The sequence below is a fragment of the Roseofilum capinflatum BLCC-M114 genome (assembly GCF_030068505.1).
In the GTDB taxonomy this organism is placed as follows: Bacteria; Cyanobacteriota; Cyanobacteriia; order Cyanobacteriales; family Desertifilaceae; genus Roseofilum; species Roseofilum capinflatum.
Genome location: NZ_JAQOSO010000055.1, coordinates 109,912 through 167,582 on the forward strand (window position 1 = coordinate 109,912; position 57,671 = coordinate 167,582).

Here is a 57,671-nt window from a genome sequence, read left to right on the forward strand (position 1 = left end):
CGGGCGCTGCCCTGAGCGAAGTCGAAGGGAGAAGGGGAGCAGAAGTCCCTCTCCCACGGGAGAGGGATTTTCCGCAAAGCGGACATAAAAGGGAGAGGGCAAGCTAGAATTGGTCATTCACTAAAAATCAGCCTAAAATAGCAGTACCATTGACCCAGTAACTGAATCGCCAGCTAATCGTGCTAATTGTGGGGGGTTTCCATGCGTCCATCATTCCTAGTTATCTTCCTGAGTGTCTTAACCCTAGGGTTAGGCAGTTGTGGTTTGATTGGGGGGGGAGGAGAAGATCCTGCCACAGAAGCGCCCCCCGAAGAACCGGTAGCCACTGCCCCCCAAACCACACCTACGGAAGGGGAAGCGCCAGCAGAAGAAGCGCCACCGGAAGTGTTTCCAGAAGAGGAAGAGGAAGCGGAAGCGGAAGCACCTTCACCCCCTCCTCCTCCCCAATCGGCTCTACAACAATCGACCAATCCCGAAGAGCGGGCCCAGTCAGCAGACCAAACCGCAGGGCAGAAAGACCCGTTTAACCCTCCAGGAATTATTATTACCGGTGGCTCGGAAAATGGTGGCGCAGGCAACGGCGGCCCGGCTGGGGGCATTCCGCCCATTGCAATTGAAACGCCCCCCCCTCCTGCTCCGCCGGCAGGTGGTGGCGGAAATGGAGGGGTAGCACCAGCACCAGCGCCTCCGATTCCGAGTATTGCCCCTTTGTCGATTCCGGAACTGCCACAAGTGGAACCGCCCCCGAATTTAGGAGTAGATCCGAGGTTTCAACCGGTAGTGCCTCAAGCGCCATTCGATCCGGGGCCGCCCCCTCCGAATACGGCTAGGGCGGTGGAAGTGTCGGCAGTGGTACAAGTGGGACAGACGGTTAAGGCGATCGTGAAATCCCCTGGTGAAGACAGTCAGTATGTAGGAGTCGGGGAGTATATTGGTGGCGGTTCGGTGTATGTGAAAAATATTGATGTTTATACCCCGGCGGAACCGGTGGTGATTTTAGAAGAGTTTGGGCAAGAAGTGGCTCGTGCAGTCGGTGCTGCTCCTTTACCCGAAATTGCCATGCCTGAGCCACCTGCGGGCGGCGACCCTGGGGATACAACTATTAAGGGGATTAAGATCAGTGAGTTGAGATTGGATTTTGGTGATATTAGCGGACGAGTCACTAATACAACAGACAAACTTCTTCGGGTAACAAGGATAAGCATACGGCTGGAAGCAACAGATGGTACTTTAATTACTGAAACCTCTCTAGCTGGCCCTAGTGCGAGTTTAAAGCCGGGTCAACAGGGATTCATTGATGGGGCTATCTCAAATACTCGCGGCTATCCGCCAGAGCAGATTAGAGTGGAAATTCAAGATATAGAAGTAGAAGAAGCAGAATAAAAGAGAAAACTTATGCAAAAGTTCAATCTCAAACTTTATTTAAGTCTAATTTTCTTAGCCGTATTCATTGCCTTTGGAGGTAAACCCTATGTGGCTAAGGCTCAATCTGATACTCCTCCCAATCCTCAAACAGGAGGAGGGCAATTAGGGACAGATGAAGAACTGATTCCTGATTGTGTGCCGAATGTGCCTACGGGACAAGTCAAATGTACTTATTCTAATGGCGATCGCTATCAAGGTCAGTTTCTCAACGGTAAACCCCATGGTGTAGGCGTTTATATCTTTTTTGGTGGCAACCGCTATGAAGGCAATTTTCTTAATGGTCAACCCCATGGGCAAGGAGTTTTGATACGAGAAGATGATACCCGATTTGAAGGAGTTTTTCAAAATGGAACGTTAACCGGTACAGCCAATAGACCCGGTAAAATTGTATTCTCTACTGGTGAAGTTTACCAAGGAAGCTTAGAACTTTTTCCAGTGCCTGGAAATCCCACCAGACAAACCAGCCGCCCCAATGGTCGAGGAGTGTTTATTTTCCCTGATGGCAGCCGCTATCAAGGGGAATTTTTCCAGGGGGAAATTTTAGGTCAAGGTATCCTGGTTCGTCCGGATGGAACCCGTTGCCAAGGTCGGTTTTTTAATCAATCTCTCGATGCCAGAGTTCAATGCCTCTTCCCCGATGGCACGAGATACGAAGGAGAATTACGCGGCGGCATTCCCCATGGGCAAGGTGTTCTCATTGCTCCCAATGGTCAGCGTACCTCTGGACGCTTCCGGGATGGCGCGTTCGTGAATTAACCTTGAGATAGGGCTTTTATTGGAGACATCAACAGAGCAGTCACCCCAGTAGTGCCGTGACAACCCTAAAATGGTGGGTTACGGCGGATTGATAGATTGCTGTCAGAGTCTAGGTTTTAGCCGCCTAACCCACCCTACGCTGAGGAAGCAGCGAGCAAGATGCTCGCACTACATCTGATTGCCTGATTTGAGGGGAGTCACATTCACCTATTGAGGGGTAGATGTTGAGACCATTAAACCGGTTGTGCAAGAATAGTTGCCAACCTTGTTGGACTGCTCTAGAGGAGTAAGATTTTAGCGGCTATGAATCACTCATCACTCCCCCTGTTTGGTAAAACGAAATTCATCGAAAATCAACTGAATGAATTTTTCGATCGCCTCTCCGAAGGGGGAATGTACTTTGAGATGGGTATGGTACTATACCTAGAGACCGAAGCCCTAACCCCAGGCTGTGAAGAAAAAATGCAACAAATCAACCAAGTTAAACATCGCTGTAATACCTTGCGCCGGGAAATTGAGTCCGAACTCTACACCGAAATGCTCATTCCCGATGCACGGGGAGATGTATTAAGCTTGCTCGAAGCCTTATATTATCTCATTGGCTTAATTGGGGATAATTTCCAAAACTTAATGATTGAAGAACCGATTATTCCCACACCCTATCATAGTGATTTTAAGCAATTGGTTTCCATGGGAGTTCAGTGTTTAGAAACCATTGTTCTCACCTCTCGCGCCTTTTTCCGCGACCCCAGAACTGTGCGCGACTATGCCTATAAAGTCCGAGTTTACGAAGCAGAAGCGGATCAAATTTCCTTTCGCCTCAAACGGGGAATCTTTCGCTCGGTTTTACCCTTGGCTCATAAAACTCAATTGCGAGATGTGATTGATGTGATCGATGCATTAGCCGATGCATCGGAAGATGTGGCTGATAAGTTATCTATTTATGCCATTAAACGAGCTTTATAGGGCCCCCAAATATTGGTGGGGGCAGGATTCCCCATTCCCTATTCCCCATTCCCTATTCCCCATTCCCCATTACCCATTACCCATTACTCATTCATGGATGCGATCGCCGTTTTTATTTTCCTCTCTAGTGGACTATTCTTAGGATGGTCTCTCGGTGCGAATGATGCTGCTAATGTCTTCGGGACTGCGGTTGGCAGTCGCATGATTCGTTTTTCCACTGCTGCGTTTCTATGCAGCGTGTTTGTGATATTAGGGGCGGTTATTGGGGGCGCAGGAGCTGCCGGAGGCTTGGGAGAACTGGGATCTTTAAATGCCCTGCCGGGGGCGTTCACGGTGGCATTATCTGCCGCTATGACGGTGTTGTGGATGACTCAGTTGGGTCTACCGGTGTCTACCTCTCAAGCGGTGGTAGGGGCGATTATTGGCTGGAATCTCTTTAGTGGTGCAATTACGGATTTAGGGGTCTTATCGAAAATTGCCCTAACTTGGGTGGCTTGTCCAGTTTTAGGGGCGATATTTGCGGCGATTTTATATCGCTTGCTTGTCAGTATTATTAATCAAGTTAAACCCCATTTATTGCAATTGGATTTATATACCCGTTGGGGGTTGATTTTAGCGGGAATTTTCGGTTCCTATGCCTTGGGCGCGAATAATATTGGTAATGTGATGGGGGTGTTTATTCCCTCCTCTCCGTTTACCGAATTTCATTTAGGGGAGACGGTGCGCGTGAGTTCAACCCAACAATTATTTCTTCTGGGAGGCATAGCCATTGCGATCGGGGTCTATACTTATTCTAAAGGGGTAATGATGACGGTGGGCGGGAGTTTAATGAAGTTATCCCCTATTGCTGCGTTTGTGGTGGTGGTTGCCCATTCTTTGGTCTTATTTGTGTTCTCTTCAACGGAATTACAACAAACGTTTATTAACCTGGGACTGCCCCCCATTCCCCTGATTCCGGTGTCGAGTTCCCAAGCGGTGATTGGTGCAGTGATTGGTATTGGACTCTTGCAAGGAATGCGAGGGGTGCGGCAAATTCGTTGGCGGGTGTTAGGGGAAATTGGGTCGGGTTGGGTTTCGACTCCGGCGATCGCCACTTTAATCAGTATTATCCTCCTCTTTATTGTGCAAAATGTTTTCAATCAACCCGTATATGAGGAAATCGAGTTTCGCCTCTCTCAACCCGTGTTAATGTACCTGCAAAAAGAAGGTGTACCCACTGAAAAAATTGCCCCCTTAGAGGGTCAAACCCTGACTAAACCCGTTAATTTCCGCAGCGCCTTAAGACGGGTAGCCAGCTTAACCCCAGAACAAGAATCCCAGGTCATAGCAGCCGCAGAACTCTATCCTATGCACATTACTCCAGAAGCAATTAACAAGATTGATTCTCAAGCCTTAACTCCAGAGCAATTCTCAGCCATTGAGCGATTAACCGGTCAATCCTTTGACTATAAATGGGAACTTCAGCAAGCTCTAGGAGTGCAAACCACCGCCTGGCAAAAACAACCGGGAGAAGAGCATTTAGACGACCAATTTCTTTATCTAGAAAAACTGTTTATAACCCCAAAAATAAGTAGGGGTTAACGGCCGTTAACCCCTACAGTTAAAAATGAGGATTAAATCACTCTTCAAACGTGGTCGCTAAGGGTTTCGGAGACAATTGAGCCGTTAAAGAGGCGATCGCCTGCGTATAATGGGGATCGGAAGATGTAGCTCGCAAACGGGCATTTTGCACCAAGCGCCGTTGATCTCGCTGACTCAACTCGATCGCCACATCAGGCGTAATCCCCATTTTACTAATATCCGTTCCCTTGGGCGTGTAATAATGGGCAACCGTAACCGCTAATCCAGAGCCATCAGAGAGGGAATGAACCGCTTGCACCAAGGCTTTACCAAAGGTTTTGGTTCCCACTATCTTAGCCCGATGATTATCTTGCAGAGCGCCGGTCAGAATCTCACTGGAACTGGCAGATTTTTGATCCACTAAAACCGCTAAGGGACGTTTCGTTAAGGCGGTACGATTCGCTCGCACAAACTCCCGATTACCATTACGGTCAATGGTACTGACAATCGCCCCACTATCGAGCCACATACGAGCAATTTCAATACTCGATTCTAATAATCCCCCTGGGTTACCGCGCAAATCTAGCACAAACCCATCCACATTTTGATGCTCTAAATCTTTAATCGAGCGCTCCATTTGTTCGGCCGCATGGGAGCTAAACTCATCTAAGCGAATATAACCCACTCGTAAAGCCCCTTCTTGTTTCACTTCATGGTTAACAGAAGGCACTTCCACCGTAGCTCGCACCACCTCTAACTCAAAGGGGCCCCATCCCGGCCGGGTTAATTTCAGGGTTACCGTACTGCCTACATCGCCTCGAATCAGTTGGCTGGCTGTTTGCAAAGACATGCCCTCCGTAGACTGGCCATCAATGGCTAAAATGATATCTCCAGGGAGAATCCCCGCTTTGAAGGCTGGGGATTTATCATAGGGTTGAATCACGGTTAATCGGCGGGTTTGGGGATGAATTTCTAAGGAAATGCCCACCCCGGATAACTCTCCAGAGGTTTGCTCGGTGAGCCGCTTAAATTGGTTGGGGTCAAGAAAACGGGTATAGGGGTCGTTGAGCTGTTCTAGGGCCGCGCGAATGGCTCGATAGGCTTGGTTGGGGCTGGTATACTGGCGATCGAGGAGTTCCTCTCGCACCTTTAACCAATCCACTTGATTAAAATTGGGGTCTACATACTCACGGTTTACAATTTGCCAGGTTTCATCCACAATTGCTTTGGGACTATCCTGTAGGGCTGCACGGACTGATTGACACCAGGCTGTACCGAGTAAAGATAGGGTTGCTGTCGTGGTCAGTGTACCCGTGAGCAACGCAATCTGAAGTGGTTTTAAGCAGTTTTTATACCAGTTCATTGGGATTAGCCGCGATCGAGGTTAGAGAGTGAGCTGTCCTATTGAGTTTTTATCTTCAGTTTTATCCCTCAACTGATGCACTTGATGCACGGGGCAGGAATACTGAGTCGATCGAAGAATGCAAGATACTCAAGGAAGCTCTTTGATTCTACTTCAAGACGAATAGCTCACTTTCCCTATTGTGTGCCACTTTTCCCCAAGTTAGGCCAGTGAACATAACATAACTTTACATCCACTAAGGAAAATGGCGATCGCCTATACTCAGATCCTATACTCAGAATCGCATCCCTAGCCCATTATCTGGAGGTAGTCATGAAGATGTGGACGCTCCTGGGGTCTCCTGTGCTGCGTCGTTGGTTGCGGTTAGGCGCGTTAATCGTCCTTAGCCTAAGTATAGTCGTTGGCAGTGGGTGGGCGATCGCCACCTTCCAAAACCTCTCGGCTGCGTCCCAATCTCCCCTCGATGTCTATTTAATGCTAGGAGGTAGCATTCGCCGGGAAGTATATATGACGCAAGTAGCCAAAAATCATCCCAACATTCCCATTTTAATTTCCCAAGGGGCCGACGATCCTTGTATTGTACGCCTATTTGAAACCAATGCTGCCCCCCAAAATCAAGTCTGGTTAGAGCGCTGCGCCAATTCCACCTTTGAAAACTTTTACTATACGTTACCCATTCTTAAAAACTGGGGCGTTCACCACGTGCAAATGATCACCTCAGCTCGCCATCTCCCCCGCGCCCAATGGTTAGGACAAATTATCCTCGGTAGTCATGGCATTTGGATGGAGACTTATACCGTCCAAGAAAAAGGCATTCCTGGCAATACAGAATCAGGTTTGAAGACCGCATTAGATGTGATTCGCAGTTTCATGTGGGCAGGAATCAGCCAATTTTATCAACCCAGTTGCGACCAATTGTATCGCCTGGTAGACTCTGATGTACAAGAATGGATAGAGAAAGGATATAGCTGCGAATATCAATGGGATTTACGCCATATCTTTAAAAATATGCCTTAAGTAGGGATGGGCAGCCAATCAAAAGACTCCATTCTCCTATCTGGAACATCTCCGCAATCTATCCATTGTGAAAGCGAACCTAAAACCGGCCTCATTTCATAGTCAAGAGATAGAGGGAAAAGCTGGTGAGGAGACTCGAACTCCTGACAGGCTGATTACAAATCAGCTACTCTACCAACTGAGTTACACCAGCAGACTCATGCCTAGAGTAGTATATCAGAAATTAGATCTCCTTGTCACTCCCTAATCTGATCAGTGTCCAAAGGTGGTTTGGAGGAGTAGAGCTATAGTTTCAGACTGGGCAATGGAGATGAAAACCTAAATTAAGTAAAGATGCAACCCTTATCATTCAATTCGGTTAGCCTAATTGCCGCTCCTAAGCGAGATTATTTTCCATAGCCCAACGAGCTAACTCGGTGCGGTTGTGCAAGTTAGTTTTACCCAACATATTAGAGACATGGCTTTCTACAGTGCGTTGACTCACATTTAAGATCTCGGCAATCTCGCGATTAGAACTGCCTTGAGCCACTTTTTGTACCACTTTGCGCTCCGTAGGCGTTAAGGTGACATCTTCAGGGACTTTGGGGAAATTAACTTCACTATTATTCCCTTTGTAGGGATAATGCATCATCCGGGAAGCCTGTTTGAGGGAAGATTCAACTTGAGCGACGAGTTCTTCGGGTTCAAAGGGTTTAACCATATAGACATCAGCGCCTTTGCTCAAGCCTTTCACCCGGTCTTGACTTTGGCCTTTAGCGGATAAAAACAGAACGGGAATCCAGGCGGTTTGCTCATTTTCTCGGACTTTTTGCACAAACTCATAACCATCCATTTCCGGCATCATCACATCACAGATGATCATATCTGGAGTTTGTTGCTGTAAGATGTCGAGGGCTTTTTGTCCGTTTTCGGCTGTTGTCACTTCGTATCCCCGGAATTCTAAGTAATCCTGCACCAACAGAATTAGGTTAGGGTCGTCGTCAATCAGGAGTAATTGCTTTTGGTCAGTTGTCATATCCGTATAACCTCATTCAGTTCATTATCAACTACTATTGATTCAGTATATTCCTCTATTTTCAGGAAATCAATAGGAAGAACGTTTGAGTTTCTGCCTTGTCCCAAAAAACCTGAGATTTCTCCGAGATTGGAGAACTGAGGATCAGATTAAGTGTTTTTGGTGAATATACTGATATTAGCTCAGTGGATTTTCTTGATTATAGCGTACTTTTGCGGAAACAATCGAATGATCCAATGATTTTTATGCGGAATTCACTGATTTTTTCCTCTGGCTCTCCGAATTTCCTGAAAAATCATGATGAAATTACGGATAAATTTGGCAAGGGATGGACGAGGAAGGCATAGTCTTCAACGACCTGATTTCCTAGGAGGTGCTGCATGATAATCTGCTCGATCACGTCTGGAGTGCAGCTATGATACCAAACTCCATCCGGATAAACTACGAGAATGGGGCCGTTTTGGCAAACTCGTAGGCAATGACTCTTAGAGCGAAAAATACTGGTCGGCTGGTCTGGGGTGGGCCGATCTAACTTCAACTCTTTTAAGCGAGTTTTGAGATAATTCCAAGATTCAAGACTCTGTTGGCGATCGCAACATTTAGGAACGCTCTGATCCGCGCAAATGAAGATATGGCGCTCAATCTGAGCTAGACCCAGTGCCTTGACACAAGCACGTAAGGAGTCACAAGTGGGTTTTTGTGCATCAGATTCCAAGTTCATTCGTAAGACAAAGTAAAACGATTGACTTTATCTTACTCAGATTTGGGCAATTTTCGTTGTTTTTGGCTAGATTTCGGGGGTAAATCTGTTTTTTTAAGGGATTCCGTGGGTTCAGAGGGTGCAGAAGAGTCGATCGCCTGTTCCTCCTTTTTTCCTGGAGCTGATGCACTCGGAGAAGGTTGAGAAGATTCTAGGGGGGCATCTTCGACAAATAGCTCCTCTAATTCTGGAGCTGATTCTTCAGCCGATTCTGGTTCAGGGGGAGAGGTGGAGAGGTTCTCTTCTTCTTCTTCTTTTTCTTCTTCTGAGGAAGAAACTTCCGGTTCAGCCGTCTTTTTAATCCGGCGAATGGGAAAATTAGCAATCAAAGCTGTAGTGCGATCGCTATTTTCTATGGCAAACTCCAATTGTTCGTCATCAATCTCCACATAGCGAGACAGCACCGCCACAATATCATCCCGCATGGCATTGAGCATTCCTGGACTAATCCCCGCTCGGTCATAAGCCAGCACCAACTTCAAGCGCTGTTTAACCTCCTCACGACTAGACGGGCGAGTTTTCCAGGGAAGAAAGCGTTCTAGAAGATTGTTTAACATAGGGAGTAGGGAGTGGGGAGTAGGGAGTGGGGAGTGGGGAGTGGGGATTCACGCTGCTCATCCCTTGCGGAACATCTGAAACAAGCGGCTGAAGAAATTTCCTTGGGGGGGAGCCAAATCGAGAAAGGGGACTTTTTCCCCTTCCAGACGGCGAGCAATATTACCGTAGGCCATTCCTGGTAAAGAGGACTCTCCAGCACCAGATAGTACCAGGGGTTCCCCTCGGTTAGTAGAGACAATCACCCGTTCATCATCGGGAATAATCCCCAAGAGGGGAATGGCGAGAATTTCCTGAACATCCTGAACCGACATCATGTCATTGGCTTCCACCATGTTGGGGCGAATGCGATTGACAATTAAGCGAATTTTACGAATACTGTTAGCTTCCAACAGACCAATCACCCGGTCAGCATCCCGTACAGCCGCAATTTCGGGGGTGGTGACAATCACGGCTTCTTGTGCTGCGGCGATCGCATTTTGGAACCCCATTTCAATCCCGGCCGGACAATCGACGATCACATAATCAAAGCTGGGACTCAAGCGATGAATCAACTTAGCCATCTGATCGGGAGTAATGGCATCTTTGGTGCGATTTTGAGCTGCTGGTAATAGCACCAACTTCGACTGACGCTTATCTCGGACTAAGGCTTGTTCTAAGCGGCACTCTCCCGCAATCACTTCCACTGCGGTATAGACAATCCGGTTTTCTAAACCGAGGAGCAGATCCAAATTCCTCAAGCCAAAATCGGCATCAACTAGGACGACTCGTCGTCCCCGTTGAGCCAGAGCCATTCCTAAATTAGCGGTGCAGGTGGTTTTACCTACTCCTCCCTTTCCTGATGTAACGACGATAATACGGCTCATGATGGCGATTTCTTTGGCAGGGTCACGGCTGTTGATTATAGCAAGGCAGTTTAGGGTTTTAACAGAGTTGATTAAACTTTATGAACCGGTTGATCCAGGGTCTCCTCTGGAGGAGCTGCATCTAAGCTGACAGCAAACCTTAAGGATGCGGGAGATATAGAAGAATCAGGCATGAGCGATCGCCCTTTTGGTATTGATTTATAGAACATTATATTTTATCAGGGTTGGCTATGGGTTATTTGTCCTGTTATTTTTCACTATCCCCTTATGGATCTAAGCACCGCCTATTCTGTTCAAGCTGGTTCATGAATAACCACTTTCTCAATCATATTACTGGAAATTTCTTTTAACCAATGGTCTAGACTTTCTTTTTGAAAATTGGGTACACCAAGGTGAAATTCACCAGCATAATATCCTTCTTGTTCCAATCCAACTGTATCTACATTCTGTTCACCCAGATAGTGAAGAGTTTTTTCTTGTTCTGATTGACTTGCAAATCTCCTCCCTTTTTTCAAAATAAAATCACTCCTTAAAAGAGTGTATTCGTGATCTCCAAACACCTTTTCAATTGAATTGGAATAAAAAGCTCTATAGATCACAAAAGCAAATAATGGACTATTTTTTTGAGCCGATATGATTGGAAAGACTTGCTCAAAGAAATATTCACCAATATAGGCAAGAGAACCAGTTGCTATAAACAGATCGGCTTGAGCAACAACCTGTTTAAAGTCTTCCGGAATTTCTTCATTTTTCATATCAAAGCAATAAGATTTTTCACACAAATTCACCTGTTCTGAAAAATCCATTGCCGGTTTAGAGCTATCGGCCACATAAAATCGATATTCTGTGTGACGAACTTTTTGATAGGCATAAAATGATTCTATTTCATCCCATGTTTTATTTTCTTTTTCAACAAAAAAATCAATTAAATCCTCTAGCCTCAAATCATGAAGTAAAAGACTAGAAATAATGCCATAAGATGCTCCAATATCTACAATGTTGATTGGACGTTTAAGTTCGCTATATAGTTTTTTCACCAAAGGCTTGAGATAGTTTAGCGCATAGCTAGGAACTTGATACTCTTGTTCAGACACCATTTTCAAATAGGGGACTGGAGTTACGTGAGTATAAACTCCTGACCAATCTTTTTTCTCGCTAATATCCATAATTATTTTTCTTTGAAAAGGAACGTTTCTAAGGGTCTAGATAGGCTGGCTAAATTGATCCCATTTTTCAGTGCTAATATTATTCCAGCAGCTTCAGCATAACTCGTAACTTCAATTACATTATTTAATTTAAGTTTCGACTGAGATATATCTAAAATGGTCTGGTTTTCATGAACTGCAATCACAGGTATATTGTATTTTTGTGCTTGTAAAACTGGCACACCGCCTAAACAAGTTGCAGGGATAACCACTGCCAAAACATTATTAACATTAACAATATCAGCTATGCGAGTGTTGGTTTGTATCTTAATTTGTGGAGCTTTGTGTAATCCAACTAAGATACAAGCTAAACCACTGGTAGATGCCATCTCCCCTGCCCCTCTCGCATCAACAACATTTTCTTTCAAATCTAAATCTTTAATGTTCATCAATGGAGCGTGAGCGACTGGTATTTTGAATTTTTTCATTATGAGGTGAGAAATAATTGCTTCAACGCCACCTACTGGATTAGGACATTCACCCCTAAAATGTCTAGCATACATTTCAGAAGGGAGATCTTGAACATTGGTTGTAACCGCTATAGCATTAGCGCCCTTTTGAATCAGTTCTTGACTGGCATTCAATAGCACTTCTGGATTATCTACAGTGCCAACAAATGCTCCAACCTCATTCTGAATACATCGACTGTAAATCCGTTCATCTGTAATGATAGGATCTATAATATTAACACCATAAATCGCTCGAATGGCATTGATAATATTGAACAGAATATCAATTTTCCAACTTTCTGATTTTTCAATAATTAGTCCAACTGTATTAGCATAAGGAAGATAAAAATTAACCATTCCTTGAGAAAACAAATCAATGGAATGTCCTTCCGCATAGACAACATTCTCCTTTAAATTGATGAAATTGGAAGCATTCACCGTATTGGGGTTAGTCACTAAATAATCAACTGTCGTGGCTAATAAGTTAGCGGTTGGTGTCGCATCACCAGCATAGCCACCTATACTACAACCAATCCCCGTTGGAACCAGATTAATTACTACACTTTTCTGTGGATAATATTCTGCTTCTACCGATTGATTGAGTTCAGAGAAATTATCAGTGTATAGGGTGGCTTCAATAGCAATATACTCCTCTTCTATTTTGCTGATGTACCACCGAATCACATTTTTACCAATGACTTTTTTTATGACATCAACCCATGGCATATTATCCGGAATTTCAGACTTATTGATGCGATATTGTTTGTTCTTAATCATAAAATGAGGTTCTGTTCTTTCTAACCATTTATTTAGAGGACTATACGGTACTCATATAGTTTATCATAAAAAGGTAAACATTTTTCAGTAATAGAACTTAAATATTTGGGCAAGGTTATCTCTTGCTGAGTGAAAGGAATAAACCCACTTGAATTAACAATTGTTGTATACCAACTTTTTGCCCATAGTGGGTCAGTCTCTCTGATTCCACTCTCCCAAGTTAACATGCGATCGGAATAATCTCGACCAAGGTGAGTGCATAATGCCTGTAAAACCTTGCGAGGATTTTTGATAAGGTCAGTCGAATCCACTACTAAGGGATCTTTTCCCGTCCATTTCTGAAGCCTTCTGAAAAGATTATACAGGTCTTCTAATCCAATTTCCTCTAAAGTGAAGTCTTTTGGATAATGATATACATTTTGTCTAGAAGCGATAATTTCGCGAGGATGCCTGATTAAAAAGAAGTTTTCAAAATTCAACAACCAGTCTAAATCAAGATTTTTAGGAAGATTATTGGCTGTATGTTTTTGAAATGAAAAACTGGCTCCTTGTGGTAAATCACCAGTTATTTTTAGGATAACCTTTTGATAATCTGTTTCGTAATGTTCAATAATCTCCGATCTATGGGGATGGTCAACTTCTTGTGTGGCCAGATAAGGAGGATACAATGGCTCATCAAAAACCACACACCCATCTAATTGCTGAAAAGCTCGCGTCATCAGTGTGGAGCGGCTTCTGGCACAAGTCCACATAGCAATGTGCTTTTTGGGGCTAACTTTTTTGACCATATTATTAATCGGTTGATTATAGCAAGGCAGTTTAGGGTTTTAACAGATGGGGTTAAACTTCGGGTTGTTCATCGGCTAGAGCTTGACGGACTTTCTGAAACTCCATGGCTCCAGCAATGCGAATGCCTTCGGGGGTGGCGTAGGCGACTTCTGGATAGGGTTTGGGTAAGGAATGTTGAGGCGCTCTGGCGACTTGACCGGCGATCCGCACTTGAGTCGGTTCCATGTCTAAGGCCATGATCACACATTCGGGGTTCCCGATCGCCCCGGCATGGGCCACACCTCGCAGTCTTCCCCAAACCAGGATATCGCCATCAGCGACAACAGAGGCTCCGGGATTGACATCTCCTTGGATAATGACGGTTCCTTTATGGCGAATTTCTACCCCCGATCGCAAGGTGGTATGCAGATAGAGGGGTTCTTCTTGCAGTTGTAGGGGTTGGGAGGGAGCCGACTTGAGGGGATCGGTGCGCGTTACTTGTTGCACCGAATAGCCGGAAGTGGCAGCAGCCACGGCAGTTTGGCGGCGTTGGGTTTCGACTTGTTCTAACTCAAGCTTAGATTGTTTGAGGATATCGGCGATCGCCTGCAATTGGCGCATATCCAACAAGCGATCTTGAGCGATTAAATGAACGGGTACATTCGATTCTCGCAGGCGATCGCTCCCCTTGAGCAACACCTGAATCTGTTGAAACAACTCCGTCCAAGTACAGCTTAATTCTCCCTCTGGCGGTAAAACCAGACAAAAATGGGAGCCTTGGGACTTCAAGCGCACCGGAATATCTTTCAACTGTTGCTTTTCCGGTGGCATTTCTTGGCCATCAAGTTCCGCATCCGGAGGATGATCCCCTTCTGGTTGAGCCTCATCTTGGCTTACAGGTGCTTCTGAAGGCATCGGATCAACCGGTTGATCTGGGGTTTCTTCTGGAGTTGGGTCATCTAAGCTAACAGCAAACGTTAAGGAAGCGGGAGAAACAGAAGATTCAGGCATGAGCGATCGCACTCTCGGCATGGCTTTTTAGAGCATTATATAGCCCTAGGTGCTAGTCATCGTCAAAAGTCCCTGCTATCAATGAGGGCGATCTTGGAGGGGCAAATGAATGCAGAACTGTGTTCCTTTACCGAGTTGGGAGTGGACTTCCAGGCTGCCTCCGTGGGTTTTGACCACAATTTGGTGCGCGATCGCCATTCCCAAACCCGTCCCTTTGCCAACTTTCTTAGTCGTAAATCCTTGCTCGAAAATGCGTGCTTTTACTTCTCCTGGCATTCCTATTCCATTGTCAGCAATTCCGACCATAAGACTCTTCCGATCTTCGTTTATTTTTGTGGTTAGGGTAATGCGATTCGGGGCGTTTTTGATTTCTGCAAATGTTTTGCCCGCATTACTTTCATCCAGGGCATCAATCGCATTAGCCAAGAGATTCATAAACACTTGATTGATTTGCCCAGCATAGCATTTAATTGCGGGGATATCCCCATAGTTTTTGACAATTTCGATAGCCGGGCGGTGTTCGTTAGCTTTGAGGCGATACTTTAGGATTAACAGCGTACTATCGAGTCCTTCGTGTAGATCAAATTCAGTTTCCTTATCAGTATCTGTGCGAGACAAGGTTCGCAAAGATTTACTAATCTTTTCAATACGCTTTACCCCATCTACCATAGATTTGATCAGTTTAGGAAGGTCTTCAGTCAAAAAATCCAATTCTATTTCTTCAGCATTTTCTTCAATTTCAGGTGTCGGTGAACATTGCTCTTGATAGATCGATAAATGACCCAGTAAATCGTCAACATATCCCAGGGCATACTTAAGATTACCTTGGATAAAATTCAAGGGATTATTAATTTCGTGTGCCACCCCTGCTACCAAACCACCCAGAGTTGACATTTTTTCAGTTTTAATGAGTTGTAATTGAGTCTTTTGTAATTCCTTATATTGATTCTGCAATACTTTATTTGCTTCCTCTAACGATTGATTAAGTTGTCGAAGCTCAATATTTTGTTCAACAATTGTTTCTGCTTGAATGACATTCGTTTCTTGTAATTTTTTCTTCATTTGGTACAGGTTTAGATGAGTTTCCACCCGTGCCAAAACCTCCTCTGCTTGAAATGGCTTGCTAATATAATCTACCCCACCCACTTCAAAAGCTTTTACCTTATCAAAGGTTTCATTTAAGGCACTAATAAAAATTACAGGAATATTTTCAGTTAATTCGTCAGCCTTCAGTTTCTCACAGACTTCATAGCCATTAATTTCTGGCATCTGGATATCAAGCAACACTAAATCTGGGAGAGAATAAGCAATTCCCTCAAGAGCGAGTTTACCCCTAGGAAAAGGACGCACATCATAACCCGCATTCTCCAACAAATTACAAAGTAGATGCAAGTTAGCTACCGTATCGTCAACCACAGCAATTTGACCTAGGGGTAAATTCTCATTGTTCATAGTTCAGTTCTATCCTGGGGGATCAGGTTTAAAATTTTATCATATTCAAAATTATGGCAACAACTAGCGATCGCCTCCGCTAAAGCAGTATTTTCTTTGGCAATTGCCTCAACTACTGTCGCCATTTCTCGCTTATTGGCGCTGACTACTGCCCTCCGTAATTGAACCAACACTTCAGGGGGAAAAGCGAGTATATTTTCCGAACTTAATACCTCTGCTTCCTGGAGATTCTCCTGCTGTGACTGAGTTAAATCTTCATAAACATAGCGCACCCCTAAATGCTGCTCCATCATCTTGAAAATATCATCTTCGCGAAACGGTTTACGCAAGAAATCATCGCATCCAGCAGATACAACGACTGCTCGTTCCTCTTCTAAGACACTGGCTGTTAATGCAATGATTGCTGTCGCTTGTCCTGCGGTAGTCGCTTTAATCTTTTGAGTCGCTTCAAATCCATTCATCACCGGCATCCGCATATCCATCCAGATTAAGTGCGGTTGCCATTGCTCGCACATTTCTACTGCTTCTTTGCCGTTACTCGCTTCATTCAGCTCGAAACCTAAAGGATTCAGGAGTTTGACGAGCAATTGCCGATTAATCGATTTATCATCAACGATGAGGATGCGATAGCGAGGTTGGTCTGGCTCCAACCCGATAATCCGGCGTTGGTTAACTTGCTGATTTTCTATTTCAGTCGCTTCTACTTCTTCGTAGGCAATCTCAAAGGTAAATATCGTTCCTTTGCCCAGCGTGGAACTAACGTGCATTTCGCCCCCCATCACTTGAACGAATTGGCGACTGATCGATAATCCCAAACCGGTTCCTTCTTGGGATTGCTTCCCGCTTTCAGTTTGACTAAACGCTTCAAAGAGTGTCTTGAGATCTTCTGGGGCGATGCCTGGGCCTGTATCTTCCACTTCAAAGGCAATTTTAGAGTTATTCATGCTTTGACTTCTGACACAGATGCCCCCTTGTTGGGTAAATTTGAGGGCGTTGTTAATCAGGTTAATTAGGATTTGGCGCAGTTTCACTTCATCGGTGCGAATGTAGCGGGGGAGATTGGGGGCTGGTTCTAAGGATAAGTGTAAGCCTTTATCTGCGGCTTTGAGTTGGAACATATCGTGGATGTCATCCAGGAGGCGGTGGAGGTCGAAGTTTTTTGGGTTGAGTGTGACGCGCCCAGCTTCGATTTTGGAGAGATCAAGGACGTTGTTAATTAAGGTGAGCAGGTGTTCGCCACTGCGGTTGATGATGCTGACGCTTTCTTGATGCTCTTTGGGTAGGGTTTGAGAGCGGGTCATGATTTGAGTAAAGCCGAGGATGGCGTTGAGGGGGCTTCGCAACTCGTGGCTCATGTTGGCGATGAAGGCGCTTTTAGCTTGGTTGGCTGCATCTGCTGCTTCTTTGGAACGTTGTAGCTGCCGTTGCTTGAAGCGTTGTACTTGTTGCAGGATGGCGATGGTGAGGATGGTTAGTCCAGCTACGACTAAGGCGATTATCTCTAGGGGTCTGAGTTGAGATTCGATATTTTCGCGGGGAATAACGAGGGCGATCGACCAGTCGGCTTCTGTGATGGGGACATGGGCGATATAAACCTTTTTGCCATCGATTTGCATCCCTTCAATGCCCCGTTCTTTTCTCAGTATTTGTTGACTGAGGCGTTGGAAATCTTGGTTTTCTTCCTTTTCTTCGACTTCTTCTACGCGATCGCCCGCATAAATAATCGGTTCTCCTTCTGCATTGAGAGCAAATGCATAACTACCGTTTCCATAGTTTAGACCACTAACAACATTAGTGACTTGTTCTAAAGACATAATCCCACTGGTGACACCGATGGGGGTTTTCTCTTCAGGATTTAATGACCAAACTGGAGCGGTGACAACTACGATGGTTGTGTCATTGAGTGTGCGAGCAGGAACCGGATCGGAAACGTAAGTTGTCCCGGCCATCGCCATCTTAATGTGCTTGCGATCTTTGAGGTTCTTACCCTTAGCGAATCCAACTTTGGTATTGTAATAGGAACCATCGGGATTGACCATTGCAAAGTAGAAAAAGTCTTTTAACCGGGTCTCTTCTGCTTGCAAATAGGGTTCGACTTGAGACCAATCCATCGTCTGCAAGGTTGGACTAGCCGCGATCGCAGCCGTTTCCGCTTTTTGGGTCGCCAGCCATTTATCGACTTCATCTACTCCTCCCTGCACTTCCAAGATCGCGTTTTGCTTTAAGCTTTCCAGGTAAGAATTTCGCAAGACTTGATAGCTGTAGTAAGTTGCCATACTGACTCCTAAAGTCGTGATGCCAACAATGATTTTTAACAGCAGGCTGTCGGATAAACTATCTGTTTCGTTTTGAGCTAAAGTCGGGTCTTTGGCAGCAAATTCACTGAGTTTTAAATTGGGAATTTTCATGTTAAAGTGGAGGGGGGAGGGAGGTGAGGTAGGCGATCGGGCTAAGGATGCAGAGCCTTATGGGTAAAACAAGTATAAAAATATAGACCACAAAAATACTAGATCTTTCTTGAATTATAGCAAAAAATTATCTATATAAAGCCCGGAAAAACAACTCTAAACACCAATCTCCGTGTTAGGTGGGTTATCTAGTACCTAACCGGTGGGCAAGGTCTAATCAGAGAATTGAGAATGTGCCCTAATTGGCTTGCCCACCCTACGGTCAAAAAAGGATTTTAACCTAATCCTTCGATCGCCGGATGGAAGAAGAACGCCAACCCTAAAACAATATAGGTTGCCAATAATAGGGAGCCTTCCAACCAATCAGAACGACCATCAGAGCTGACGGAATTGGCCAGTAAAACGGCTACAACCACGGCGACTAATTCAAAGGGATTAAAATCGAGATCCATGGGTTGGTGAAAAAATACTCCTGCTAACACCAACACCGGAGCCACAAATAGGGCAATTTGCAAACTCGATCCCATAGCCACAGAAACGGATAATTCCATCTTATTCTTCATGGCGACGGTGACGGCGGTAGCATGTTCAGCCGCATTACCAATAATGGGAACCAAAATTACCCCGGTAAACAGAGCCGTTAAGCCTAAATAAGAGGTCGCCTCTTCCAAAGAATCCACTAACAGTTCTGATTCGACGGCCACCACTACCGTAGCAACCAGCAGCACCACGCTCCACAAGACCAGATTGGGCTTTTCGTGGGGTTCTTCTTCTCCTTCCTCCTCATTTTCTGCCAAGCCTACATCATAGAGATAGGAATGGGTTTTCATGGAAAAGAGTAGGGTGAGCAAGTAGACCACAATTAAAACGATGGAGACTGCACCGGATAGGGTTTGCATGGTGGATTCGGCGATCCCATCTGAGGTGACATCGACTGCGGTGGGAACCAAGATGGCAATTACCGCTAGGTTCATGGCTGAGGCATTTAGACGTGCCACAACTGAGGTAAAATTTTGCTCCTTATAGCGAATGCCGCCTAAAAACATGGCAAACCCCATCACCAGGAGCAGGTTACTGATGATGGAGCCGGTAATACTGGCTTTGACAACGCTGACTAAGCCGGCTTTTAAGGCGACCAAACCAATAATTAATTCAGTGGCATTACCGAAGGTGGCATTCATCAATCCTCCCAAATTGGGCCCGAGAACCACAGCAATTTCTTCTGTGGCGATGCCCATCCAAGCGGCTAGGGGGATAATGGCTAAAGCAGCCGTGATAAAGATGGTTGTCGATCCCCATTCGAGAAAATGGCCGGCGATCGAGATCGGTACAAAGATTAAGAATAGCGAAATGATGATATTCGTTTTGGACATGGTGAGTGAACCAGGTTTACACTCACTCATGCTACCCGCATTTTCTCAAACTGTCGGTAATTAGCCTTGAAGCCACCGGGCAGCGTCTTTAGCGTGATAGGTCAAGATCAGATCTGCACCGGCACGCTTGAAGCTGGTTAGGGTTTCCATAACTACCCGCTTTTCATCAATCCAGTCATTCAGGGCAGCCGCTTTGACCATGGAATATTCTCCAGAGACGTTGTAAGCGGCGACGGGGAGATTGGAGGCTTGTTTAACTTGCCAGATGACATCCATGTAGGCTAAGGCGGGTTTGACCATTAGCATGTCTGCGCCTTCAGCTATATCTAGGTCAATTTCCTTGATGGCTTCCCGACTATTGGCTGGGTCCATTTGATAGGTGCGGCGATCGCCAAATTGGGGGGAAGACTCTGCTGCATCTCGGAAGGGGCCATAATAGGAGGAAGCATACTTAGCTGCATAGGATAAGATCGGGATCTCTTCAAACCCGGCTTCATCTAACCCGGCTCGAATGGCTTGGACAAACCCATCCATCATTCCTGATGGGGCAATCACGTCGGCTCCGGCTTTGGCTTGGGATACGGCGGTTTTTTTCAATAATTCTAAGGTGGGATCGTTTAAAACCCGTCCGGTCAGATCTCCCACTTCTAAATATCCACAATGGCCATGACTGGTATACTCACATAAACAAGTGTCTGCAATGACCACTAGATCGGGAACTGCTTCTTTGACTGCTGTGGCGGCTTTTTGGATCATCCCACAATCATGCCAAGCGCCGGTTGCATCGATATCTTTGGTTTCAGGAATGCCAAACAGGATAATGGCGGGAATACCGAGATCGTAGACTTCTTTGGCTTCGTCTACAATTTTATCTACCGAGAGCTGATACACACCGGGCATCGATCGCACTTCCTTGGCGACTCCTTCACCCGGCAGCGCAAACAACGGATAAATCAAATCATTAGTGGTGACTACATTTTCTTGCACCATGCGGCGCAAAGTGGCAGAGTTACGAAGGCGGCGAGGGCGATGAATGGGAAACATAGTTAGGGATTGATCGACGAGTATCTAAATCAATTAAGAGTATTTGAGTATTGTATAGCGATCGCCGATCCCCCTTTACATCCGAGCCATTTTTCTCAATGTTTTGTAATGTTAGGGGACGCAAACCTCAAGCAAAATATGACCTATTACCCATTACCCTTCTGATATGGAACCTTGGTATTTCACTCCACCTCCCTCCTCTGAATTAGGCGATCGCGAAGTTCCCCTACATGGAACCCATCTACAAGGAAAACGGATTGCTCTACTGATTACCGGCAGTATTGCTGCCCTTAAAGCCCCCTTATTAGCCAGGGAACTTAGGCGCGAAGGGGCAGAAGTTGTCGCCTTTACCTCTACGGAAGCCCTACGCTATACCACCCTCGACAGCCTCGAATGGAGTACCACCCATCGAGTCATTACCAAACTGACGGCGGCTGCCGAACATCTCAGCGATGAAGCCCCTTTTGATGCCTATGTCGTTGCTCCTGCGACCTACAATACGATTAATAAAATGCGCTATGGTATCGCCGATGGAGTCATCACCTCTACCCTCGCGTCTGCATTAGGGAAACTGGAACAGGGACAAACCAAAATTCTAATTGTGCCGACGATGCACGGCAGTTTACACAATCGAATTTTAACCGAATCTCTACAGCAATTACAGCGCTGGGGTGTAGAAATTATGCCCCCCAAACAAGCTTATGGCAAAGATAACTTACCGGATTTGCGCTCGATTGTTACGGCGGTTTCTCGTTTAATCAGTTCTTCTCGCTTAAAAGGAATTCCTGTTTTAGTGACCGGCGGCCCGACTCCCGTACCTATTGATAATATTCGCCGAATCACCAATCGCTTTCGCGGCACATTAAGCATCAAAATCACCGAAGAACTATATTTACGAGGGGCGGAAGTCCAGTTAATACTAGGAACTGGTGGTGATACCCCACCTCCCTATTTACCCTATGAACTCGCTCAAACCTATGAACAGTATGCCCAATTGGTTTTAGAACAGTTACAGGAAACTCCCTATATTTTTGCTATCTTTTCCGCGGCCGTTGCTGATTATCAACCGGAGCAGGTATTACCGGGTAAAATTCCCAGTGGTGGGGCAATGCAGTCCCTGAAATTAGTGCCCACGGCTAAAGTGATTGAACGGGTACGGGCGCAGTTCCCAGACTTGTATATGGTGACGTTCAAATATCAGGAACAAGTCAGTCATGAAGAATTGATGGGCATTGCCCAACAGAGACTCGCACAGGGGTATAATGCAGTGGTGGCCAATCGCGGAGAAGAGATGGGTGAGAACGGCGAACAAGTTGCCTATTGGGTCTCAGAGGATTATGCACCAGAAAAGATGATGGGTAAAGAAGGGATTGCCAGAGCGATCGGCGATCGCTTAGAAGAATTCATCAATGTAGCAAACATTTGAGGATTTGATATTACTCTTTTCCTCCGTTACTAAAAACGGCTTTCAAAGAGACTCCTAACCATCCTTCAAAGTTTTTCTGTTGCAGGGATGAAGGGTTGGGTAAGGGGGTCAGATAATAGGAGGTGGGCTTGGGTTGGGCTAGGGTGACGGTTAGGGTTTTGAGTTGATCCCCATGGAAGAGGGTTAGGGTAATAGAATCTCCTGGATTATAGTCTTTTAAGCGGTGATTGAGGTCGTCTGCACTGACGCGCAACCCGTCTAAGGCTAAGAGTTGATCTCCGGCATCAATGCCTACGTTATAGGCAGGAGAATGAAGTTCTACATATTTAACGATATTGTTTCCGTGTTCAGATTTGACGGTGATGCCTAAGTGGGGAACATCAGGGGATTTTATCTCAGCTTTGAGTTGTAAACCAAAAGGTTTTAGATAGGTGTTGAATTCCAAATCTTGAGTGGTATCTAGGGCGGTATGGAAGAATGTTTCTAGGGGAATATGGGCAATGGATTCGATGGTGTCTTGCAGTTGCTCTGGGGTATAACCGGTTTCGGTTTTGCCGAATTTTTCCCACATTTGTATCATGATATCATCGAACGATCGCCGATTTTGATGGTGAGCGCGAATCATCAGATCGAGGATGAAGGATACCAACTCGCCTTTGAGGTAGTAGGAGATCTGGTTATTGCGACTGTTGGCATCGGAGCGATAGAGCTTAATCCAAGCGTCAAAACTGGATTCGTGCAGGGGTTGAATCCAACGCCCTGGGGTGTTTTGATAGCGGGTGATTTCTTTGCTCAGTTCGTTCAAGAAATGGCGGGCATCATAAATTCCGGCTCGCAGGGGAATGATCATATCATAGTAGGAGGTTGCCCCTTCACAAAACCATAGGGATGAAGTGTAGTTTTCTTGGGTATAGTCATAGGTTTCTAGACCGATAGGACGCAGGCGTTTGACGTTCCAGAGGTGGAAAAATTCATGGGCAACCAGTTGCATGAAGGAGGCGTATTTGTCGCGATCGCGGAAACTGAAGCGGTCGAAAATTAAGGAACAGGAGTCTTTGTGTTCCAAACCGCCGCGACTGCGAGCCAGGTGGAGGATGAACAGATAGCGATCGTAGGGGAGTCCGCCAAAGAGTTCTGATTCGACTTGGATGATTTTTTCTATATCATTAATGGCTCTTTCTGGTTCTAGATTGCTTTGACCCCAAACGGCTAATTCATGGCTTTTATTAAGGGTTTGGAAATAATAGATGGCATGAGTGCCTATTTCAAAGGGACTATCCACCAGGTGATCGAAGTTTTTGGCTTGAAAGGTGGTACTTTTCCCTGGAACTTTGGGCAGGGCGGTGCTAATGTTCCAAGTGGTATCCGGAAGGATGATTTTCACGGTAATAGGGGTTTGCTCTATTCCTAGAACTTGGAAAAATAGGCAAGTGCCGTTAAAGTAGCCATGGGAGGCATCTAAATGGCTGGTGCGAACGGTGAGTTCATTGGCATAGATGCGATAAAAAATGAGGATTTCTGAAGTGTTTTGGGTGTTAATTTGCCAGTGATTTTTACTTTGTTTGTGATAAACTAAAGGGTTGGCTTCTGAGTCATGAACTTGAAAGTCTTGTAGATTTTTAGCGTATTCCCGGACGAGGTAAGAGCCGGGACTCCACACGGGAAAGAGGAGATCGAGTTGGTCAGCTTGCCAACCGGAAATGCGTAGGGTCACTTCATAGAGGTGATTACTGGGTTGGGGCATGGCGACTTGATAGGCGATCGCCACTTGAGGATCGTTAGACAGGGTAGGTTGAGGAACAGCGACTTGAGTCATGATGATTTAAGAGCAGATAATAATAGACATCAGGAGATTAATTTAACCCATGCCGGCTAAGTGCTTGAGTTGTTTTTTGTTAATTAAAAACAGACGATTTTCATCGAGATCGATCGCAATCCATTTTTTTTCTTGCAGCTTTTCCATGATTTTCTGAGTTTCCTGTAAGCCAATATCGGAGACATCCGCCAAATCTTGAAAGTCTGCATTAAAAATGACTACCCCTTGCTGGGTATCCGTGCCATAATCTTCGGCTAACCGCACCAAGGTATTAGCCAGTTTAACGGCGGGTGGTTGGTTTCGCAGTTGAAAGCGGACATTATTTTGACGCAGACGGCGAACCATTAACTGCAACATGCGATGATGGAGCTGGGAATCATTAAACAGAGCTTGAATAAAACGTTGGGCCGAGACGCTCACTAGGGTAACGGGAGAGAGGGCAATCACATCGGTAGAGCGGGGAGATTCATCTAAAATCGCCATTTCGCCAAAAAAGTTGCCCGGGCCGAGGATGGCGATCGTCATGTCGTTCTTATCGGAGAGACGGCGGACTTTGACCCAACCAGAGACAATGAAAAACACCGCATTTCCCCAAGCGTCTTCCATTAACACCGCTCGTTGGGCAGGATATTCATGTTCTTGGGCAATGGACAATAGGCGATCGAGGGTCTCCGGGTTAGCGGTATTGAATAGGGGAAATCGTTCACTAAATTCTTCAGTAGTCAACATGAAAGGCGTTGGCATTAAGCTTAACAGAAGGGGTTAGAGGTCGGCCCAGGGTTGGGGAAGTACAGGATAGAGAAGATTTCGGATGGGCTGAGTTTGGCTAGAGCTGCTCCGAGTCCTAATCGTTCTATCCTACGTTAATTCTATCGGTTGGTGGGCAGTAGGACACGACGGAATAGAGGAGAAAGAGCCGCCCAGATCCAATGAAAATGTTTAGGAATGTTGCAAAACTTCAAATTTGCGCTAGGATAATCGTTAAAGTCACCGTGAATTGCCGAGGACTACCTCTTGAGTGGATCAAACGGCACGAAAGCGGTGCATTATCAACTGGTTAGAGAGAGCAGCAAAGCTGTTGTAGCCTTGTGTAGCTGATCTAAATCCTGTGATCCACTGATTGAAAAACTCCATGGGCAATAAGCCAACAATCGCGATCGCCCACTTGGGCTGTGAAAAAAACCGAATCGACACCGAACATATGCTCGGTTTGCTCGTTGAAGCAGGCTACGGCGTTGATTCAAACGAAGAGTTAGCCGATTATGTCATTGTTAACACCTGTAGTTTTATCCAACAGTCTCGACAAGAATCGGTTCAAACCCTCGTCGAACTCGCAGAGGCGGATAAAAAAATTGTGATAACGGGCTGTATGGCCCAACACTATCAACAAGACCTCCTGGATGCCCTACCGGAAGCGGTAGCGGTGGTAGGAACAGGAGATTATCAGAAAATCGTAGAGGTGATGGAACGGGTACAAGGAGGCGATCGCCCGATCGCCGTTTCCAGCAACCCCACCTACATCGCCGACCACCAAACCCCCCGTTATCGGACAACAACCGAAGGGGTGGCCTATCTGAGAATTGCCGAAGGATGCGATTATAAATGCGCGTTTTGCATTATTCCCCACCTGCGTGGAAAGCAGCGATCGCGCCCCATCGAATCCATCGTTGCTGAAGCCCACCGGTTAGCGGAGGAAGGGGTTCAAGAACTGGTCTTGATCTCCCAAATTACCACCAATTACGGAGCTGACCTCTATGGAAAGCCAGCACTGGCTCAACTCCTCAGAGCGCTCGGACAGGTGGATATTCCTTGGATACGGATGCATTATACCTATCCCACCGGCTTTACCCCAGAGGTGATTGCCGCCATCCAAGACACCCCCAATATCCTGCCCTATCTCGATTTACCTCTGCAACACTCCCATCCCGATATCCTTCGGGCCATGAATCGCCCTTGGCAAGGTCAGGTTAACGATCAAATCATCGAGAACCTGAAACAAGCGATCCCCAATGGAGTCTTCCGAACGACCTTTATTGTCGGGTTTCCCGGTGAAACCCAAACCCACTTCGATCACTTGTGTGACTTTGTAGAGCGTCATCAATTCGATCATGTCGGCGTATTTGCCTTCTCTCCCGAAGAAGAAGCCCCCGCTTCTCGCTTTGAAAACCCGGTTCCGGAACCGGTCAAAGAACAGCGTCGCAATCAACTCATGGAGCGACAACAACCCATTTCCCTCAAGCGAAATCAGGCCGAAATTGGCAAAAGAGTCCAGGTACTGGTGGAAGGAACTTTCCCAGACACCCAAGATTTAATCGGTCGCTCGGCCCGATTTGCTCCAGAAGTCGATGGCGTAGTGTATGTCAGACCTCAAGACAATTCGGAGCCCCTAGGAAAGCTGATTTGGGTCAAGATTACAGATGCGGATGCTTATGACCTCTATGGCGATCGAATTTAGAGCTGTACTTTAGCTACACTCAATACCCCTCGCTGTCCTGCGTTAACTCACGCTGACATCGGACTTAAAATTTCCATTCATACTAAGGAGTATTAATGACTGTTTCATTTCAAGAACTCGGAATTTCTGAAAACCGTGCCCAATATTTAGAAAGCATTGGGTTTGTTGAACCCACAGAAATTCAAATCAAAGCCATTCCCCATTTACTTCAGAATCAAGATGTGGTTGGCCAAGCGCAAACGGGAACCGGTAAAACTGCAACCTTTGCCTTGCCGATTTTAGAAAGCCTCGATCTTGAGGCCCACAACCCCCAAGCCCTGATTCTGACCCCAACGCGGGAATTAGCTGAACAAGTCCGCAAAGCCATTCGTGATTTAACCGGAGATAAACGGATTCGGGTGACCGCTATTTATGGGGGTCAGTCCATTGAGCGCCAGATCCAACGGCTCAGAAATGGAGTGCATATTGTGGTGGGAACCCCAGGGCGGGTGATTGATTTACTCGACCGCAAAGAACTGACACTCAAAGACCTCTCTTGGGTGGTCTTAGATGAAGCCGATGAAATGCTGAATATGGGCTTTATTCAAGATGTGGAGAAAATCTTATCTCAAGTGCCCACAGAGCGACAAACCGCTTGTTTCTCTGCCACCATGCCCCCTTCAATCCGCTCTTTAGTGGAACGGTTCCTGAAATCTCCCATTACGGTGACCGTGGAGCGTACCAAAGCGGCTCCGGTTCATATTGAGCAAATTGCTTATATGATTCCACGCGGATGGACGAAACAACGGGCGCTGCAACCGATTCTAGAAATGGAAAGCCCGGATTCAGCGATTATCTTTGTGCGTACCCGTCGCCAAGCGGCCGAGTTGACCAGTCAACTGCAATCGGCTGGTTATAGTGTGGATGAGTATCACGGGGACTTAAGCCAATCCCAACGGGAGCGGTTAATGACTCGCTTCCGCCATCGTCAAGTGCGTTGGGTGGTGGCAACCGATATCGCGGCACGAGGATTGCATGTGGATGACCTCTCCCATGTGATTAACTACGATTTACCCGACAACCTGGAAAATTATGTCCACCGCATTGGTCGGACAGGACGGGCCGGTAAGGATGGGACGGCGATTTGTTTGGTACAATCCTTTGAGCGCCGTAAACTGGGCCAAATTGAACGCTATGTGCGTCAACGGTTAACTGTGAATCGGATTCCGACTCGCGCTCAGATTGAAGCCCGGCATATTGACCGCTTGCAAGAGCAAGTTAGCGATGCGGTGACTGGAGAGCGGATGGCTTCCTTCTTGCCTTTGGTGGCGAAGTTGAGTGAAGAAGGTTATGAACCCCATGCGATCGCGGCGGCTGCTTTGCAAATGGCCTATGATAGTACCCGTCCAGCTTGGGCAGAAACGGACTATGATGCCACGGAAGATGATGTGAAATACACCACTCCCAAACCTAAATTGGCTAAACGCAATAGAAATGCCTCGTCCATGCGGGACAAGCGCCAAGACCGGGTTGGAGCCAGTGAAAAATCCTAATCCTGCGGTTCAATAGTCACAGTATAAAGTGGGAGGTCTTGGTTAAATATGATTGAGAAACTGCCCTGGCCTTCCCTCGCCATTCTACTGATCTCTTATACCAGTTTTGCGGCGGCCCTTCCGCCTCTGAATTGGTCAGAACAACCTCCGTCGTTCTCGGCGGAGGTTCGTCTTTGGATTCTGGAAATCCTGTTAGCCCTGAGTTTTACGGCATTGCTCACGGCTCCTTTGCGACAGTTGAAAGAGGGGATTGTCAAGGGATTTCAAAGCGATTTAGGGTTGTTGTTAGCTGTGGTTACCCTCTGCTTTTTCTCGGTGTTAATTTTATCCCGAATTCATGTGTTTTATCGGAGTTTTGTACTGCTCTGTGCCGGTGCATTAGCTCGCCTGGATTTACAAACGTTGGGGTTTACGGAGTGGCAAGCCTTTTTTATTTTAGCCATCACCTCGGTTTTGGGTTTATTCGTGGGTGGGGTGATGGCTTATTTGAGTTAACCTAGAGGAGACGAAAGATAAAGGGATAGCGATAGCTGGTTTCCGGTTGGCTCAGACAATGGGCGATCGCCAAAACCGGTAAGATCACACTCATCAGTTGCAATAGTCCTAGCAGGGGCCACCCAATCAAGACGATGGTGAGTACACCAAAAATGATTTCGTATAACCACACATTAAAGTGGAAATTGAGGGACTCTTTCGCATTCTCCTTGACCACCGGATCGTCAGAGATGACAGAAATGGCGATCGGCACTCCCACCGAAACCCACAATAAACTAAAGAAAATAGAGCCTTGACATAGAGCTGAAAGTAACTTGCGCTTATCTGGATCGTACATTCTCTTCTCCAGTAACTTAAATTTCTACATTTATAGTAATCAATGCCCTCGACAAACTTCCATACGGATTACCGTCAGGATTAAACCGTTATAATAGCCAACCTTCGTAGGGTGGACAGGATAACCCTGCAATATCATTCAAAGTCTACCAGCAGACCCTGCCTACCTTACTGCTATACAGTGCTTCGCTTGGTAAGCTGTATTTTCATTGATTACCCGGACTCGATCTCAAACCCAAATTGTAAATTGCCCCGGTACAGTACGAAAATTCGCCTCACTCAACTCAGTAGAATTGACTCCCTCAACAATGACCAGAAAATCATCCGTTTGCATATCCTTAATAATCGTTTGATTGCCCATTCCCGGCAAGATTTCCAAATCTTCAAAGCGTAAACCATTACTCAAACCGATCGCATCTTCCCCCAAACGGAAATCGGTAAACACATCCGCATCTTCCATGCGACGGCCTCCAGTGGTGCGAGCATTCGGAGCAGCAGACACACCAATGACAAAAATATCATTACCTGCACCCCCCGTTACCGTATCGCTGCCATTATCCCCATAGAGGATATCATCGCCAAAATCCCCCCATAATTGGTCATTTCCTTGACCTCCTCGAACAATATCATTGCCCTGGCCCCCATAGAGAATATCTTCATCCCGGTTACCATTGATCTGATCGTCCCCTCGGTTGCCAAAAATGCGATCGTTATTTTGTCCCCCAAAGATCACATCATTCCCTTGTCCCCCAAAGATCGCATCATCCCCTCGGTTACCGGAAATTAAATCTACACCTTGGTTGCCATAAATTTGATCGTTATCATCAACCCCATAGAGGCTATCATTCCCCTCAAAACCTAAAATCAGATCGGAAAAGGGCGTTCCACCCAGAAAATCATTGAAAGGGGTTCCCGTAATGGTTGCCATCGATATCTCTCCTCATCACCAAAAAGATCGTTCATTACCCCTGCATAATTGCAAGTACAGGAAAATTTGTCCAGAAAAACCGACAAAGTTTAATCGTTCACTGAGATCTTACAGTGCTTTGCGCTGTAATCCCTATTCCCTATTCCCTATTCCCTATTCCCTAACTTCACACCGTCTAGGAACTCACTCAGGGTTTGATAGACCGATTCATGGGTATATTCATCCTCTGGGTGAGGGGGTTGGCCGGGTCGTTGAAAATAGGGTTTTTCTTGATACAGTTGACCCCAGCGAAAATCCACTTGCTTGACCAATTCATACAGTAACTGTTGATTGTCTAAAATGGAGGCAATCATCTCTTCAAGGGCGCGTAAGGGGTCGTCTAAATGTTGACTCACTTTCGCTTCATCCAGGCTAACCCAGGTTTGTAGAACCGATTGTAAACAGCCAGATGAATCGGGTAAGTGATTAACAATAAATCGGTTGATTTCCGTCCTCGCTTGGGCCAATTTAGGAATGGGGGATTCCCCTTTTAAGAAATCTCCCCCCTCTCGACTAATGAGTTCGGCTAAGGAAAACTCGCGTCCCGCACGAGCCTCCTGTTCGAGTTGCTTATCTTCTTCGGATGAATCAGGAGCGGTCATAGTCAGGATCTTCTACTTTAGCTAAAGTCAACACCTTGATCGAATAAACCCGTGAGGCGATCGACCTCACTTTGGGCCATATACATGGGATTTCCAGCTAGAATACCCGTCACATTGCGGAAGGGCTTACCAATATGCATTCCATCTGCATCAATGGAAAACTCACGGATATCTTTATCATGCATAGAACCCCGCATTTTTAAGACAGTGAGACCGCGCCGCATTTCTCCATACATTTCCACATATCTGAGCAAAATAATGGAGTCAGTAATCGTGGAAATATGGGCTTCGGTGATCGAGGTTCCGCCCACCAATGTGGGTGTAGTAGACGTGAATAATCCGGCCACTTCTTGTTGTTTAATAAAGGAAGTTAATCCAATAATAAACTCCCGAAATCCTTTCAAGTTCGAGACTCGTTCTAGGGCAGAAAGACTATCGACCGCCACACGATTGGGTCTAAAGTCTTCAATAATTTCTTTCATCTGAATCAGATGACTATCTAAACCGGTGGTTTCTGGATAGCGACAGACGACTCTTAACAGGCCTTCTTGCTCCATTTTTTGGAAGTCTACCCCCCATCCGATCGCGTTTCGATAGAGTTGTTCGCGACTTTCTTCAAAGGCAAATAGCAGACAGCGCTCGTTGTTTTTAAAGCCACCCACCATAAATTCCGTTACCATTAAGGTTTTACCGGTTCCGGTGGCTCCAGAGACGAGGATAATGGAGTCGCGAAAGAACCCACCTCCGCACATGCGATCGAGTTCTAAGCTACCTGAACTAATACGAATATTAGAAGAACGTTGTTCCAATTCGATCGCCGATAGGGGAATGATCGTAACCCCTTGCCTGGGAATGATCGTAAACGGAAATTCCCCATTCTGGTGTTCTGTGCCCCGATATTTAAGGATCTCGATGGTGCGGCGGCGTTTCTCCTCACAGAGAACATTGCGTAAAATGACCACATTATCGGCCACAAACTCTTCCACCCCATAACGACTAATTTCGCCATACTCCGACGTGCGCTCGGCTGTCAGAATAGAGGTCACTTCTAATTCTCGCAGAACGGAGGCAATTTTAAACAAGTCATTACGAACTTGGGCATTATCTGTCAAGTGGGAAAAAATCGCCCCCAAAGAGTCCATTGATACTCGCTTTGCATTGTATTTACGGATAGCAAACTCAATCCGAGCTAACAATGCACCGAGATCGTATTCCCCACTGACAATGGGTTTATCTCCCGGTTGAGGAGAGGCATCCACAAAGGCCCATTGCCGGTTGTCTTCCCATTGCCGAATTTTCCAACCAAACCCGCGCATATTCTTACGGATGGCTTTTGGCGGTTCTTCAAAGGTGATAAATATACCATTTTCGCCCCGTTTAATCCCTTCGGCCAGAAATTGGGTGGCAAATACGGTTTTTGCACTCCCTGCGGTTCCCACTACTAGGGTTGCCCGATGCTTGGGTAGCCCTCCTTGGGACAGAAAGTCAAATCCGGGAATACCGGTTTCAAGCTTCTCAATTGCCTCTGAGTCTGGATACTTGTCTACAGTCATCAATAGTGGTTTGATTAATTGAAGGATGGATGAGAATCTCAGGATTCGTTTCTTTCATTGTCTCTCGTCTCTGGAATCAAATCTAGTCCTAGGAGTACCGTATCCAGATTAGAGAGATCGCCGATAATCCTCTGAATGGGTTGCGGAAGCTGTTTAATCAGGGTGGGCGTGACTAAGATTTTTTCTGTTTCTGCTAATTCGGGTTCTTCTAGAACGTCAATAATTTTTAGTTCATATTGGTCTTCAAGTTGGCTAGTACAAATCTCTATAAGATTGGCGATCGCTCGTTGGGACTTGGGCGTATTCCCAGTAATATAGAGCTTGAGTAAATAGTGGTGCATTACGGTTTCAAGTTTTTGTAATTTTTGGTGACATTAAGTTTACTTAAGCCAATAAAGTATTTCCGATAGTAAGAGGCTAAGTAACCCATTAATTCTAAAACCATGAGTCGCCCTTCAGATACATAAGCTTGCGCTTTAACCGGATTGCTGTTTTGGGTTTTTGCTTTCAAAACTTGAGTGTGAATTTCAACCACATCTCTAGGGGATGCTTTTAAGAATCCGAGCTGTTCCCCCATGTTCCGCAGTTGCTCGGAAATGTTATAGTCAACTTTATAAACCCTTTGTTCCATAGACAAGTCCATTAACTCTCCATATTGTTGTACAATTTCTTGAAAGATTTCCGGTGAGGATTCTCGTAATAAGGATAATCCAAACAGTTTAGCAGTAATCTGGGTTTTGACGGTATCAGCAATATGTCTAAGACCCATAATTTCTTGTTCTTGCAGCCGTTTTAATTGATTTTGCTGTAAAACTTGCAGTTGACGTTTTTGCTCGATCGCCAATCGCAGGGAGTAGACTAAAAGCTTACTATCGATTTGATCTTTGACGAGATAGCCCTGGGCCCCTAACTGTAGACATTGAACCCGCAGGGTTTCATCCCGATTTTCTGTAAACACCACAATAGCCAGGTGGGGAAACTGTTCCTGACAGTTCTGTAAGGTGTCCATCGCTTGACTATCTGGGGAATTGAGAGAGATTAACAGAACATCAAAGTGTTTTTCTGAGAGTTGGGCGATCGCCTCTTCTAAATGATGGCAACAGTCAACTTGAAAACCTAGATCCCGTGTGGCTGAAGTGGGAGCCTCATTTAAGAACCGATAAACTTGAGTATAATCTTCTGAATTGCTTGTTACCAATAAGACATAAAAAAAGATCATAACTTAACCTTCTCTACCCAAAGTCTTGGGTTGGATAGGATTAAGAGTATTTATCATTGTATAATTTAGTTGCGTCAAGATATCCTCCCTGGAGGCTTGGGATCTCCTATGAATGTAAACATTTTTTTCAAATCATACCAATAGATTTAGCTTATACTATAATTTGCCTCTTATACAAGAGCGCGATCGCCTCAGCAAGGCCACCCCGTCCGACTGAAACTAATTAAGCCAACCCTCGTAGTGCCGTGACACAGCTAAAAATGTGCATTAGCGTAGGGTGGGTTAGGCGGCTAAAACCTAGACTTCACATGACTCGCACTACACAGATTGCACGATTTTAATAGTGCAAACCTAAATGAGTATGATGGGAACAGTTCGACTCCTCACCCAAGCTCATCATGTGGAAATCCATTACTGCCTTCTGTGTCTTTCTGTCCTATGCAGTACCTACCTACGCTCAACCCTCCATTACCCCAGCCCAAGATGCCACCGGAACCCAAGTGATTCCTAATGGCACTCAATATCAGATCACGGGGGGAACCCAAGCCGGTTCCAATCTATTCCACAGCTTTCAACAACTGGGCTTAAACCCTGGAGAAGTGGCCAACTTCATCGCCCAACCCCACATTCAAAACATTCTCGGTCGGGTGGTGGGAGGTGAAGCGTCCCTCATCAACGGACTCATTCAAGTCGCTGGAGGTAATGCCAACCTCTATCTGATGAACCCTGCGGGCATCATTTTCGGCCCCAACGCCCAGCTCAACGTCCCCGCAGACTTCACTGCAACCACAGCAACGGCGATCGGATTTGGTAATAATACTTGGTTTAATGCTCAAGGAGAGAATAATTACGCCAACTTAATCGGTATACCCAGTGAATTTCAATTTCCCTACACTAATCCCGGCACAATCATCAACGAAGGCAACTTAACCGTTAATCCCCAACAGCACCTCACCCTCCTAGGCGGAACCACCATTAACCTGGGAACCCTAGAAGCACCTGGCGGAAAAATCACCATTGCCGCCATTCCCGGCGAGCAAGTCGTCCGCATTTCCCAAGAAGGACATCTTTTAACCCTCGACTTACCCCTATCCGAAACACCCACAACCCCAGAAACTCCCATTCAACCCCCCTCTTTACCCCAACTGATTACCGGCGGTTTCCTCAGTCATGCCAACCAAATGACCGTCAATTCACAGGGACAAGTGGAATTAACCGGCAGTGGCATCACGCTCCCCCCATCCAGCGGACTGAATATCACATCAGGAACCCTCGATGTATCGGGAAATCAAGGGGGAGAAATGCAGATTTTAGGACAACAAATAGGAGTCATTGATGCCAACATCAACGCCTCTGGCATCAATGGCGGTGGTGAAATTTTTGTCGGCGGAGACATACAAGGACAAGGCATTTTACCCAACGCCTCCCGCACCTTTATCAGCCCCAATTCCCAACTCTCCGCCGACGCTTTAGAAGCCGGAGATGGGGGACAAATTATCATTTTTGCCGAAGAAACCGCCAGAATCTATGGAACCCTAAGCGCCAGAGGCGGGCAACATTCCGGCAACGGAGGCTTCATCGAAACCAGTGGCTTACAGTCCTTAGACCTCACCCAAACCCCCGATACTTCCGCCCCCTTTGGGGAGGGAGGCACATGGTTAATCGATCCCTACAATGTAGAAATTGTTGCCGGAAATGGCAATACCAATATTAACACCAGCGCCCCCTTTACCCCCACCGGCAGCACCGCCCAATTAGGAGTCGATTTAATTACTACTGCTTTAAGCAATAGCTCAAACGTAGAAATTACCACTGTAGGCACAGGAGGCTTAGAAAATGGTGATATTACCTTATCTACAGACTTAGATTTTAACAGCATCGGCACTAGCACCCTCACTCTGAATGCTGCTGGTAACATTGACATTCAAGGACAAATTTTTGACAGTAATACCAGTAGTGGCGGCGATCGCCTCAACCTCAACTTTACAGCCAGCGATGGCTCAGTTTATATTAACCAACCCATTTCCACCCAAAGCGGTTCCATCACCCTCACTGGAATATCCAATATCACCCTCGACTCTGGAATTTTAATTAACGCACCCGTCAACTCTGGGGGAGGAACCATTAACCTAGATGGCACCAGTTTAGCTGGAGGCAATGGCATTAATCTTCAAGGAACTCTCGACTCTCAAGGCGGAAACATTACCCTCAATGCAGCCACTATCGGAGGATTTATTAGCTTAAATTCTACTGCATCCATTAGTGCAGGCACAGGCGATATTCAGATCATTACAGATTCCCCCTACATTACCCAGCCCATTTCTGGCACAGGAAATTTAACCCTACAACCCCAATCTCCAGGTTTAGATATTGAAATTGGCGGCGATAACTTTGGTTATCTCACCTTCTTAAATCACGACGAAATCAACTTATTTCAAGACGGCTTTAACTCCATCACCCTCGAATCACCAGCAGGCAACTTAGATGTTCTCCCCATCACTGGTTTTGGGATCACCGCAAACTTCAAAGATCCAGTAATCTTAAACGCCGCCGGCGATCTCAGAGTTCAAGGCTTAATCGAAACCAATGGTAATCCTCTAAATTTTGATATTGGGGGTCTATTCACTTTATCCCAAAATCAATTAATCACCGGAAATCTAGACATTACAGCCAGTGATATTAATATGGATTGTTGCCAGATCAATTCATCCTCTGGTAGCAACATTAACTTGCGTCCTCAAAATCCAAATGCCACCATTTTTCTCGGTCAAGATATCCCCGGACAATTCAGCTTAAATGAAGTCGAAATGTCCCAAAATATCGACACTACTGGAACCGTCACCATTGAAAATACCGGCACGATTAGTATTGCAGCCTTAGATCTCAATAATAGCGGCAATCCTGCACCTCCTCGACAATATACGCTTGTTCTCAAAGGAGAAACTCTAGAGTTTTTCAACGCCTTAACCTTAAGCCCCAATCAAACCGGGGAATTTATCGCCACTGGAAGTATTTTAGATAGCTCCCCCGTCAATTCAGCTATCTTTGGTGGCAGGGTTCTTTTAGATGCCAACGCCATTGGCACAGAAACTGATCCCCTCTATATTAAAGGGAGTCAATTGGCTGCTATTACTCGTTCTGGCAATCTCTTTCTCGACACCGGCGATATCTTAATTAACCCTCCTCAAAATACCGTGAGTACCGTTTCAGGAATTACTGGAATTCAAAGTGCTGGTCAACTCAATATTCAAGGTAGCCAACTCCTCAATTTAGACGATAATTTAACCTCTAATGGAGCCATGACCCTGGCTCCTCCCTTGAATTTAGTGGATGATATCACCTTAGACAGTAACGGCGGATTCATCAACTTAGACAATACCATCAATGGCAATCAAACCTTAATCCTCAACTCAGGAGGCGCAACCTTTACCAGTCCTGTCGGCAACACAACCCCCTTAAATAACTTAACCGTTACCGGAGCCACTCAACTCAATGCAAACATTACCACCACAGACACCCAAACCTATAATAATGCCGTTCAATTAAACGATAATCTCACCCTCAACAGCACCAATAACATTACCTTTGGGCAAACCTTGGATGGCGCTCAAGATTTAACCCTTAATAGTGACAGTATTACCTTTTCCGACGCGGTGGGGAGTGTTGACCCCTTAAATCGTTTAAACGTTAATGGAAATACAAGACTCAATAACAATATTACCACCACAACAGATCAAACCTATACGGGTTCTGTGCAATTGGATAACTCAGTTATTTTAGAGAGTGGTAACGGTAACATCAGCTTTGCCAATACAGTAGATGGCGCTCACACCTTAACCGTTAATAGTGATAATATTACCTTTGCGGATGCAGTCGGGAGTATTGACCCCTTAAATCAATTAACCGTTAATGGAACCACAGCCCTAAATGGCGATATTACCACAACTGGAGGGCAAACCTATAATGGATTCGTGCAACTGAATAACTCCGTTACTTTAGACAGTGGTGGCGCTAATATAGCTTTTTCTAATCCCATTTCAGGAACCGAAGATTTAACCGTCAATGCAGGAGAAATTATCTTTTCTGATGCAGTGGGAAGTCCTAACCCATTAACCGGTTTAACCGTGAATGGAAATACCACCCTGAATGGCAATGTCACCACAACCGGAGGGCAAACCTATAATGGGTCTGTGCAAGTCAATGACAACTTAATCTTAGAAAGTGGCAATGGGGATATTACCTTTGGGCAAACCCTGGATGGAACGCAAGATTTTAAGGTAGATGCAGGCACAGGAAATATTACCTTTAATGGAAAAGTTGGCAGCACCAATCCCTTAGCTAATTTTACGATTGATAGTACAGGATTGACTCAGATTAATGATACCGTCAATGCTGGTCAAATCAGGACAAATGCAGGGGGAACGACTGAAATTAATGCAGATATCACCACGACAGGAGAGCAGAGCTATAATGATGCAGTAATTTTAGGTAGTAGCGTTACCTTTACCACAAATAATGGTAACCTGACTTTTGATAATACCGTTGATGGGACAACAGCAGGGGGAGAAAACTTAACGGTACAAACCGGTACAGGAGACCTACAATTCTTTGGTGCAGTGGGTAATTCTGTTCCCCTTGGCGATATTACTTTGGTTGCCGATGACATGAGTTTTGAGGGTTCCCTGGCTGGTACTGGAAATCTAACCATAGAACCGTTCACTAATAGCCAAAATATTCGACTGGGAGGAATAGATAATAATGACTCCAATACTTTAGAAATCAGCAGTGAAGATATTCAAAACTGGCAAAATGGGTTTCAGGCGATCGCCATTGGACGCAATACCTTATCAGGAACAGTGGTGACTGAGGGCAGTTTAACATTTCAAGATCCCGTTACCGTTCTCACTGGATCGAGTCTAACAGTAAATGGCACGCTTACAGGAAACGATAATGCCTCCATTACCTTAAATGCAGCTCAAATCAACTTGAATGCCGATATTACCACGGCCAATAACGATATTAACCTCAATGGTGCTATTAATCTCGGTGCAGATGCGCTGCTGAGTACGGGAACAGGAGAGGGTAACCTCAATATTGGCGGCACAATTGATGGCAATGCTGGACTCACTTTAGAATCAGGTACGGGAGAGATTAGCCTCAATGGTAATCTAGGGGAAACTAATCCCTTAAATCGTTTAAATATTCAAGGGCAGGTTACCACCGGGGGCAATGGGTTATCCATTACGACGATTAATGACGTGACTACGGGAGATATTAGTACCAGTGGTCAGCCTCTGAGTTTAACCAGTAACCAAGGCAATATTCAAACGGGAGATTTGGATACATCAGCCACGGGAAGCGGTGGCAGTCTCACTCTAACCAGTCCCACGGGTAGCATCACTACGGGAAATCTCACTTCTGCGGGAGATACAGCCGGAGGTGATATTAATGTCCAAGCGCAAGTTTCAATTACGACCGGTGATATTGACTCCAGCGCCACTACAGGAGATGGAGGTTCCGTATTTCTTGACCCCATTGGTAATGTGCAAGTCGGTTTTATTAATGCTCAGGGAGGAACCGCAGGCACGGGGGGCAATGTGTTTGCCGAATCTACAGGAGCATTTTTCCAGGCTAGGGGAACGTTTATAGACCAAAATGGCCAGAATGCCAGCATCTCCACTGCTGGAGGACTGGGTGGGGGAACGATTGAAATTCGGCATCAGGGAGGGACATTGAATGCACCGATACAGCCGTTTGTCGTCGGAAATGGTGGGGTGAATGGGACTCAAGGGGTGATTACGACGGGAGCGTTTACTTTATCGAATCAAGAGTTTGCCGATTCGTTTACCTTGGGAACTATCCAAATTGTGACCGATGATGGGTTAACCCCGACAACGGTTACACCGATTAATACTGCTCTAACATCACCCATTGAAGAGCCAACGGTAGAGACAAATGTACCGATAACGATACCGGTTACTCCTCCTGTACCCACTGCACCGGTTGCTATTCCTTTAATTCCCACAGAGAGTCCTTCTATCTCGGAGTTTCCTACCTCTGCACCCTCTAATTCTGGGGGAGGGAGTGGAAATGGTAGTGGTAGTGGTAATGGTGGCGCTGTTCCTGTTGTTCCTTCGGTGTTTCCAGGGGTTGGAGTGCCAATATCGGGAGAGGGGAGTTCAGACAATGGTGTGGGGAGTGCGGTGAATGCGGTGCTGCTGGGACGGGAGCATGGGGCGCAACCTCTTTTGCTCTCTGCCGATGAGGTGAATTTAGATGAAACGATCGCCGCTTTGGAAGCTCAATTTACCCGCGAATATGAGGTGTATTTGGGTTTGGAGAATAATACCCGAATTTTGCAGTTGCGGGAAATTCAGAGTTGGTTAGAGGAAGCCAGTCAAGCGCCTGTAAAAACCGGATTGATTTATGTGGTGTTTGGTCGTCGGCAGTTGGAAGAGAATGCGGCGCTGGTATGTCCGGTTCCCACTGCTGTAGAGGTAGAAGGGGTCGAGCCACCCCCCGCTTGTCTCCCCCATCCAGAGGATGCGTTGCACTTGATTTTGGTGACAGCGAATGAGGAACCGATACAAGTGGATTTTCCCCAGGTGAAGCGGGAGGAGGTGATGGCGCTGGTGAATGAGTTGCGTCAGGAGGTGACGAATCAGTTTAAGTTGCGAACGACGAGTTATTTACCACCAGCACAGGCGTTGCATGAATTGCTGATTGAGCCGTTAGAAGGGACGTTGGAGGAGCAGGGAATTGAGACGTTGGTGATGATTCCGGATGCGGGACTGAGGTCTTTACCGATCGCGGTTTTGCATGATGGGGAGCAGTTTTTGATGGAGAAGTATAGTTTGGGGTTGATTCCCAGTTTTAGTCTGACGTTGCCGGAGTATCGGAATTTGCAGGGGGTGGAGGTTTTGGCTATGGGGGCTTCGGAGTTTGAGGAGATGCCGCCTTTACCGGCGGTTCCGGTGGAGTTGCGAGAAATTGGTGGGGAGGATGCGTTTCTGAATGAGGGGTTTACGGTAGAGAATTTGCGGACAGAGCATCAGACGGGAGAGTTTCCGATTATTCATTTAGCCACTCATGCGGATTTCCAAGAGGGCGCTCCAGACAATTCGTTTATTCAGTTGTGGGAGTCGCAGATTCAACTGCCGGAGATGAGGGGGTTAGAGTGGGGGAATCCTCCTGTAGATTTGTTGACGTTGAGTGCTTGCCGCACGGCGTTGGGGAGTCAGGAGGCGGAGTTGGGGTTTGCAGGGTTGGCGGTGATGTCTGGGGCGAAATCGGCGCTGGCGAGTCTTTGGTACAGTAGCGATGTGGGGACGTTGGCGCTGATGAGTAAGTTTTATGACCAGTTGGAGTCTGCGCCGACTCGTGCGGAGGCTCTGCGGCGGGCGCAGTTGGCAATGTTGGAGGGTGAGGTGAGTTTGGATGGGGGACAGTTGCGAGGAACGAGGGGAGAAGGAGGGATTCCTTTGCCAAAGAATTTGGATCAGGGGAGTGTGTCTTTTTCTCATCCGTATTATTGGGGGGCGTTTACGATGATTGGTACGCCTTGGTAGGTGGAAGGATGTAATGAGTAATGAGTAATGGGTACTTTTAAGAGAACCTATTACCCATTACCTGTTACCTATTACCGCGCGAAGCGCCCTTTCAGGAGATGGGGACAACTCCTCGATCGAAAACCTGGTAATTTGTGCCGATACCTTGGATCGTTAGGCGATCGCCATAAACTTCATAGGCAGCAAAACTCAGACGAGAGGCAGAATAGGCTGTCCAGTCTGAATGACCCACATCTCGTACCCCTGCCCCTGCTCCACAAATGAGGTAGGTTGTACCATTAATGGCGTGGGTGCGTTCATAGACATGATCGTGGCCATTGATATACAGTTGTACTCCGTATTTCTGAAATAAGGGGGTAAGGATAGGAATCAATTTATTGTTTAAGCCATAGTGGGCAGAAGAATAGATTTGGTGATGGCCAAACACAATTTTCCAGGGCGCGTCTGATTGTTTTAAACCTTGTTCTAACCAAGCCAGTTGGTTGGCCCAGTCTGCATTAGAATTGGTATCTAAGGCCCAAAATTGCACCGCTTTCTGACGGAAGCTATAGTAACGTTTGCCTCCCATGTTAAAGAGAGGATATTGGGTTTGAGGCACACCATTATCCGTGCGAATATCGTGGTTTCCCAAACAGGCGTAAAAGGGAATGCCTTGTTGAAGCAAGGGGCGATAGGGGTCTTCAAAAACGGCTTGAATTTTTTCTATTTCACCCTCGTTGTAAATATTATCTCCGGCTAGAATAACTAATTCACAGGGAAAGCGTTGAGCATACTGGGTCATGGCTGAGGCCACTGCATATTGACCCTGGGCCCCGGTTCCCGTATCTGCTACGGAGATAAATCGCAGCAGGGGGGAATCAGGGGTGAGAGGATTTTGGGCGATCGCCTTTTCTAAGGGAGGTTGAGAGCGATTCGATACAGTCACTTTACTGATTGCCCAGCCTAGGGTCACTCCGGCTCCCCAACCCAGGAGTTTACGACGTTTGATATTCATTCGGGTTTAGCTTCATCTCTTCAACAGTAATTTGTGCTTGTCTGAGAATACCACTTAACGTCCCAACTTTTAACTCTTTATGCAAGGGAACGACACAACCAATTGTTCCTTCGTCAGTTATCTGTTTCATAACAACATGACTCCCCGTTTGACGAACAATTTCAAAATCTAAACGCTCAAGCGCCCGAATTGCTTCTCTGCTAGAAATTCGTGGTAACTTAGGCATAGTTAACCTCAATGGTAGTCACAAATCGAGGCGAAGTTTCTGGGAGGGGAAATTCTTCTAAATAGAGTTGTGTGGCTTGTTTTAAACCGGCGATCGCCTGTTCTATGGTTTCTCCTTGATCCACTGTACCCACTTCTGGACATTCGGCAATATAAAGATCCTCTTCTTTATACACAATTACAGTCAAGTGACAACTCTTAATCAAATTTTACTTCTTCAGCTTTGCAATTATATAGATAATTGCAATAGCACAAAAATCTAGAAAAAACTCTGCTTCATCCTTAGATAGATTCTCAATTGAGGTTCCACCATGTCTTATGCCATTTTTGTTACTAGCGATCCCATAAGCCTGTGAGACTAATTTGGCAATATCAGCATCTAGGTTATCTGATTTGATCAAATAACCTAGAGTTTTTCTCGGTTCGTTTAAAAGAATCTTTAAGCACGATTCAATGGAATTTATCGCTTCTTTGATTGCATTTTCATAGTCAGGATTAGCTGAGTAAATAAAGTTTTTTGCTTTCTGCCATTGTATTCGCACGGGATCTAATTCATCTTTAAGTAAATTATTTGCTTTTTTCCAGTGCCTTGAACGGCTTGAGCGTCGTTCTAGCTCATCTGTTTTGAGTAAAATATCAGCATATAAGTCCTCGACATAGGCTCTTCTTTCTGCATAGGTGTTTAAATTTTTTCTGCAATACACCCAAAACGCTTCGAGGGATTTATATGGATTTGGGTTTTCCCAGTTTAAGTCTTTCAGTTCAGACCAGATTTCAGAATAAAATTTTTTATAACCATCAGGTTGTCCATCCTTACGTTCATCTGTAACATACTGAATCATCAATAACTTGAGCAAATCAATCTTGCGTCTTAAGGATTCTGTGAATTGTTTATTGATCATTAATGAAGTTATCCTACCTGTGTTCTAGATTACTCAATTAAAATTATAGTCTTAACCCTAAGCAGTAACCCGATCGCCTCTTCTCTCCTGCTGTTCTCCTGCTGTACCCTTGCCCTTTTGCCCTAAAATCAGAAAGGCGCTCTCTGTTGCGAATCGATCATGGCTGCACCTTCTGACTGTCCGTTTTCCCCCCAAGATATTGCCTCTGAAGGCTTGAAACCCTCGGAATATGAGGAAATTGTCCAACGCCTCGGTAGACACCCCAATAAGGCAGAATTAGGCATGTTTGGGGTGATGTGGTCGGAGCATTGTTGCTACAAAAACTCCCGGCCCCTCCTGAGTCAGTTTCCGACAACAGGCGATCGCATCCTGGTCGGCCCTGGAGAGAATGCGGGAGTGGTGGATCTCGGTGAAGGTCTGCGGTTAGCGTTTAAGATTGAGTCCCATAATCATCCGTCGGCGATCGAACCCTTCCAAGGCGCTGCCACCGGAGTCGGTGGTATCCTTCGCGACATCTTTACCATGGGCGCTCGCCCCATTGCCGTCCTCAACTCCCTGCGCTTCGGTTCCCTGGAAGATAGCCGCACCCGTCGCATTTTTACCGGGGTTGTGGATGGTATTGCCCATTATGGGAATAGTGTAGGCGTGCCCACCGTGGGCGGTGAGGTCTATTTTGACCCCGCCTATACCGGCAATCCCTTAGTCAATGTTATGGCTCTGGGATTGATGGAAACCCCAGAAATTGTCAAATCTGGAGCCTCTGGCACGGGTAACCCAGTTCTTTATGTGGGTTCGACTACCGGGCGCGATGGCATGGGGGGAGCGAGTTTTGCTAGTGCCGAACTGAGCGACAGCTCCATGGACGATCGCCCCGCAGTGCAAGTCGGCGATCCCTTCCTGGAAAAATCCCTGATTGAAGCCTGTCTCGAAGCCTTCAAAACCGGGGCAGTGGTGGCTGCTCAGGACATGGGAGCCGCCGGAATTACCTGCTCGACCTCAGAAATGGCGGCGAAAGGCGGGGTCGGCATTGAGCTGGATCTGGACAAAATTCCGGTGCGCGAAACCGGCATGGTTCCCTACGAGTATTTACTGTCGGAATCCCAAGAGCGGATGTTATTTGTGGCGTACAAGGGTCGGGAGCAGGAACTAATCGACATTTTCCATCGCTGGGGACTGCAAGCGGTGGTTGCCGGAGAAGTGATTGATGATCCCATTGTGCGGATTCTCTTCCAAGGACAAACGGCTGCGGAAATTACGGCTACGGCACTCTCGGATAATACCCCCATTTACCACCATGAACTGATGGCCGAGCCGCCGGAATATGCCCAAACTGCCTGGCAATGGACGGAGGCAGAACTGCCCCCCTGTAAGGCTGAGGGGATTGAAATTGGGGGCGAGTTCAAGTCCTGGAAAGACTGCCTGCTGGATCTTTTAGATACACCCACGATCGCCTCGAAGCAATGGGTCTATCGCCAATATGACCATCAGGTACAGAATAACACGGTGGTTTTTCCCGGTGGCGCGGATGCCTCGATTATCCGCTTGCGTCCGGTGAATGACAGCGTGGAACCTCAACCGTTGCCTGCTGTGCAGTCGGGGGTGGCTGCAACGGTGGATTGTAATTCCCGCTACGTCTATCTCAACCCCTACGAAGGGGCGAAAGCGGTGGTGGCAGAAGCGGCGCGAAATCTGAGCTGTGTGGGGGCAGAACCCATTGCTGTGACCGATAATCTGAATTTTGGCTCCCCGGAAAAAGCGATCGGCTATTGGCAACTCGCCGAAGCCTGTCGGGGACTCTCGGAAGCGTGCGGGGAGTTCTCCACTCCCGTCACTGGGGGGAATGTGTCTCTGTATAATGAAACTCTTGATAGTTCGGGAAATCCCCAGCCCATTTATCCGACTCCTGTGGTGGGAATGGTGGGGTTAGTGCCCGATTTATCGAGGATTTGCGGCCAAGGATGGCGTAAAATTGGCGATCGCATCTACCTGTTGGGTTCCGGTGCAAATCTGACCTTGGGCGCGTCCGAATATCTCGCCAGTTTGCACCACACCGTCGCCGGACAACCGCCAACCGTGGATTTTGACTTGGAACGTCGGGTGCAAGCCGCCTGTCGCCACGGCATTCGTCAGGGATGGCTCAACTCAGCCCATGATTGCGCGGAAGGCGGGTTAGCGGTTGCCCTGGCAGAATCCTGCATTGCGGGAGGCTTAGGAGCGCAGATTGAGTTTCCCTCTGGCGAGCAACGCCCGGATCTGAGTTGGTTTGGGGAAGGATTAGCCCGAATTGTGGTCTCGGTTGCGCCAGAATTTGTAGAAGCTTGGGAAGCCTATCTTCAGGAGAAACTGCCCCATCAATGGCAGGCTATGGGCACAGTGCAAGGAGAGAGTCTGGAGATTAAGGGCATTTTAGCAGCTACGATCGCAGAAATGGGCGATCGCCACCAACAAGCCATCCCCCGCCGTCTCCACGTTTAGCCAATTCCCTCCTGCAATGATCCCCCGTAGATACTGTCTTGGATGTCAAGGGGAGGCGATCGGGACGGCGCTCGGAGCGGCGATCGTGTAATTGGGGTCAAAAGGCTTTTGGGACTTCAGCAAGGCAAAGGCCAAATGAAGAAGTTTACGCATGACGGCCCCAATCAATAGCTCCTGTTGTTTTCCCAGGTGGGGATGGCGCTGAAAATGGTCTCGAATCAGTTCTTGCACTTGTTGTTTTTGCTGCTCTATACCCTACTGTTGTCCCACCAGGAATTGGGCCAGTGCTTCTCCATAGGTACTGGTGGCTTCCATGCAAGCATGGAGGTTAGATACTTCTTTACCTTGAAGCCAAGCGAGTAACTTCTCGAAGCCTTCACTATCATTACTAAACTTTCTTGGTTTACTGTCGAGTTTTTAGATTGCCTGTGTTCAGTTGGGTTGGCTTATCTACATAACAGATTAACGGGTCGTCATCTCAGGGGCGGGACAGCTTCAACTCAACCGATGCCACATCACTCTTACTTTGTACTGAAACTCTACTTAGGGCATGATCATTTGAGCATTTCTTTACTTTTCCTCTCCTCTGACTCCCTGGGGTTGTTCTGTTGTCTGTTCTTTATTTCCCTCCTGATCACCATTGATGGAGCTTGCTGTTTAACGATCGCCGGCTTGGCCCGATCGCCTACTTGGCCCGATCGCCAGTAGGAAGCAACTGGGTTTGTGCCCAACCAGTTGAGTCTGACCCCCAAGATTGAGTACACTCTCTATTATGCAAATCAATGATGACGACCAATCTGTACTCAACGACAACGTTGACTTGAGTAGTCCCCTGGATAACCTAGGGCCTATGGAAGGGACTCCAGAGAGCGCCCCACCCCCCGATCCAGAGGAAATGTTGCCCTTGCTAGAATCCTCCGTTACCCAAGAGCGGATGTTAGCAGCAAGGGTATTTTGCGAAATCCAAGACCATCGAGCGATTTCCCCTTTAATTCGGTTATTGGGCGATCGCTGTCCTTTGGTGCGCGTCAGTGCTGCCTATGCTCTAGGACGGAATCCTTCCTCAGAGGCAATCGAACCCATAATTGACCAACTGCAACGGGACTGGAATGGCTATGTTCGCAAAGGGTTAGTCTGGTCATTAGGCAATAATCGCGATAGCCGCAGTTTATTTCCGTTGATTGACTCCCTGCGTACCGATATCCCCGCCGTGCGCCTCTGGGCTGCCAGTGCCTTGGCACAAATGACTCACGTGAGTTATGAAGCGATTATTAGCACGATTCCGCCCCTAATTGAAGGATTAAGACGAGACCCCATTCCCGCCATTCGCAGTAACTGTGCCTGGTCTATCGGTCAACTAGCCCGCGAAATGCCCTCGAATGTGGTCTATGCTGGGGCGATCGATGGTCTAATTGAAGCCTTTGTGGAAGACGAAGACCTAGGAGTACGGGAAGATGCGCGATCGGCCTTGCTCAAAGTCGGAGACCCCAGAGCCTTACAACTGATTGAAGAGTTAGAACAAGAAGGATGGTTTTAGTCAGGTTGAGAAACAGAGAAGAGCGATCGATTGATTCTCGGATTGAGATACATAACTTAATATTGGCCATAAACAGACTTGATCTATACTGGATGGCCATTAAAGCACTTGCCCTCAATGCTTTCTCATGCCTGTAGGGAAACTCAATTACTATGCCCAACTATGCAGACCGAGATCGAGAAGCTACCATCAGTCTTTATACTCCCTTATGGATGCGTCAAGATATTGATTTAGATACCTGTGATAGTTACTAGTGGATGCAATTGTTTTTTGCTCCTCAATTGGCGAAGAATCCTTCCGTTATTAAATTGAGACTCCATTTACTTTATCCTATAGAGACTTCTAATCGCGATTTCTCTACAGTCTCTTATGATCAACATCATTCTCTGAAACTGGAAGCGGCCTTAGAAATTAGCTTCAAAAACCGCCTTTCTTTAAGACGCTATCTGGAGTCGGATGAGTATAAAACATTGACTGTTGATATGCCTAAGTATATTAAATCTTTTCAGCCTTACCCACAACGGAGTCGATCGACGCTAGTTTATAATGGGCAGCCAACGCTAGTCGGTCAAAGGGGGTTAGTCGGCGCTCAAAGTATTGAACAGTTAGGAGCGATTAACCAAATTCAAGAGTCAGTTACTCAACTGATGTTAGTTAACCGTTAAGTTTGGGTTAATTTAGGATTTAGGCCGATTAATGACATTGAGTAACCAGAGACTGCCAACAATAGAGATAAAATGAGATACCGTGGTATGGGTATTTCCCAACAAGACAAATAAATCGATTGGTTCAATAAATCTGCCCAGATCGGCTCCTGTAGGAATCAATCCTTGGGGTTGAAAGAGGGATTTACCCAGTAGTATCCCGGTAATGGCTTCAGCAGCTAAGAGAGAAAAGCTCATACCGACAATATTACAGACCAAGCCAAATTTAATCATTTGGATAGTGGTAGCCTTGGAGGGACGGACACTGGTATCGGGCGATCGCAGTTGTCGCGCTAACCGAGTGTAACGAAAGGCTTGCACGATACTGAAATAGAGGACAAGAAGACCACAAATGGCAAAAAATGCCCCTCCTCCACGACCGGGATCTTGGACTCCTGCTCGTGTCTCTTGACCAATTAAGGCAAACAAAAAGATAATCGTGGCGATCGCCCCTAATACGACTTGAGTCCAAAAGCTAATCCAAGCGGTCAGACGCAAGTTCCCCGAAAATTTCTCGACAGCAGGGGGAAGGGCATGGAATTCAGAGTTATCAGGCATAGTAATTCGCTACAGCTCCATTCCTTAATCTAGCAGGAAACTCCAAGAGGCGATCGGCAAATTCTTGACGACTGTCAAAAGGGTGTATTCTATATTGTAAGCTACTTATCAAAAGGTGAACTGAACGATGCCAGATTATTCAGAACGAGATAAACAAGCCGTTGTCACTAACTATGCTGTCCTCTGGAAACGGGCTGATATAGATTTAGAAACTTTTGATGGTTATTGGGGCCATGTCCATGGGCCAGTCTGTGTCCGTCTTCCTGGTTTATATCAGTATTGGCAACATCAAGTCCATCACAATCTAGGAGGCATTTGGCCAGAGATCGAAGGAGTAACCACCCGTTCCTTACCAGAAGAAAACTTCGATGGAGTTGCCGAGTTAACCTTTAAAAGCAATGAAGATCGACTCACATGGTTCAAAGCTTTCCAAGAAACTTTAACCGGTGATGATGCTAATTTCCTTAGTCACATCGTCATTTATACAACCAGTCCTGGAAATAGTGTTACTTACTACGACGAACTGGAAAATGGACAACCGACAGGATTAGTCTCGGCTGATAAATTCAATATCATCGTTCGCAAAAAGGACAGTGTAAAAGTTGCAAAATTTCATAAATGGATGAAAGAAACTTTAGCTCCTGCACTAGCCAAGGCACAACCTATCCTGAAAGTGCGGATGCACTTATTTGATGAAACCACCATGCAACCTGACTTCCAAGGAGCCATTGAAATTAGTTTCACCAATCGTTTGGCTTTACGGAATTATTTGGCATCGGATGATTACCAACAAATTTCTCAAGATATTTCCAAGTATCTCAAATCCTTCCAGCCCTATCCACAAAGAGGGACATTTACCCTGGCTTATGAAGGAGAGCCAACTCTAACTGGAGAATGGGGAATCACTGGGGCACAAATGATTGAAACAGTCGGAGCTGTCAATCAAACGCAGCCCGTCGTGAGAAATTTAATGTTAGGTAACGGTTAAATTCCCATTTTTTGTATTTTTCCTATTGGTTCTTTTCTACCTCTTTTGTCAAGTTCCGAAAAAAAAGAGTCAAATCCCTAATGCCTGACTTAGATAGTGTGAGTAGTCAGAGCAGAAGCTTGGCGTTTTTTCGGAAAATGACAGAAGAGGACTCAATTTTAATGCTTCAATCATCGGACAGTGACAAAAAAGGATTATTAAGATATCCCCTCAATCCAGAATTATTTGTAGCCTCAAGAATAATTATGTTATCCTTCATGGTTGATACGGATAAAGCGTATATCTTAGATCATCCAATTCTGGATTCTAAGGGAAGCGCCTGTATCTATTGATGTAGGTTAGTCAACCCATTAATCTCCCTGTTGCCATACAGGGCTTTAGATCTCAGCTCCAAGGATTTCACCTACCAATCGGGGTAACCATCAACGACTTAACCCAAAACCACTGGCATTTGGGTTAGATGATTTAGGCTCAAGCGGGTGTGCATCTACAAAATTACCCAAAATCTCTTTTCAAGTTAACCTGAGCCAGTCTTTAACGTTTTGTAAGGGAATTTTCATAACCAGGGCTGCATTTACTCAAGTCCAGTTCATTGACCTGATTTGAGTTCATTCATGCTTGTGCAGAGAAAAGCTATGACATTTGAAGAAATTTATCGTTTTTTTCAAGACCCACCGCCCATTCACTTGAATACCGAGTTAGCCGTCTGTTATGTCTTATCCGTCTTACTCAATAAAGACTCCTATGGAACCGAACTCATCCGACTCCTGAAAAAGCAGTATCCCAAATATCGCCTATCCGATACAGTGCTTTACAGCGCCCTCAAATTCTTGGAAGAGGAAGAGATGATCACCGGATATTGGAAGAAACTCGCCCGACGGGGACGGCCTCGCAGGATGTATCAGATCCAATATCGGGGACGCGCTCAAGCTCAAGAATTGGCGCTCTTGTGGCAAGAATATACCAGTGATGGCCCCCTTGAAATGGCAGCTCCTGCTTTAACTGTGCGTAAAAGTGTCTCCCAATCTTAGGTAACGCTATGCCCTTTAGAGAAGTTAGGTTCAGTTATTTCACATAACCGATAACCATCAGCCAGGCTTGTAGGGGCGATCGCCCCTACAGATTGTGTCAATACACGCCTAACGACTAGCGATAGGATTTAGAGCTTCCGGGATTGACGACGGTGGCGCAAGCGGATTAAGATAGCGCCTACTCCAACTAATCCGAACAGAGTTGAGGGTTCTGGAATATCTTGGGAAGATTCATACTCTGGATCGAGAGGCCTGAGCGTAAAGTCAGCAGTTTCAGTGTTGAAAGCCAGTTTAATCGGCAATGCCATCGGATTCGTCGGATCGATGGTATCCCCTGTGCGAACCGTAAAGTTCTTCACACCCATAACACCATCTAACCCTTCAACCAGCAAGTCGCCTAACAAATCAGCATAGTGATTGAAGTTGATTTGATCGCCACTGGAAAATTGACCCAGAACGTTATCTCCGACAGAAACGGTAAACGGATTGTCAAAGTCAACGGGTAAATCTAAGATTGAAGTAAACAGGGACTCGCTGTCCATTTCGTAGTTAAATCCGTAGGCAGTCGGAGGATCGAACCAACGACCACTGGTCACACCACAGAAGTTCATCTGATTAATCTGCTGCACGGGGCAGTTGGGCAGCCAGGGGTTGAACTGAGAATCAGCAAACGAGTTTGCACGAAAAACACCTTCAAAACCGTTAGCCAGTTTAGCCCAGAAGGTAATCTCATTGCTATCGTTGAGACTCCCCCGATCCATGGCCAAGTCGGTAACGGTTGAGCCATCTAGGGCATCACCAATACCAATGACTTTATCCTTAAGGGGATCGTCTCCAATAAAGATTCCTTTCTTGTATCGATCGTCTCTAGGGTTGGTTTGATTGGCCATGAAGGCAACAATATTGTCATTTCTATCGTTAATGGAGCTTGTGCCCATATTAATGAAGCTTGAACTCGTTGGGTCAAAATGACAGGCATGCGCTTGTCCTGGTGGACAGTAATTACTAGCAACCACACTGCCACTATTACCATCTCCAGTGAGGATGGCTTGCCCAGCAGGTCCACCAATAGCAGTGGTAGGCAGAACTCCGATAAAAGCAGAAATCATGTCGTTGTCATTGATATTCGCTTCGCGGTATGCGCCTGCAACAAAAGTAGGATTGGTAATGACTTGAGAGACAGCAGCACCATTGCCAGCATATATGCCATCGGTCATGGAGAAACTAACCCATCCCCTACGGTTAATGGATGGTGCTTGAAAGAGGCATTGGTTGGCTCCGCATTGACTGATTCGGGTGATTCCTCCTGGATCTCCTTTGAAGACATTGACAACTCCATTGCTTTTGGCCGTAAATGCCACCTCTCCCTTATTGTTGATGGAAAGTCCAGGAGCGAAAGTATAGCCATTAGCGCTACTGGCAATTAATTCTAGGGGAGCAGTGCTACTCTGTCGGGTGTAGATACGCTGGCTGCCATCGGACATCTTAGCGACAAAAGCAACGTTCCAATTGGGACTAATCGCAATTCCAGGGCCAAAACCGACAATGGTATCTTGCCCGATTTGAGTCCCTACCTGAGCAATAAGCCGACGAGCATTAAGTCCTCTGCCGCCAGTGTTAGTATAGATTGCATCTCCATTGACGGTTCTGGCATGATAAGCAACTCGTCCACCGCGATCGCTGAGGGCAATCCCTCTACCTGCTTGGTAATTGGCATCAGCAGCTAAGTTGAAAGCAGGCCCCCAGGCGGAAAGGTGGCCGCTAGTCCCTAAGCCGCGATAGACTTGGCTGTAACTAGAGCCAACACTGCTTGGATCAGTGCTGGCAATGCGGGAAAAAGTGAAGTTGGCTGCCTGCGCGTGGCTGGCCGTGAAGATTGAAGCACCTGTGAGCAGTAGGCTCGTCCATTGAAAGAGTTTTTGAGAAGTCATGGGTAATTTTCTCCCGATCGCGACACAGATCAATTGCTGAACTATTGGTACTGAGGTATTCAGGGTTTGTGGAATAGCACCATGCGCTATTTGGGTGATAGGTAATGAGGGTGAGAAGTCTTTGAATAAAGGTTTTTCAGCCATTGTCACCGATCGAAATTGGCCCATAAAGGGCGCGTAGTGAAGTATTCAGCTTTCCTGTCACTTCAGTATTTCCTTCTGAGAATACTGAAGTTTTTTATGGAAGTCATTAAGAACAACCGTAAATTCACAGAATCTTGTTCAAAATCTGTGTTTTATGTATTTTCTGTAAAAATAAGTTGTTTTTTTAAGGAATCAAACTGAGTCACTGGCAACAAAAAGAGAGTTTTTTAGTTAAAACTCCTGAATTTAAGTCATAAAACATGATTCGATTCCGTAAGGAATTTAAGAAAACCTTCTTTTCTTCGCAATATTTTCAGTAAGAGTACGGAGATATTCCAGCGCTTTATGCTGTTGAATAATAAGTAATATTAAATTCGGAAATTTGTGTCATTGCGACCGCAGGGAAGCATTCGGGCTTTACGTTTCACGCAAGCTTCGCTTTCATGTCGGCGACAGCCGAAACGCGCATACTTCGTATTCATGTCCGCGAAGCGGAAACGCCGAGTTTACCGGTATAAGGGAGATTGCTTCATTCCGCTTCGCTTCATTCGCAATGACATACTATTTGAGCGTAGTTGAAGGGGCTGGGGGATGAGGGGCAGCCATGACATAACTCATTTAGGTTTGCTATATAGTTGATTTGTTTTAGAATGGGGTATGGGTGTAGGGGCGATCGCCCCTACCTCTAGTATTTTCAGGGATGAATTCAAGGCTCAATTCTCGATCGCCTGATGGGTGTTGAGAGTCGGATCGGGCAGGGAATGGGAATAGCTAGGAATATCTCCATTCTGTTGTCCTTTATCCATCGGTTTAGCCGTCTCTTCTACCCCTCCATGGAGGCGTACCAACTGGGCTAAAGTTTTCTTCAGTTGGGTACGGGGCACAATTAAATCAACAAAGCCATGTTGCAGCAAATATTCCGAAGTTTGGAAATCATCGGGGAGCTTTTCCCGTAGGGTTTGTTCGATGACTCGTCGCCCGGCAAATCCAATGGTGGCTTTCGGTTCAGCCAGAATCAGATCGCCGAGCATGGCAAAACTGGCAATTACGCCCCCAGTAGTGGGATGGGTGAGAACAGGCATGTAGAGTAAACCCGCTTCTTGATGACGCTCGACAGCTCCTGAAATTTTCGCCATTTGCATCAAACTCAGCATTCCTTCCTGCATTCGTGCCCCTCCAGAGGCACAAATGACGATCGCCGGTATTCCCTCTGAAGTCGCTTTTTCCAGCAGTCGGGCAATTTTTTCCCCAACCACCGATCCCATGCTGCCCCCCATAAAGCCAAAGTCCATCACAGCTAGGGCAATGGGCAAGCCATCCAATTGACCCAAACCCGTTTGTACCGCATCATTAAGATGGGTTTTCGCTTGATATTCCTTGAGGCGATCGCTATACCGTTTGCGGTCTTTAAACTTTAAAGGATCGTCCGGGCGCAAATGCTCATCCAAAGGAGTCCAGGTTTTACTATCAATCAATTGGGCAATCCGTTCATTGCTATCGACCCGAAAATGGTGTTCGCATTCCAAACACACCATTTGATTGCTCTGTAAATCCTTCGTATAGGTCAAAACTCCACACATGGGGCATTTCGTCCACAACCCATCAGCAATTTCCCGCTCTTGGCGTTCTGGGCTGATGGGAGAAGTTTTTTGTCTGTTGGCAAACCAATCAAATAAAGACATGAACAATAAAGAGATTATCTAAGGGAAAGTTAAATTACTCGTCTGGGGTCTCCTCTATTTCGCTCAGAAGCAACAAAGCACTCCAACGATATTCGGGCGCAACCTGCACGGCAGTGGGAGACCCCATACCTAAATAGGAGACTACCCCGCAATCCACCAGGCGGGTGGGGATTTCCTGGGCACTGAGCAACTGTTCCATCAGTTCTGCCTCCCAGCGAGTTGAGGTCGTGCGAATTGTAATCCAAGACACTCGATTATCCTATCAGGTTAGGCGGGAAAAATAACTGCATATAAGTGGATATGATGCGATCGCCCCAGAAGATAGTCAGGGCCCCGCCCAGGGCAAGAAAGGGGCCAAAGGGCATTTTTTGACGGCGTTTGAGTTGGCCCGAGGCGATCGCGCCTAACCCAACAACAGCCCCAATTAAACAGGCCAGAAACCCTGATAGTAACAGCAATTTCCACCCCAACCAAGCCCCGATCGCCGCCGCCAGTTTTGCATCTCCTTCGCCCATGGCCGCTTGACCGAGCAGAAACGACCCCAAAATAATAATCATTTCAAATAACCACAAGCCTAGAATGGCTCCAAACATGCCATCGAGGAACGGAGCGGCTGCTCCTCCACCTCGGAGCAATTGATAGAGCAAACCCGCCACCAGCCCCAACTGAGTGAGGCTATTGGGCAAGGTGAACGTATCCCAGTCAATCATCGCCAGTACCAACAGCCAACTCAAGCAGAGGCAATAACCCACCGTTTCCCAAGAGAGTCCAAACTGGAGATAAACCCCTAGAAACAGTAAACCGGTAATTCCTTCAATGGTGGGATAGCGCCAAGAAATCGGGCTGTGACAATAGCGGCATTTTCCCCCCAACGCCAACCAACCGAACACCGGGATATTATCAGCGATGCTCAACCGATGGGAACAGAGGGGACAATGGGACGGAGGGAACAGAATCGATAAGCCGGCCGGAATGCGATAGATAACGACATTGAGGAAACTCCCGATCGCCAATCCTAACATTAAGGCGATCGTCATACTCGGAATTTCAATCCACACCTGATGCCTCCCTTAATACAGCTTAGTTTCCAAATGGTTAAACGGAATAAACACCTCGGTCGGCAACAAAGCCAACCCTTCCTGAAACACCAAAACCGCCCGATAGCTCACCTGATTCACCACCACCCCTAGCGGCCGATGAAACTGGTCTGCATGTTTTTGGGCCGCCCCATCCGCCACTGCACAATAGACCCCATAGGTATCACGAGCAACTCGCACTAAGGACGGATCGACCACATCGAGATCCTTTGGGACATAAATGGGATAATAGGGATAACTGGGGGATTCTAAAGGGACTTGTACCACAGAGTAACTTTCCTAGCATTATGGGCTATCTACACCGACCAATCCTCAATTCGCCATTGGCCGTCTTGACGAATTAACTGATACTGAACTTGAATTTCATCGCTATAAGAAGCACCCCGATCCACTGCACCATTACGATAAAACTCTACCGATTCATTCACCGTCGCATCAACTGTTGCCCGATCTTCGTCATCCGGATTCACCGTGACTTCATTAATCGTCACTTGATGCTCATACTCACCATAGAAATTATCTTGCTGATCTTGCGTTGCCCGTTGTCTTTGTCTACTCAAAGCCGGATCGACCAAAATTGAGGACAACTGATCCACTTCATGATTAGATCCAAAGGCCTGAGCCTTCGTACTCAACCAAGTTTCAATCACCAGTTGTGCCCTCTCTTGAGTCAACGGCCCCGTATCTGCCGTTGCTTCAGGAGGCCCTTCCGGAATCTCTAGGGGCGGCTGATTGAGCATCAATTGTAACTGTTCCCCTTCCAAAGCTGGAGCATTTCTAAACAGGGAACCCATCAGGCCGAACACTTGACCTATGAGCCAAATGACAATCCATAATCCCAGTAATCCACCTGCTCCTAATAAAACTAATCGTCCCCAATGGATAGAAGAACGTCCCGTTTTCCCAGTCCCTCGCCGACTTTTAACCCGTCCCCGACCTCCAGAACCTGGGCGCTGAGTAACCCTTTGACTTCTGGATGGGCTATTTTGGGGGCGATCGCCCACTCCAGCAGACTCAGAGCGGCTTAAGGTTGCCGTTGTCGTCATCGAACGTTCTACCGAACTCCCCGCCTTTTCCCGAAGCGAACTTGAGGGAGCCGCTTGAGCATCTTCCCCTTTCTCGATCGAAATCCCCCCCTGACTCTCCCGCTTGGGAGTCGCTTCCGGCTTAGATTGCACCACACTCCATTGATTCTTCTGGCTGTTCTCTAAAGGCAAAGCTTCTAAATACGCTTGTACCCGATCGTCAGCAAAATACTCTTTCAGGGTTTGCTGACAATCAGCCAAGTCCCGAAAATGGGGAAACACCTCTTCCTGTAACCAACGCTCACTATACAAACACAAACCCGGCAATAAATCGGGAGCGCCTTGGGAATTTTCCCGAATAAACGCTAATTGTTCGTATTCCCGACTCAATTCTAGGGACTGGCTCGCTTCTTCCGTTTGTCCCAAGAGCAAACAGCACACCGCCTGTTCTAAATGCACATCCTGCCGAGACCCTAACCGCGTCAGCATTCGTTTAGCTCGGTTAATCAGGGACGGTTGTTTATAAGCAAATCCCCGCACCAATAGGGCATAAACCGCCAAATAAGTAGCCACAGCAGACGGGCGTTGGGCTTCGGTTTCAAATAGAGTTTGTTGTTCCAAGGAAGTCAGATAACTGCGTAACTGTTGCATAAAACGCAGAAAATCATCAATATTCAGCCCTGACTGATCGTCTCCCGTCCCATCCAGCCCTCCCCGTTCTTGCAGCATATCCCGCAGCATCTGAATACCGTGGCGATGGGCAAGGGCATCATCCGTTTTTTGGGACAACAATTCTAGAATGCGGTAGGGACGCAGTTTATATAAATCTGCTTGTACTTCTCCCCGTAGGCTGGGAAATACCCCTTCTTTCAACAGCAATTTTTCGCCCTTTTCTAGGGATAATGCCGCTTGTTCGTAGGTTCCCTGTTGCCATTGTTCTCGCCCCAACTCTAGACCTGCTAGGGCTAAGGTTAAGACCACATCAGCACGGGATAATTCAGGAATGGTATGGGTTGGCGTTTCTTCTTCCTCTTGGGCAGAGAGGGAATTCAGATACTCTTGTCCTAGATTTAAGACTAGCTCATATTCACCTAACTCTAGAAGGATCAACAGTGCCCCTAGGGTTTGATGGTCTTCCACCTCCAGCGACGGTAGGGTTTCTTGAATCTGGGTCTCTTGTTCTCCGTGGCTGGGAAGAGAGTGAAACGTTTTTTGGTCGTAAGCGGTTTTGGCTTCCGGATTAGATAAAATGTTGTAGGCCTGATCGAGCAGGGATTTTCGAGAGGCGATCGCCGTTTCCGAATATTCCCGCCGAGGCAGTTGCATCATGCGATCGCCGTGGGCCTGTTGCAACTGTTCGGCAGTTGCCTGTAGTGGTACGCCTAAAATTCGGTAATAATCGAGCGGAATACGCACAGTCTACTCCCTCAGCAGCAATGCTTACAGTTTAGGGTATGGAAAATCTGCCCCCCTTGTAACCCTTAGAATTATACTTCGCGCAACGATTCTTGTCTTGTCCTCCTTTAGATTTTTTCATCAAGTGTCCCCCTTCCCTCATGATTCCCCCCATCTCCCCATTGACGTATACTGAGTCTTTGCACAACAATAACATCAGCTTGTAGTGGTAGTAAGGGACGCA

General features: G+C 46.5%; 49 protein-coding genes and 1 tRNA gene. 16 read left to right on the top strand and 34 right to left on the bottom strand.

Features of this window, described 5'->3' with window-relative positions; translation table 11 throughout:
• Positions 1 to 201 precede the first annotated feature (201 nt).
• From PMG25_RS10095 to PMG25_RS10110, 4 genes are all read left to right on the top strand, one after another.
• Positions 202 to 1,383, top strand: coding sequence for a hypothetical protein (locus tag PMG25_RS10095; protein WP_283766774.1), 1,182 nt, complete (start codon positions 202 to 204; stop codon positions 1,381 to 1,383).
• A 12-nt stretch (positions 1,384 to 1,395) separates the two neighbouring features.
• Entirely contained in the window at positions 1,396 to 2,181 is a 786-nt protein-coding gene (locus PMG25_RS10100) for an MORN repeat-containing protein (protein WP_283766775.1), read from the top strand.
• A 303-nt stretch (positions 2,182 to 2,484) separates the two neighbouring features.
• Positions 2,485 to 3,147 carry a DUF47 domain-containing protein gene (locus tag PMG25_RS10105; RefSeq protein ID WP_283766776.1) on the top strand — a complete coding sequence of 221 codons (663 nt, stop codon included), beginning with the start codon at positions 2,485 to 2,487 and terminating at the stop codon, positions 3,145 to 3,147.
• Between the two features lie 15 nt (positions 3,148 to 3,162).
• The gene (locus tag PMG25_RS10110; RefSeq protein ID WP_283766777.1) at positions 3,163 to 4,728 is read left to right on the top strand and encodes an inorganic phosphate transporter; all 1,566 of its coding nucleotides are present in this window, start codon (positions 3,163 to 3,165) and stop codon (positions 4,726 to 4,728) included.
• Positions 4,729 to 4,765: 37 nt separating this feature from the next.
• Here PMG25_RS10110 and ctpB read toward each other — a convergent pair whose 3' ends face one another.
• Positions 4,766 to 6,070, bottom strand: coding sequence for a carboxyl-terminal processing protease CtpB (gene ctpB, locus PMG25_RS10115; RefSeq protein ID WP_283766778.1), 1,305 nt, complete (start codon positions 6,068 to 6,070; stop codon positions 4,766 to 4,768).
• Positions 6,071 to 6,382: 312 nt separating this feature from the next.
• On the opposite strand from ctpB, the gene PMG25_RS10120 reads away from it, so the two are divergent.
• The gene (locus PMG25_RS10120; RefSeq protein ID WP_283766779.1) at positions 6,383 to 7,087 is read left to right on the top strand and encodes a YdcF family protein; all 705 of its coding nucleotides are present in this window, start codon (positions 6,383 to 6,385) and stop codon (positions 7,085 to 7,087) included.
• 120 nt (positions 7,088 to 7,207) lie between these two features.
• Here PMG25_RS10120 and PMG25_RS10125 read toward each other — a convergent pair.
• From PMG25_RS10125 to hemB, 13 genes are all read right to left on the bottom strand, one after another.
• A tRNA-Thr gene (locus PMG25_RS10125) sits at positions 7,208 to 7,280 on the bottom strand.
• Between the two features lie 183 nt (positions 7,281 to 7,463).
• Positions 7,464 to 8,102, bottom strand: a complete 639-nt coding sequence (locus PMG25_RS10130; protein ID WP_283766780.1) for a response regulator transcription factor — start codon at positions 8,100 to 8,102, stop codon at positions 7,464 to 7,466.
• A 295-nt stretch (positions 8,103 to 8,397) separates the two neighbouring features.
• Positions 8,398 to 8,823: a (2Fe-2S) ferredoxin domain-containing protein gene (locus tag PMG25_RS10135; RefSeq protein ID WP_283766781.1), complete on the bottom strand. Its 426-nt coding sequence runs from the start codon at positions 8,821 to 8,823 to the stop codon at positions 8,398 to 8,400.
• Positions 8,824 to 8,855: 32 nt separating this feature from the next.
• Positions 8,856 to 9,419 carry a cell division topological specificity factor MinE gene (minE, locus tag PMG25_RS10140; RefSeq protein ID WP_283766782.1) on the bottom strand — a complete coding sequence of 188 codons (564 nt, stop codon included), beginning with the start codon at positions 9,417 to 9,419 and terminating at the stop codon, positions 8,856 to 8,858.
• Between the two features lie 57 nt (positions 9,420 to 9,476).
• The gene (gene minD / locus PMG25_RS10145; protein WP_283766783.1) at positions 9,477 to 10,283 is read right to left on the bottom strand and encodes a septum site-determining protein MinD; all 807 of its coding nucleotides are present in this window, start codon (positions 10,281 to 10,283) and stop codon (positions 9,477 to 9,479) included.
• A gap of 293 nt (positions 10,284 to 10,576) precedes the next feature.
• Positions 10,577 to 11,449 carry a hypothetical protein gene (locus tag PMG25_RS10150; RefSeq protein WP_283766784.1) on the bottom strand — a complete coding sequence of 291 codons (873 nt, stop codon included), beginning with the start codon at positions 11,447 to 11,449 and terminating at the stop codon, positions 10,577 to 10,579.
• 2 nt (positions 11,450 to 11,451) lie between these two features.
• On the bottom strand, positions 11,452 to 12,714 hold the full coding sequence (locus PMG25_RS10155; protein ID WP_283766785.1) for a DUF3326 domain-containing protein: 1,263 nt from the start codon (positions 12,712 to 12,714) through the stop codon (positions 11,452 to 11,454).
• Positions 12,715 to 12,746: 32 nt separating this feature from the next.
• Positions 12,747 to 13,502, bottom strand: a complete 756-nt coding sequence (locus PMG25_RS10160) for a sulfotransferase-like domain-containing protein (RefSeq protein ID WP_283766786.1) — start codon at positions 13,500 to 13,502, stop codon at positions 12,747 to 12,749.
• Between the two features lie 52 nt (positions 13,503 to 13,554).
• A complete protein-coding gene (gene minC / locus PMG25_RS10165) occupies positions 13,555 to 14,493 on the bottom strand; it encodes a septum site-determining protein MinC (RefSeq protein ID WP_283766787.1) in 939 nt (312 codons plus the stop codon).
• A gap of 78 nt (positions 14,494 to 14,571) precedes the next feature.
• On the bottom strand, positions 14,572 to 15,945 hold the full coding sequence (locus PMG25_RS10170) for a hybrid sensor histidine kinase/response regulator (protein ID WP_283766788.1): 1,374 nt from the start codon (positions 15,943 to 15,945) through the stop codon (positions 14,572 to 14,574).
• Positions 15,942 to 18,353: a hybrid sensor histidine kinase/response regulator gene (locus PMG25_RS10175; RefSeq protein WP_283766789.1), complete on the bottom strand. Its 2,412-nt coding sequence runs from the start codon at positions 18,351 to 18,353 to the stop codon at positions 15,942 to 15,944. Before PMG25_RS10175 ends, PMG25_RS10170 begins: the two co-directional genes overlap by 4 nt.
• A gap of 275 nt (positions 18,354 to 18,628) precedes the next feature.
• Positions 18,629 to 19,726 carry a calcium/proton exchanger gene (cax, locus tag PMG25_RS10180; RefSeq protein ID WP_283766790.1) on the bottom strand — a complete coding sequence of 366 codons (1,098 nt, stop codon included), beginning with the start codon at positions 19,724 to 19,726 and terminating at the stop codon, positions 18,629 to 18,631.
• A 60-nt stretch (positions 19,727 to 19,786) separates the two neighbouring features.
• Positions 19,787 to 20,770 (bottom strand): porphobilinogen synthase, encoded by a 984-nt coding sequence (hemB, locus tag PMG25_RS10185; protein ID WP_283766791.1) that lies wholly within the window; start codon positions 20,768 to 20,770, stop codon positions 19,787 to 19,789.
• Positions 20,771 to 20,936: 166 nt separating this feature from the next.
• On the opposite strand from hemB, the gene PMG25_RS10190 reads away from it, so the two are divergent.
• Positions 20,937 to 22,196 (top strand): flavoprotein, encoded by a 1,260-nt coding sequence (locus tag PMG25_RS10190; protein WP_283766792.1) that lies wholly within the window; start codon positions 20,937 to 20,939, stop codon positions 22,194 to 22,196.
• A gap of 10 nt (positions 22,197 to 22,206) precedes the next feature.
• Here the strand turns inward: PMG25_RS10190 and PMG25_RS10195 are convergent, their stop codons facing one another.
• Together PMG25_RS10195 and PMG25_RS10200 are read right to left on the bottom strand one after the other, a co-directional pair.
• A complete protein-coding gene (locus PMG25_RS10195) occupies positions 22,207 to 24,012 on the bottom strand; it encodes a M61 family metallopeptidase (RefSeq protein WP_283766793.1) in 1,806 nt (601 codons plus the stop codon).
• A 42-nt stretch (positions 24,013 to 24,054) separates the two neighbouring features.
• A complete protein-coding gene (locus tag PMG25_RS10200; RefSeq protein ID WP_347178800.1) occupies positions 24,055 to 24,738 on the bottom strand; it encodes a Crp/Fnr family transcriptional regulator in 684 nt (227 codons plus the stop codon).
• Between the two features lie 406 nt (positions 24,739 to 25,144).
• Between PMG25_RS10200 and rimO the strand changes: the two genes are divergently transcribed.
• The 3 genes from rimO (at position 25,145) to PMG25_RS10215 (ending at position 28,494) form a co-directional block, all read left to right on the top strand.
• Complete coding sequence (gene rimO / locus PMG25_RS10205) at positions 25,145 to 26,467, top strand: 30S ribosomal protein S12 methylthiotransferase RimO (protein ID WP_283766795.1); 1,323 nt, start codon at positions 25,145 to 25,147, stop codon at positions 26,465 to 26,467.
• 95 nt (positions 26,468 to 26,562) lie between these two features.
• Entirely contained in the window at positions 26,563 to 27,999 is a 1,437-nt protein-coding gene (locus tag PMG25_RS10210) for a DEAD/DEAH box helicase (protein ID WP_283766796.1), read from the top strand.
• A 48-nt stretch (positions 28,000 to 28,047) separates the two neighbouring features.
• Positions 28,048 to 28,494, top strand: coding sequence for a hypothetical protein (locus tag PMG25_RS10215; protein ID WP_283766797.1), 447 nt, complete (start codon positions 28,048 to 28,050; stop codon positions 28,492 to 28,494).
• A 1-nt stretch (position 28,495) separates the two neighbouring features.
• On the opposite strand, the gene PMG25_RS10220 is transcribed toward PMG25_RS10215, so the two are convergent.
• The 6 genes from PMG25_RS10220 to PMG25_RS10245 all read right to left on the bottom strand — a co-directional run bounded on the left by PMG25_RS10220 (position 28,496) and on the right by PMG25_RS10245 (position 33,171).
• Entirely contained in the window at positions 28,496 to 28,831 is a 336-nt protein-coding gene (locus PMG25_RS10220; protein WP_283766798.1) for a DUF4870 domain-containing protein, read from the bottom strand.
• Between the two features lie 228 nt (positions 28,832 to 29,059).
• Positions 29,060 to 29,758 carry a calcium-binding protein gene (locus PMG25_RS10225; RefSeq protein WP_283766799.1) on the bottom strand — a complete coding sequence of 233 codons (699 nt, stop codon included), beginning with the start codon at positions 29,756 to 29,758 and terminating at the stop codon, positions 29,060 to 29,062.
• Between the two features lie 146 nt (positions 29,759 to 29,904).
• Complete coding sequence (locus tag PMG25_RS10230; protein WP_283766800.1) at positions 29,905 to 30,399, bottom strand: hypothetical protein; 495 nt, start codon at positions 30,397 to 30,399, stop codon at positions 29,905 to 29,907.
• A gap of 17 nt (positions 30,400 to 30,416) precedes the next feature.
• On the bottom strand, positions 30,417 to 31,952 hold the full coding sequence (gene kaiC, locus PMG25_RS10235) for a circadian clock protein KaiC (protein WP_283766801.1): 1,536 nt from the start codon (positions 31,950 to 31,952) through the stop codon (positions 30,417 to 30,419).
• 38 nt (positions 31,953 to 31,990) lie between these two features.
• Complete coding sequence (locus PMG25_RS10240) at positions 31,991 to 32,293, bottom strand: circadian clock KaiB family protein (RefSeq protein ID WP_283766802.1); 303 nt, start codon at positions 32,291 to 32,293, stop codon at positions 31,991 to 31,993.
• Entirely contained in the window at positions 32,293 to 33,171 is an 879-nt protein-coding gene (locus PMG25_RS10245) for a response regulator (RefSeq protein WP_283766803.1), read from the bottom strand. The genes PMG25_RS10240 and PMG25_RS10245 overlap by 1 nt, the downstream gene beginning before the upstream one ends.
• A 398-nt stretch (positions 33,172 to 33,569) precedes the next feature.
• Here PMG25_RS10245 and PMG25_RS10250 point away from each other — a divergent pair, with 398 nt between their 5' ends.
• Positions 33,570 to 40,739: a CHAT domain-containing protein gene (locus PMG25_RS10250; protein WP_283766804.1), complete on the top strand. Its 7,170-nt coding sequence runs from the start codon at positions 33,570 to 33,572 to the stop codon at positions 40,737 to 40,739.
• A gap of 91 nt (positions 40,740 to 40,830) precedes the next feature.
• Here the strand turns inward: PMG25_RS10250 and PMG25_RS10255 are convergent, their stop codons facing one another.
• The 4 genes from PMG25_RS10255 to PMG25_RS10270 are packed head-to-tail and all read right to left on the bottom strand — an operon-like array spanning position 40,831 to position 42,860.
• Positions 40,831 to 41,733 (bottom strand): metallophosphoesterase family protein, encoded by a 903-nt coding sequence (locus PMG25_RS10255; RefSeq protein ID WP_283766805.1) that lies wholly within the window; start codon positions 41,731 to 41,733, stop codon positions 40,831 to 40,833.
• On the bottom strand, positions 41,714 to 41,959 hold the full coding sequence (locus PMG25_RS10260; RefSeq protein ID WP_283766806.1) for a type II toxin-antitoxin system HicA family toxin: 246 nt from the start codon (positions 41,957 to 41,959) through the stop codon (positions 41,714 to 41,716). The genes PMG25_RS10255 and PMG25_RS10260 overlap by 20 nt, the downstream gene beginning before the upstream one ends.
• Complete coding sequence (locus PMG25_RS10265; RefSeq protein ID WP_347178801.1) at positions 41,952 to 42,161, bottom strand: type II toxin-antitoxin system HicB family antitoxin; 210 nt, start codon at positions 42,159 to 42,161, stop codon at positions 41,952 to 41,954. The genes PMG25_RS10260 and PMG25_RS10265 overlap by 8 nt, the downstream gene beginning before the upstream one ends.
• Before the next feature lie 6 nt (positions 42,162 to 42,167).
• Positions 42,168 to 42,860: a hypothetical protein gene (locus PMG25_RS10270; RefSeq protein ID WP_283766808.1), complete on the bottom strand. Its 693-nt coding sequence runs from the start codon at positions 42,858 to 42,860 to the stop codon at positions 42,168 to 42,170.
• Positions 42,861 to 43,019: 159 nt separating this feature from the next.
• Here PMG25_RS10270 and purL point away from each other — a divergent pair, with 159 nt between their 5' ends.
• Positions 43,020 to 45,335: a phosphoribosylformylglycinamidine synthase subunit PurL gene (purL, locus tag PMG25_RS10275; protein WP_283766809.1), complete on the top strand. Its 2,316-nt coding sequence runs from the start codon at positions 43,020 to 43,022 to the stop codon at positions 45,333 to 45,335.
• A 45-nt stretch (positions 45,336 to 45,380) separates the two neighbouring features.
• Here the strand turns inward: purL and PMG25_RS10280 are convergent, their stop codons facing one another.
• Positions 45,381 to 45,566 (bottom strand): hypothetical protein, encoded by a 186-nt coding sequence (locus PMG25_RS10280; RefSeq protein ID WP_283766810.1) that lies wholly within the window; start codon positions 45,564 to 45,566, stop codon positions 45,381 to 45,383.
• A gap of 327 nt (positions 45,567 to 45,893) precedes the next feature.
• On the opposite strand from PMG25_RS10280, the gene PMG25_RS10285 reads away from it, so the two are divergent.
• From PMG25_RS10285 to PMG25_RS10295, 3 genes are all read left to right on the top strand, one after another.
• Positions 45,894 to 46,043, top strand: a complete 150-nt coding sequence (locus PMG25_RS10285) for a hypothetical protein (protein ID WP_283766811.1) — start codon at positions 45,894 to 45,896, stop codon at positions 46,041 to 46,043.
• A gap of 64 nt (positions 46,044 to 46,107) precedes the next feature.
• Positions 46,108 to 46,872, top strand: a complete 765-nt coding sequence (locus PMG25_RS10290) for a HEAT repeat domain-containing protein (RefSeq protein WP_283766812.1) — start codon at positions 46,108 to 46,110, stop codon at positions 46,870 to 46,872.
• Between the two features lie 257 nt (positions 46,873 to 47,129).
• Positions 47,130 to 47,537 (top strand): hypothetical protein, encoded by a 408-nt coding sequence (locus PMG25_RS10295; protein WP_283766813.1) that lies wholly within the window; start codon positions 47,130 to 47,132, stop codon positions 47,535 to 47,537.
• A 12-nt stretch (positions 47,538 to 47,549) separates the two neighbouring features.
• Here PMG25_RS10295 and PMG25_RS10300 read toward each other — a convergent pair whose 3' ends face one another.
• Complete coding sequence (locus tag PMG25_RS10300) at positions 47,550 to 48,134, bottom strand: DUF3611 family protein (RefSeq protein ID WP_283766814.1); 585 nt, start codon at positions 48,132 to 48,134, stop codon at positions 47,550 to 47,552.
• Between the two features lie 127 nt (positions 48,135 to 48,261).
• On the opposite strand from PMG25_RS10300, the gene PMG25_RS10305 reads away from it, so the two are divergent.
• Together PMG25_RS10305 and PMG25_RS10310 are read left to right on the top strand one after the other, a co-directional pair.
• Positions 48,262 to 49,122, top strand: coding sequence for an EthD domain-containing protein (locus tag PMG25_RS10305; RefSeq protein WP_283766815.1), 861 nt, complete (start codon positions 48,262 to 48,264; stop codon positions 49,120 to 49,122).
• A 635-nt stretch (positions 49,123 to 49,757) separates the two neighbouring features.
• Positions 49,758 to 50,153 (top strand): PadR family transcriptional regulator, encoded by a 396-nt coding sequence (locus PMG25_RS10310; protein ID WP_283766816.1) that lies wholly within the window; start codon positions 49,758 to 49,760, stop codon positions 50,151 to 50,153.
• Between the two features lie 128 nt (positions 50,154 to 50,281).
• Here PMG25_RS10310 and PMG25_RS10315 read toward each other — a convergent pair whose 3' ends face one another.
• The 6 genes from PMG25_RS10315 to PMG25_RS10340 all read right to left on the bottom strand — a co-directional run bounded on the left by PMG25_RS10315 (position 50,282) and on the right by PMG25_RS10340 (position 57,448).
• A complete protein-coding gene (locus tag PMG25_RS10315; RefSeq protein WP_283766817.1) occupies positions 50,282 to 52,084 on the bottom strand; it encodes a PEP-CTERM sorting domain-containing protein in 1,803 nt (600 codons plus the stop codon).
• A gap of 857 nt (positions 52,085 to 52,941) precedes the next feature.
• Positions 52,942 to 53,910 carry an acetyl-CoA carboxylase, carboxyltransferase subunit beta gene (accD, locus tag PMG25_RS10320; protein WP_283766818.1) on the bottom strand — a complete coding sequence of 323 codons (969 nt, stop codon included), beginning with the start codon at positions 53,908 to 53,910 and terminating at the stop codon, positions 52,942 to 52,944.
• A 34-nt stretch (positions 53,911 to 53,944) separates the two neighbouring features.
• Positions 53,945 to 54,160: a hypothetical protein gene (locus PMG25_RS10325; RefSeq protein WP_283766819.1), complete on the bottom strand. Its 216-nt coding sequence runs from the start codon at positions 54,158 to 54,160 to the stop codon at positions 53,945 to 53,947.
• A gap of 4 nt (positions 54,161 to 54,164) precedes the next feature.
• A complete protein-coding gene (locus PMG25_RS10330; RefSeq protein WP_347178802.1) occupies positions 54,165 to 54,947 on the bottom strand; it encodes a prepilin peptidase in 783 nt (260 codons plus the stop codon).
• 33 nt (positions 54,948 to 54,980) lie between these two features.
• Positions 54,981 to 55,274: a hypothetical protein gene (locus PMG25_RS10335; RefSeq protein WP_283766821.1), complete on the bottom strand. Its 294-nt coding sequence runs from the start codon at positions 55,272 to 55,274 to the stop codon at positions 54,981 to 54,983.
• A 29-nt stretch (positions 55,275 to 55,303) separates the two neighbouring features.
• Positions 55,304 to 57,448: an IMS domain-containing protein gene (locus PMG25_RS10340; RefSeq protein ID WP_283766822.1), complete on the bottom strand. Its 2,145-nt coding sequence runs from the start codon at positions 57,446 to 57,448 to the stop codon at positions 55,304 to 55,306.
• Positions 57,449 to 57,671: the final 223 nt, after the last annotated feature.

What these genes read in the sequence shown, in the direction of transcription:
- PMG25_RS10095 (WP_283766774.1), top strand. Translation starts at nt 202, where the DNA reads ATGCGTCCATCATTCCTAGTTATCTTCCTGAGTGTCTTAACCCTAGGG.
- PMG25_RS10100 (WP_283766775.1), top strand. Translation starts at nt 1,396, where the DNA reads ATGCAAAAGTTCAATCTCAAACTTTATTTAAGTCTAATTTTCTTAGCC.
- PMG25_RS10105 (WP_283766776.1), top strand. Translation starts at nt 2,485, where the DNA reads ATGAATCACTCATCACTCCCCCTGTTTGGTAAAACGAAATTCATCGAA.
- ctpB (WP_283766778.1), bottom strand. Translation starts at nt 6,070, where the DNA reads ATGAACTGGTATAAAAACTGCTTAAAACCACTTCAGATTGCGTTGCTC.
- PMG25_RS10120 (WP_283766779.1), top strand. Translation starts at nt 6,383, where the DNA reads ATGAAGATGTGGACGCTCCTGGGGTCTCCTGTGCTGCGTCGTTGGTTG.
- PMG25_RS10130 (WP_283766780.1), bottom strand. Translation starts at nt 8,102, where the DNA reads ATGACAACTGACCAAAAGCAATTACTCCTGATTGACGACGACCCTAAC.
- PMG25_RS10135 (WP_283766781.1), bottom strand. Translation starts at nt 8,823, where the DNA reads ATGAACTTGGAATCTGATGCACAAAAACCCACTTGTGACTCCTTACGT.
- minE (WP_283766782.1), bottom strand. Translation starts at nt 9,419, where the DNA reads ATGTTAAACAATCTTCTAGAACGCTTTCTTCCCTGGAAAACTCGCCCG.
- minD (WP_283766783.1), bottom strand. Translation starts at nt 10,283, where the DNA reads ATGAGCCGTATTATCGTCGTTACATCAGGAAAGGGAGGAGTAGGTAAA.
- PMG25_RS10150 (WP_283766784.1), bottom strand. Translation starts at nt 11,449, where the DNA reads ATGGATATTAGCGAGAAAAAAGATTGGTCAGGAGTTTATACTCACGTA.
- PMG25_RS10155 (WP_283766785.1), bottom strand. Translation starts at nt 12,714, where the DNA reads ATGATTAAGAACAAACAATATCGCATCAATAAGTCTGAAATTCCGGAT.
- PMG25_RS10160 (WP_283766786.1), bottom strand. Translation starts at nt 13,502, where the DNA reads ATGGTCAAAAAAGTTAGCCCCAAAAAGCACATTGCTATGTGGACTTGT.
- minC (WP_283766787.1), bottom strand. Translation starts at nt 14,493, where the DNA reads ATGCCTGAATCTTCTGTTTCTCCCGCTTCCTTAACGTTTGCTGTTAGC.
- PMG25_RS10170 (WP_283766788.1), bottom strand. Translation starts at nt 15,945, where the DNA reads ATGAACAATGAGAATTTACCCCTAGGTCAAATTGCTGTGGTTGACGAT.
- PMG25_RS10175 (WP_283766789.1), bottom strand. Translation starts at nt 18,353, where the DNA reads ATGAAAATTCCCAATTTAAAACTCAGTGAATTTGCTGCCAAAGACCCG.
- cax (WP_283766790.1), bottom strand. Translation starts at nt 19,726, where the DNA reads ATGTCCAAAACGAATATCATCATTTCGCTATTCTTAATCTTTGTACCG.
- hemB (WP_283766791.1), bottom strand. Translation starts at nt 20,770, where the DNA reads ATGTTTCCCATTCATCGCCCTCGCCGCCTTCGTAACTCTGCCACTTTG.
- PMG25_RS10190 (WP_283766792.1), top strand. Translation starts at nt 20,937, where the DNA reads ATGGAACCTTGGTATTTCACTCCACCTCCCTCCTCTGAATTAGGCGAT.
- PMG25_RS10195 (WP_283766793.1), bottom strand. Translation starts at nt 24,012, where the DNA reads ATGACTCAAGTCGCTGTTCCTCAACCTACCCTGTCTAACGATCCTCAA.
- rimO (WP_283766795.1), top strand. Translation starts at nt 25,145, where the DNA reads ATGGGCAATAAGCCAACAATCGCGATCGCCCACTTGGGCTGTGAAAAA.
- PMG25_RS10210 (WP_283766796.1), top strand. Translation starts at nt 26,563, where the DNA reads ATGACTGTTTCATTTCAAGAACTCGGAATTTCTGAAAACCGTGCCCAA.
- PMG25_RS10215 (WP_283766797.1), top strand. Translation starts at nt 28,048, where the DNA reads ATGATTGAGAAACTGCCCTGGCCTTCCCTCGCCATTCTACTGATCTCT.
- PMG25_RS10220 (WP_283766798.1), bottom strand. Translation starts at nt 28,831, where the DNA reads ATGTACGATCCAGATAAGCGCAAGTTACTTTCAGCTCTATGTCAAGGC.
- PMG25_RS10225 (WP_283766799.1), bottom strand. Translation starts at nt 29,758, where the DNA reads ATGGCAACCATTACGGGAACCCCTTTCAATGATTTTCTGGGTGGAACG.
- PMG25_RS10230 (WP_283766800.1), bottom strand. Translation starts at nt 30,399, where the DNA reads ATGACCGCTCCTGATTCATCCGAAGAAGATAAGCAACTCGAACAGGAG.
- kaiC (WP_283766801.1), bottom strand. Translation starts at nt 31,952, where the DNA reads ATGACTGTAGACAAGTATCCAGACTCAGAGGCAATTGAGAAGCTTGAA.
- PMG25_RS10240 (WP_283766802.1), bottom strand. Translation starts at nt 32,293, where the DNA reads ATGCACCACTATTTACTCAAGCTCTATATTACTGGGAATACGCCCAAG.
- PMG25_RS10245 (WP_283766803.1), bottom strand. Translation starts at nt 33,171, where the DNA reads ATGATCTTTTTTTATGTCTTATTGGTAACAAGCAATTCAGAAGATTAT.
- PMG25_RS10250 (WP_283766804.1), top strand. Translation starts at nt 33,570, where the DNA reads ATGTGGAAATCCATTACTGCCTTCTGTGTCTTTCTGTCCTATGCAGTA.
- PMG25_RS10255 (WP_283766805.1), bottom strand. Translation starts at nt 41,733, where the DNA reads ATGAATATCAAACGTCGTAAACTCCTGGGTTGGGGAGCCGGAGTGACC.
- PMG25_RS10260 (WP_283766806.1), bottom strand. Translation starts at nt 41,959, where the DNA reads ATGCCTAAGTTACCACGAATTTCTAGCAGAGAAGCAATTCGGGCGCTT.
- PMG25_RS10270 (WP_283766808.1), bottom strand. Translation starts at nt 42,860, where the DNA reads ATGATCAATAAACAATTCACAGAATCCTTAAGACGCAAGATTGATTTG.
- purL (WP_283766809.1), top strand. Translation starts at nt 43,020, where the DNA reads ATGGCTGCACCTTCTGACTGTCCGTTTTCCCCCCAAGATATTGCCTCT.
- PMG25_RS10290 (WP_283766812.1), top strand. Translation starts at nt 46,108, where the DNA reads ATGCAAATCAATGATGACGACCAATCTGTACTCAACGACAACGTTGAC.
- PMG25_RS10295 (WP_283766813.1), top strand. Translation starts at nt 47,130, where the DNA reads ATGCAATTGTTTTTTGCTCCTCAATTGGCGAAGAATCCTTCCGTTATT.
- PMG25_RS10300 (WP_283766814.1), bottom strand. Translation starts at nt 48,134, where the DNA reads ATGCCTGATAACTCTGAATTCCATGCCCTTCCCCCTGCTGTCGAGAAA.
- PMG25_RS10305 (WP_283766815.1), top strand. Translation starts at nt 48,262, where the DNA reads ATGCCAGATTATTCAGAACGAGATAAACAAGCCGTTGTCACTAACTAT.
- PMG25_RS10310 (WP_283766816.1), top strand. Translation starts at nt 49,758, where the DNA reads ATGACATTTGAAGAAATTTATCGTTTTTTTCAAGACCCACCGCCCATT.
- PMG25_RS10315 (WP_283766817.1), bottom strand. Translation starts at nt 52,084, where the DNA reads ATGACTTCTCAAAAACTCTTTCAATGGACGAGCCTACTGCTCACAGGT.
- accD (WP_283766818.1), bottom strand. Translation starts at nt 53,910, where the DNA reads ATGTCTTTATTTGATTGGTTTGCCAACAGACAAAAAACTTCTCCCATC.
- PMG25_RS10330 (WP_347178802.1), bottom strand. Translation starts at nt 54,947, where the DNA reads ATGACGATCGCCTTAATGTTAGGATTGGCGATCGGGAGTTTCCTCAAT.